The following is a 56,282-nucleotide window of genomic DNA, read 5'->3' on the forward strand; positions in this document are numbered from 1 at the left end:
GGCGCGTGCATCGGATAGTGCGGCGCGTTGAACGGCACGTAGCAGAAGAACGGCTCGTCACCCGAGGACGCGATGAAGTCGACCGCCTTCTCGGCGATGACCTCGGTGAGGTAGCGGCCGTTGTCGTAGACCTCGCGCTCGTCGTCCCAGAGGTCGTGCACCGGGTTCAGGCCCTGGCCCCAGTAGAAGATGTGCGAGTAGTAGTCCACGCAGCCGGCGAGGAAGCCGAAATGCCGCGAGAAGCCGCGGTCCATCGGGCGGTAGCCCTCGCCCACGCCGAGGTGCCACTTGCCGAAGATACCGGTGCGGTAGCCCTCGTCCTGCAGCCGCGACGCGAGCGTCGGCTGCTCCGGCAGGCCCGGTGTCCCGCGCTTGCCGCCGAGGATCTCCTGCACGCCGGCGTGCACCGGATGCCGCCCGGTCAGCAGCGCCGCGCGCGACGGCGAGCACACCGGCGAGTTCGAGTACCAGTCGGTCATTCGGATGCCGCGGGCGGCGAGCCGGTCCAGGTGCGGGGTGCGGATGTCGTCTGAGCCGAAGCATCCGATGTCGCCGTAGCCCAGGTCATCGGCGTAGATGACGACGACGTTCGGGCGCGACATCAGCCGACGACCGTGTTGTTCGACGAGTAGGTGCCCACGCCGGCCGACAGGTCGGGGCGGACGAGCTCGGTGATCGCGCGGGACGCCAGGATGCCGGCATCCGCCGCATCCTTCGACGTGATGAACGCGGGGTCGAGGCCGTCGCTGCACGCGTCGACCCAGGCCTGGAAGATGGCGCCGCCGGGGCTCATCGCCGCACGGCTGACCGGGGTCTCGTCGTCGTCCACGTCGATCACGATGCCGAGTGAGCGCACGGGGGCGGCCTGCCGCTCGCGCAGTTCGGGGATGATCGAGGCGAAGCGCTCGCCGATCGGCTTGACCGCACCGTCGTTGGAGATCAGACCGAGGGAGTACTCCAGCTCGGGGTAGTCGGCGAGGCTGCGGCTGACGTCGTGCGAGCACCACCAGGTGACGCCCCACAGGTTCTCGGTGCGGGCGGCGGAGCGCACGGTCGCCTCGAGGAAGCCGGGCGTCTCGTCGGGCGTCAGGCAGTTCGACGGCGCCCCGACCTCCTGCAGCCAGATGGGCCGGCTCGGATCGGTCGCGAAGGCGCGCGACAGCTCGATCATGTACTCCGCGTGCCGGTCGGATGCCACGGAGCGGCCGCCGTACCGCTGCGCGGTGCCGTTGAAGATCCAGGAGTGCACGGTGGTCATGGCGCCCAGGCGCGAGGCATGCGCCGGGGTGAAGCCGTGTCCGTCCATGTACCAGGCGGCGTCGTACTCGCTGTGCACGTGCTGTTGCCCCGGGGCCGAGCGGTCGGCGGCGTCGAGCAGCTGCGTGAGCCAGTTCGCGGCCTCGTCGGGGGTGACCGGCCACTGGTGCGGGTGGGTCTCGGCCGAGAACTGGTTGACCTCGTTGCCGAGCGTGAAGCCGAGGAAGTTGCCCGCGTCGCCCAGGGCGGCGCCGAGACGCTCGACCAGCGCGACCTGACCGCTGAGCGCCTCGGGGTGCGTGAACATGTTCTTGTCGTGCCAGGTGAACAGCCACGACGGCACGAAGTCGAAGCTCGACAGGTGCCCCTGGATCACGTCGACGCTGGCGTCCATGCCGAACTCGGCCGCCACGTCGACGACGGCGCGCACGTCGGCGACGGCCTGCTCGCGGATCAGGGTGCGGTTCGGCTGCAGCACCGTCCACAGCGGGAAGATGCGCACGTGGTCGAGGCCGAGCGACGCCAGGCCGGCGAAGTCACGGCGCACGTCGTCGAGGTCCAGCGACATCCAGGAGTGCATCCACTCGGTGGCCGGCGTGTAGTTGGCGCCGAAGCGAAGAGGGGCGGTCATCGGGTGCGTCCTTCCGGGACAGGCTGGCGGGGGTGCGGGGTGTCGCCGAGCTCGAGCTGCAGATCCCACAGCTTCAGAGTCAGTTCACGGCGGATGTCCGCGTAGGCGGGGTCGAGGTGGACGCTGTTCAGCTCGTGTGGATCGTTCTCGAGGTCGAACAGCTCCCACTCGGGCGGGAAGGTGAGGTTGCCGGTGTTCGGCAGGTCCATCCCGTCGGCGTAGAAGTAGATGAGCTTGTAGCGATCGGTGCGGATTCCGTAGTGCGCCCAGACGTGATGCATGTGGTCGTCGTGCTCGTAGAACCGATAGTAGTGAGCGTCGCGCACCGGCTCGGGATCGTCCCCGGTGAGCATCGGCGCGAGGCTCGCGCCCTGCATCCCGCTGGGAGCGTCGACACCGGCGAAGTCGAGGATCGTCTGCGCGATGTCGACGTTCGACACGAGGTTCTCGGATGCCCGGCCGGCGGCCACGCGGGCCGGATAGCTCAGCACCAGCGGCATCCGCAGCGACTCCTCGTACATGAAGCGCTTGTCGAACCAGCCGTGCTCGCCGAGGTAGAAGCCCTGGTCGGAGGCGTAGATCGTGACCGTGTCGTCGGCGTGGCCGCTCTCAGTGACGAACGAGGTCAGGGCCTGCACGCTCTCGTCGACAGCCGCGACGCAGCGCAGGTAGTCCTGCATGTAGCGCTGGTACTTCCACGCCGCGCGCTCCTCGTAGGCGAGCTCGGTGGGCGGATCCTGCTTGAGGTCGATGTCGTAGAGGTGGTCGGCGATGCGCATGGTGGCGCTGTGCGCCGGGGTGCCGCGGCCTGCGTAGTCGTCGTGGAACGTCTGCGGCAGCGGGATCGGATCGGTGAAGAGATCCGCATGCCGGGGGTGGTACTGCCACGACCGGTGCGGCGCCTTGTGCCAGACCAGCACGCAGTAGGGCTCGTCGCCCTGCTCGGCCATCCACGCCAGAGCGTGCTCGGTGAGGATGTCGGTGACGTAGCCCTCGTGCCGTGTGCGGCCCTCGGCGGTGATCAGCTCGGGATCGAAGTACTCACCCTGGTCGGGCAGCACCTCCCAGTGGTCGAAGCCGGCCGGGTCGTATCCCTCGCCGTGGCCGAGGTGCCACTTGCCGAACATCGCGGTGCGGTAGCCGGCGGCCTGCAGCGCGGTGGCGAAGGTCTCGTGATCGTTCGTCAGGTGCGTCGCGAGCGTGGTCACGTCGCTGGTGTGGCTGTAGGTGCCGGTGAGGATGGCGGCACGACTCGGAGTGCAGAGCGAGTTCTCGACGAGCGCCCGGTCGAACCTCATGCCGGCCTCGGCGATCGCGTCGATGCCGGGGGTCGTGTTCACCACTGACCCGTAGGCGCCGATCGCGTTCGACGCGTGGTCGTCGGTGAGCACGAACACGAAGTTCGGGCGGCGGTGCGCGGTCATCGTTGTCCCCTCGGTAGACGGTATGCGATACTTACCGTACTATAGCGGTTTAGTAAGGGATGCCGGAGCTCAGGGCTGCGGGTCCTCGGCCACTTCGAAGGAGAATGCCCATGAAGATCCGATCGATTCTCGCCGCGGGCGTCGCGGCGTCGGTCGCTGTCGTCCTCGCCGGTTGCACCGGTGGCGGCGCCCCGCAGAGCGGCGGCTCGTCGGACGGCGAGATCACGGGGAACATCACGTTCCAGACGTGGTCGCTGAAGAACGACAAGTTCACCCCGTACTTCAACGACGTCATCGCGGCGTTCGAGAAGGAGCACAAGGGCGTGAAGGTCAACTGGATCGACCAGCCCGCCGACGGCTACGAGGACAAGATCCTGCAGCAGGCCGAGTCCGGCGAGCTGCCCGACGTCGTCAACCTGCCGCCGGAGTACGCGGCGGAGCTCGCCAAGGCCGGCCAGCTGGTCGACCTGAAGAAGGAGTCCAAGGTCATCGGCGACTACGTCGACGGCGGTCTCGCGGGTTACACCTACGACGGTCTCGACGGCACCTTCGGCTTCCCGTGGTACCTCGGCACCAACCTGAACTACTGGAACACGGAGCTGCTCGGCAAGGCCGGCATCACCGCGCCTCCCGCAGACTTCGAGACGACCCTCGACGACGCCGACAAGCTCGCCGCCAAGGGCGTGCAGATGATGTCCGACATCCCCGATGTCAAGGCGCTGCAGTGGATGGTCTCCGACATGGGCGGCGAGTACCCCTTCCAGAAGGACGGCAAGTTCGTCTTCGACACCCCCGAGGCCGAGAAGATCATCGACCGCTACGCCAAGCTCTACAAGGCGGGCGGCGTGAGCCCTGAAGCGCTTCAGGGTGCCGGCACGGCCAACGCGAACATCAACAACTTCAACAAGGGCACGGTGGCGTGGACCACCGCCGGCCCGAACTACATCGACAAGGACGTGGCGGTCAACGCCCCGACCCTGCTGCCCAAGGTCAAGGTGAGCGGCGGCTTCGGCGACGCTCCGCTGTTCCTGCAGGGCATCAGCGTGGCATCCGGCTCGAAGAACTCCGCGACCGCGCTGGCGTTCGCCGAGTACGTGACCAACACGCCGAACCAGATCGAGTTCGTGAAGCTGGCCGCTGGCTTCTTCCCCGGCACCAAGGAGGCGAACGCCGACCCGTCGAAGTTCGCCGAGACCGCGCAGAACCCCGAGCAGGAGCAGGCGACGAAGTTCGCTGCCGAGCAGATGGACAGCGCGCGCACCCCGGGTGCTCCCGGCTTCACGGAGGACATGAACACGTACGCGAAGCAGCAGATCGCCCTGGCGGTCCGCGGTGACATCTCGGCGAAGGAGGCCCTGACCAAGGGCCAGGACTACGCCAACCAGAACGTCACCAAGTAACACGGTGTGACGCGGAGAGGGTGAGCGGAATGAGAAGACAGCGCTGGTACACGCCGTACCTGCTGGTACTGCCCGGCGTGATCTGGGTCCTGGTGTTCGCACTGTGGCCGTTCCTGAACACGGTGTTCCTCGCGTTCACCGATGCTCGCCCTCTCCGCCCCGTCAAGTTCGTCGGACTGGAGAACTTCGCCAAGATCGGCACCGACGAGCGCTTCGGCTACGCGCTGACGACCTCCCTCGTCTACGTGCTCGTCTGCGTGCCGCTGCTGACCTTCATCCCACTTCTGCTGGCGCTGCTGGTGCACCGGAAGATCCCGGCGATCGGCTTCTTCCGCACCACGTTCTACTTCCCCGTCATCGCCTCGGCCGTGGTCGTCGCGATCGTGTGGGAGTTCCTGTTCTCCAGCACCGGCACCATCAACTCGGCGCTGAAGTTCTTCGGCCTGGCGGATCGGCCGATCGAGTTCCTCTCCGACCGCTGGCTGCTGATCTTCTGCGCCATCGGACTCACGGTCTGGAAGGGCCTCGGCTACTACATGGTCGTGTACCTCGCGGCACTCGGGAACGTGGGGCGCGAGCTGCACGAGGCCGCCGCGATGGACGGCGCCGGCGCCTGGCGCCGGTTCTGGTCGGTCACCGTGCCCGGCGTCCGCGGCCCGATGATGCTGGTCTCGGTGCTGATCTGCGTCGCCGCCGTGCGCGTGTTCACCGAGCTCTACGTGCTCTCGCACGGCTCCGGCGGCCCCGGAGGCCAGTCCATGAGCATGGTCATGCTCATCCAGTCCATGGGCAAGGGGCTGAACGGGCAGATCGGCTACGCGTCGGCGATCTCCATCGTGCTGTTCCTGCTCACCCTGGTGCCGCTGCTCGTGGTCGGCATCGCCAACAACGGTGACGTGCTGAAGGAGATGGCGGTGAACCGGCGCATGCGCCGCGCCGCCCGTGCCGCGAAGCGCGCCGAGGAGGTTTCGGCATGAGCCTGATGGGATCCCGCGAGACCGCGGCGCTGGTGGAGCAGACCGAGGCGACGATCGAGAAGCGCCGCACGCCGCGCGAGCCGCGTGTCAAGGAGAAGGCCTACCGCACCAAGGGGTCGGCCGACATCCTCAAGCCGTCGCTCGGCGGTCTGATCGGCAAGTACGTGCTGCTGCTCGTCATCCTCGTCATCATGGTGTACCCGTTCGTGTGGCAGCTCTCCACATCGTTCAAGGGCAACGGTGAGGACATCTACGCGTTCCCGCCCTCGCTCATCCCGGATGCCGCCACGTGGGATCACTACGCGGCCGTGTTCCGCACGATCCCGGTGCTCGACTACGCGCGCAACTCGCTGGTGGTCGGCGTCGGCACGGTGATCACGAACGTCGTCTTCGCGACCCTTGGCGGCTACGCCCTCGGCTGCCTGAAGTTCCGCGGCAAGGGCATCGTGATGGCGATCTTCTTCTCCACCCTGCTTCTGCCCGGCGAGGTCACACTGACCAGCCAGTACCTGACCGTGAAGTCCCTCGGCCTGGCGAACACCCTGTGGGGCGTGTTCCTGCCCGGCGCGATCGCGGCGATCAACGTGCTGCTGATGGCCGCCGCCTGCCGCATGATCCCGGCCGACACGCTCGACGCCGCCACGATCGACGGTGCGAACACGATCCAGCGGCTGCGGCACATCGTGTGGCCGAACATCCGTGGCATGGTCTCGGTGGTGGCCCTGTTCGCCTTCATCGGCTCGTGGGACGAGTTCCTCTGGCCCCTCGTGGTGCTGTCCGACCCCGCGAACTACACGCTGACCGTCGGTATGGACTACCTGAACTCGAACTTCGGCGCCAACCCGCGCGTCATCGCCGCCGGCACGATGATCGCCCTGGTGCCGATCATCATCCTGTTCGCGGTGCTGCAGAAGCAGTTCTTCAAGGGCGTCGAAGAGGGCAGCGTCAAGGGATGATCTGGTCCGCCCTGCCGCAGCCCGCGCGGATCGACCTGGCGGGCGGCGCCTGGCGCCCCGCTTCGGCGCAGGTCGTCGCTCAGGCCCCCGAGTTCGCCCGTGAGGCGGAGCGGCTCCGGGGCGAGCTCGCCGCCCTCGGCATTCCGGAGGGCGCGGATGCCCGCGTCCTGCTCGGCGCGGCCGAAGACTCCTCGCCGGGCGCGGCGGTCGCTCCGGGGGGAGCGCCCGCCCCCGGTGAGGCCTACGAGATCTCCGTCGGCGACGACATCGAGATCCGCACGGCGACGCAGGTGGGCGCGTTCCGCGCCACCCGCCAGGTGCTGCACAACCTGCGCGCGCAGGGCGTCGTCCCGCGCGGTCGGGTCGCCGGTGCGCCGGCGGTCGCCGAGCGCGGCATCCATCTCGACGCCGCTCGCAAGTTCTACCCGGCGCAGTGGATCATCCGGATGCTGCAGGATGCGGCCGATGTCGGCGTGAACGTCTTCCAGTGGCACTTCTCCGAGAACGAGGGGTTCCGGCTGGAATCGGCTGCGTTCCCCGAGGTCGTCTCCGCCGAGCACATCACCCGGGCCGAGGCGGCGCAGATCGTCGAGATCGCCCGGGACCTGCACATCGACGTCGTGCCGTCGCTGGACATGCCCGGTCACCTGAGGCAGGTCCTCGCGCAGCATCCGGATCTGCGGCTCCCGCCGGGGACCGACCCCGAAGACCCGGCCGAGGCCGGGATCATCGGCACCGATCACGCCCTCGACATCACGCGCCCCGAGGCGGTGGACTTCGCGTGTCGGCTGATCGACGACATGGTGCCGGTGTTCCCGCACTCCACGAAGTGGAACCTCGGCGGCGATGAGTTCGTCGCCTTCGAGCGCATCGAGGACTATCCCGCGCTGACGCATGCCGCGCACGCGCGCTTCGGCGCGGACGGCACGGGCTTCGACCTGCTCACCGACTTCGTGAACGAGATCGCTGCGCACCTGCGCGGGCACGACCTGCAGCCGCGGGTCTGGAACGACGGGATGCTGCGCAGCGCGCAGGTGCCCCTCGACCCCGACGTCGTACTGACGTGGTGGACCAACTGGCATGCCGGCATGCGCCCGGTGTCCGAGGCCGTCGCCGCCGGGCACCGCCTCGTCAACGTGAACGACAACCTCTTCTACTACGTGCTCGGAGAGAACGCCGGCTACCGGTATCCGACCGCCGAGAAGGTCTGGGCGGCGGACTGGCATCCGGGACTGTTCCCGAGCCTGTGGGGTCCTGAGGGGCAGGCCACGGTGCGTCAGGAGATGACCCGGCCGTATTCGGACCTGCTGCTCGGATGCTCGTTCGCCATCTGGTCCGACAAGGGCGGTCCGCAGACCGTGGAAGAGGTCGCCGCCGGCATCCGTGCGCCGCTGCGCGCCATGGCCGAACGTGCCTGGAACGGCGGCAGTGCGCTGTCGCTGTCGGAGTTCACGGCGCTGGACGCCGCAATAGACGAAGCGCGGGGCTCATAGGAGCGGGCGTGGGAACCCCTCCACTCGAAGGAGAGATGAAGGATGAGACGAACGACAGCGGCACTGAGCATCGGAGTGCTTCTCAGCGGACTCGCCGCCTTCGGCGGCAGCGCCGCCATGGCCGACGAGGCACCGGCTCAGATCGGGAACACCTCTCAGTGCACAGCCGACCCGCTGGTCATGGCGTACTACCGCACGTGGCGCGATGTCACGGTGCCGCACGACGCCAACTCGAACCTGCCGGACCCGAATGTCACGAAGATGACCGACCTCCCGGCCGAGGTCGACGTCGCAATGGTCTTCGACGCGGGCAAGACGGCCGACACCGACTACTGGAAGACGCTGCGCGACGAGTACGTGCCGACGCTGCACGCGCGGGGCACGCGCGTGGTCTACACGCTGTGGATCGACAAGCTCGCCAAGGCCGACATCCCGCTGACGGACGAGGCCTACCGCGAGTACGCGCAGCAGTTGGTCGACACGTACGTCACGCAGTACGGCCTCGACGGCATCGACATCGATGTGGAGTCGTACCCCACCGGTGACAACCTCACCAGGGCGATCGGCGTGTTCAAGGCGCTCGGCGAGATCATCGGACCGAAGTCGGGCAGCGACAAGCTGTTCATCTTCGACACCAACCAGACCGGCAGCACCCCGCTGTTCGAGGCGGTGTCCGACAACGTGTCGTACGTGCTGCTGCAGGCGTACGGCCGGGACGCGAGCAGGATGCAGAGCACCTGGGAGACGTTCGCCGACGACATCGCGCCGTGCCAGTTCCTGCCCGGATTCTCGTTCCCGGAGGAGCAGGATCGCACCCACTGGGGCGATGCCGAGGGCATCTACGACGCGGCGACGGCGCCGTCCTACCTCGCGCACAAGTACGCGACGTGGCAGCCGAAGGGCGGACAGAAGGGCGGCTTCTTCGCCTACGCCGTCGACCGCGACGGCAAGGTCTGGGGCGACGACACCATCACGCCGACGAAGTTCACCTGGATGAAGAACCTCGCCGCCGTGCAGGACGACGCCGCCGGTGTCGCTCCGAAGCCGACCACCGCATCGCTCGGTGGCGACCGCGTCACCGTGAGCGGCGTGGGCGCGCCGGGTGCTGAGGTCTCCGTGACCGTCGCCGGCCCCGGTCTGCGCCCGTCGGATGCCACGACCACCGCCGCCGTGGACGGCAGCTGGTCGATCACGCTGGACCGCAAGCTGACCGTGCCGCAGAGCGCCAAGGTGACGCAGAAGCTGGCGCACACCGACTCGTCTGAGCCGGTGACCGTCCGCTTCCGGCCGATGGAGCGCTGATCACGGGGCGCTGTTCTCCGGGCGGGTGAACCGCACGGAGAACAGCGCTCTGATCACCCGCCGGTAGAATCGGTCACTGCCGACCAAGGAGGCGCGATGGGGCAGGAAGCCGTGAAGAAGCATCAGGACTACAACCCGGGACCGCGGGTGGGGATCACGTTCTCGACGTTCGATCTGCTGCACGCCGGGCACATCATGATGCTCGCCGAGGCCAAGCGCCAGTGCGACTACCTGATCTGCGGCCTGCAGATGGACCCGACGCTGGACCGTCCAGAGAAGAACGCGCCCACCCAGACCGTCGTCGAGCGCTACATCCAGCTGCGCGGCTGCGAGTACGTCGACGAGATCGTGCCTTACTCCACAGAGCAGGACCTCGAGGACATCCTGCGCTCCTTCAAGCTCGACGTCCGCATCGTCGGCGATGAGTACGAGGACCGCGACTTCACCGGTCGCGCGTACTGCGAAGAGGCCGGCATCGAGCTGTACTTCAACAGCCGCAACCACCGCTTCTCCAGCTCGGGTCTGCGCAAGATCGTCGCCGCCAAGGAGGCGGAGCGACTCTCGCGGGCCTGAGCGCGGAGCCGCATGGCGCGAGCTCTAGGCTGACGTCATGACGACCCGCATCGCCGCGCTCGCCGCGACCCTCACTGCCACGGCTCTCTGCGCGACGGTGCTTGTGGGCTGCACCGCCGTGGAGCCCACCGCGGCGGAGCCTTCGTACATCGTCGAGGTCAGCGCTGCGCCGAAGCCGAGTGCCGCGCCGACGGCCGCCGAGACCGACCCGGATGCCTGTGCATCGAAGGCCATGGTTCAGCTCGGCGGTTCGCGTGCCAACATCAGCGGGAATCCCGTCGACCGCGGCCCGCGCGAGCTCGCCGCCGGTACCGTCGGCCGCGATGACGCCGGCACGATCGTCTCGTACACCGTCGCAGCGGGCGATGCTCCCGCCGCGATCGGCGAACGGCTCTGCATCTCCGGCGCCGACGCGCTGGCCACGATGAATCACACCCGCACGATCCACCCGGGCCAGGTGCTGCGTCTCAACCAGGAGTCCGCGCCGTGGGTGCCGTACTACAACCCGGCCGAAGCCGAAGCGGGGTTCCAGCAGATCCCGTACCAGGAGGCCATCGAGGCCATGGGCCGGGCTGCTGACGCGAGCAAGGTCGACACGATGCGCGCGATCTGGCGCGAAAAGCTGAAGGCGATGTTCACGGATCCCGCCGTCATCGACGAGATCCAGAAGGCGCTCGACTCCGGCGACCTTGTCGTGCTGGATCAGATGTTCTCCTGAGCAGGTCTGACCACCTATAGGCATCACTGATGTGCATATAGGTTTGCTATATGTCCATCCCAGAACTGCGCGCCTTCGATGCCGTGGCATCCGAGGGAGGATTCACTCCTGCGGCGCGGGCACTGGGGGTCCGTCAGCCGACTGTCTCAGGTCAGGTCGGCGCACTCGAACGACGTTTCGGAGTGCAGCTGATCGACAGGGCGACGGGGGAGCCGACGCAGCTGGGCAGGCGGCTGAAACAGCTCACGGCACCGATGCTCGGACTGCACCGTGCAGCCGAACGGCTTCTCGAGGGCGCGTCCGGTGCCGGGACGCGGCGCGTGCGCCTGGTCGTCGACACGCCCGTCAGCGTCATGCCGCTGCTGCAGGCCGTGCGCGAGGTGATTCCAGAGGCCGAGTTCGACGTGGGCGTGGCCAATGGCGGCGCGGCGATGGACCAATTGCGCGCCGGTCGGGCCGATGTCGTCGTGGTCGCGGATGCGCCCCAGGGCGAGGGCTTCGATCGCACGGAGCTGGCCAGGCAGGACCTGGCCGCTGTGGTGCGACACGACCATCGGCTCGCCGCCGGCAACGCCGTCCGCCTGGCCGATCTGCTGGCCGAGCCGCTGGTCCAGCGCGAGGCGGGGAGCGTGACACGGGCGACGCTGGAGCGCGCCGCGCGAGAGATCGGCGTGAAGCCGCGGCTGGCTCTGACCGTGGAGGGGCGGGAGGCGGCCGTCGCGGCTGTCGCTGCGGGGTTCGGATGCACGGTCATCGGCGAGCACGAGTTCATCGATGATCCGGGCGTCCTCATGCTGGATCTTCTGGAACCGAGCATCACTCTCATCGAGTATCTGGTGTGCCTGAGCGGGCAGTCCCGGACCGGCATCGTGGGAGCCATGTTCGCCGCCGCTGAGTCGCGTGATCATACCTTCTGAACCGGTTCTGAAACATCATCGCAGGGGGGTCCTCAGAGATCCGATGTCTCCTTGACGGGCCTCGTCCCGCTCGGCTGGAATCTCACTGCGAGGCGACCGATGTCATCCGAGAGCGGTGCCCGCCTCAGCTGACAACGACGTACAGAGATGGGTTCCGACATGGTTGATCACCGAATCTCCCCTGTGATGCTGGACCGGCGCGGCTTCTTCGGCCTCGCCGCAGCCGCCTCCTTGTTCGCTCTCGCGGGCTGTTCGAGCGGCGGCACGGGCTCGGCCAGCGGCGGTGGCGCGGCCGGTGGCACCGCCTTCCGTGCGCCGAAGTACGTGGCTCCTGAGGCATCGGATGCGCTGCTGGTCAGCAAGGTCGAGGGCGTGCCCCCAATCGTGATCAAGCCCGTCCAGACCTGGATCGACGCGATCAAGACGAAGCCCGCGAGCGGCGGCGACGTGACGGCCCTTGAGATCATCTGGTCCGGGCCCGGGTCGCCGCTGAAGAGCAATGACCGCTGGCAGGCGGTCAACAAGGAGCTCGGCGCGACGCTGAAGCCCACGCTGGTGCCGTCCGGGTCGTACGACCAGAAGACCGCGACGATCCTCGCGAGCGGTAAGGTCCCCGATCTCGCCTTCATCCTCGACGAGACCCCGACCGTCGCGCAGGCGATCGAGGACGGCGCCTTCGCCGATCTCTCCGACGTGCTCGCTGGAGACGGCATCCTGAAGTACCCGAACCTCGCCAAGATCGAGACGTCCGCCTGGAAGGCCGCGGCCAAGAACGGCCGCATCTACGGCGTCCCGAGCGCGAACGGCCTGGTGGGCCAGTTCCCGGTGATCCGCACCGATCTGATGGCACAGGTCGGCTTCACCGAGGTGCCGGGCGACACCGAGAACTTCGGCAAGATGCTCACCGAACTCGCCAAGCTCAAGCGGGACTCCGCCGGGCGCCGGTTCTATGTGCACAACACTCTGAACCAGGGCGGCATGCCGCTGTTCCGGGCATCCTTCGGGATCGGTGCGGACTACTCGCTCGATGGCAAGGGGGAGCTCACCGCGTTCATGCTGCGTGACGAGTACCCCGACTTCATCGCCTACGTCGCCGATCTGTGGAAGAAGGACGTGTTCCACCCGGACACCTTCGGCACCAACATCGACAACCGGCAGTTCGGCCTCGGGAAGGAGGCGATGTCGGTCGCAGGCTTCTCCGGCCACTACTGGCGCGCCGAGGGGCAGGTCAACAAGCTGCTCGGCGGGGTGCCCGGCGCCAAGGTCACCCACTTCGTCTTCCCGAGCGCCGCCGGCACGGCCCCGGTCTTCTCCCGCAGCAGCGGCTACTGGGGCATCGTCGCGCTCAGCGCCGCTGCGGCGAAGGACGAGAAGCGCCGGCACGAGCTGCTGAGCATCGCCGACTGGTTCTGCGCACCGTACAACAGCAAGGAGCAGCGACTGATCCGCTATGGAGTCGAGGGGCTCGACTTCACCATCGACGACGAGTTCAACGTCGTCTCGGCCGCCCGCGAGGGACATGAGGAGGATGGTTCCGCCACCAACCTCGGCATCTCGGGCTACCCCGTCAACTTCATGCCGTCGGACACCGTGCATCTGGCCGAGAACGTGCTCGCCTGCATGGAGGGCATGGTCACGAACACGGTGGACAACCCCGTGGCGGGCATCGTCAACCAGGCCAAGATCAAGAAGGACGCTGCGCTGACGCAGGTCATCACCGACTACCAGAACGGCATGGTCACAGGGCGCAAGCCGGTCACGCAGGTGAAGGAGTTCCGCAAGGCCTGGCTCTCGCAGGGTGGCCAGGCCGTGCTCGACGAGTACAAGAAGACGATCGACGAGGCGAAATGACGGTCGCGGGGGCGCTCAGACGCGACCGCACAGACACGAAGGATCTGCTTCCCCCGCTGGTGATCGAGCAGCGCAGGCGCTCTCTGTGGACGCGGATGCGCCGCGAGCGACAGACGTACCTGTTCATCATCCCCGGGATGCTGTTCTTCATCGTCTTCGCCTACGTGCCCATGCTGGGCAACGTCATCGCGTTCCAGGACTACACGCCGTTCCGCGGTATCCAGGGCTCGCCGTGGGTGGGACTGGACAACTTCGCTGCGATCTTCACCGACCCCGAGCTGCTCAACGCGATCGGCAACACCCTGGTGATCGCGTTCCTGCAGATCGTGTTCTCCTTCCCTGCGCCGATCCTGCTGGCGCTGCTGCTGAACTCGCTTCTGTCCGAACGGGTCAAGCGCAGCATCCAGTCGATCGTCTACCTGCCGCACTTCCTGTCCTGGGTGATCGTGATCTCGATGTGGCAGCAGATCTTCGGCGGCACCGGCGTGATCGCCCAGTTGTTCGAGGCCATCGGCGTGGACGGCGTCAACATCATGACCAACCCCGACACCTTCAAGGCGCTCGTCACCGCACAGGTGATCTGGAAGGACATCGGCTGGGGCACGATCATCTTCTTCGCGGCGATCGCCGCGATTCCGATGGAGCTCTATGAGGCGGCAGCGGCGGACGGAGCGAACTCGTGGCGGCGGATGTGGCACGTCACCCTCCCCGGCATGGTCCCGGTGATCTCGCTGCTGCTGGTGCTGACGCTGGGCAGTGTGCTCACCGTCGGCTTCGAACAGCTCTTGCTGCAGCAGCCCGCTGTCGGTTCGGATGCTGCAGAGGTGATCGACACCTTCGTCTACTTCCGCGGTATCGCCGGCGGGCAATGGGGCCTGGCTGCGGCAGCCGGCCTGTTGAAGGGTGTGGTCGGAACGATCCTGATCGTCGCGGCGAACAGGTTCGCCCGTCGCATCGGAACCGGAGGTGTGTGGTGAGCGCTCGTCAGCCCGCTGTCCGTCCGCTGTGGATGGAGAAGCCCTCGGGGTTCGTGCAGACGCTCAAGGTGCTCGTGATCGCGATGATCGTGCTGGTGATGCTGTACCCGGTCATCGCGGTGGTGCTGCAGAGCTTCGCCAGCGCGGATGCCGCGCTCTCCGGTGACCTCATCCCGAAGAGCTTCAGCACGTCCGCCTACCGGATCATCCTCAGCGGCGGCGTGGTCACACGTTCGCTGCTGATCACCGCCGGACTGACGATCGTCGGCACATTCCTGTCGATGCTGTTCACGACGACGATGGCCTACGGTCTGTGCCGGGTCAGGGACGTACCCTTCGCGAAAGCCGCTCTGATGCTCGTCATCGGAACGATGTTCTTCGGTGCGGGCATCATCCCGATGTACCTCATGGTGCAGTGGCTCGGTCTGCTGAACACGTACTGGGCGCTGATCCTGCCCGGGCTGATCGGGGCGTTCAACCTCATCGTCGTCCGGAACTTCTTCATGAACCTGCCTCAGGACGTGTTCGAAGCCGCCCGTATCGACGGCGCCGGCGAGATCCGCATCTTCTTCTCGCTCGTGCTTCCGCTGTCCAAGGCCGTGCTGGCCGTGATCGCGCTGTTCTACGCCGTGGGGTACTGGAACACGTTCTTCTCGGGAATGCTCTACCTGGACGACAGCGCGATGTGGCCGATCCAGGTGGTGCTGAACCAGTACGTGGTGCAGGGCGCGCCGCTGGGCACCCTGCAGAACCCCAACATGCCGCCCGCGCCTTCGGAGGCGGTCCGCGCGGCCGTCGTGGTGCTCGCGACCCTGCCGATCCTGATCGTGTACCCGTTCCTGCAGCGGTTCTTCACCAAGGGGGTGCTCACCGGCGCCATCAAGGGCTGACCCCGACCGCACGCATCCCTCCGAACGATTGGAACCTCATGGCCGCCGTGCCGCACCTGATCCCTGCCCCCGCCCACCTCGAGCTGACCGGCGCCGCGCCGTTCCGTCTCTCGTCGGATGCCCGCATCGTCGCGAGCGACCAGGACATCCGGGAGCTCGCCTTCGCGGCCGTCCGAGTCGCCACGGGGCGCGAGCTCCCCGTGGTCGGCTCCGAGCCCGGCCCCTGCGACATCGCCTTCGTGCCCGGTGAGGCTGGTGGCGAATCACCGGAGGGCCACCGTATCGAGGTCGGAGACGGCGGCATCCGTGTGATGGCGGGCGATCGGGCCGGGCACCTCGCCGCCGTGCAGACGCTCCGACAGCTGCTGCTCACGCCGGAGGGCGAGGAGGTCGAGGTGCCTGCGCTGCGCATCGAGGATGCCCCGCGATACGCCTACCGCGGCGCGATGCTCGACGTCGCGCGACACTTCTTCCCGGTCGACGTGGTCCTGCGGCTGATCGAGCACATCTCCGCCTTCAAGCTCAACCACCTGCATCTGCACCTGACCGACGACCAGGGCTGGCGCCTCGAGATCCCGGAGTATCCGGAGCTCACCGAAGCCGGGGCCGCGACTCAGGTCGGCGGGGGCGAGGGCGGCCACTACACGGTCGACGACTATCGCCGGATCGTCGCGCACGGCGAGAGACACGGTGTGACCGTCGTCCCGGAGTTCGACATGCCCGGTCACACCAATGCCGCACTCGTCGCCTATCCGGCCCTCTCGCCGGCCGGCTACGACCCGCGTCCGTACACCGAGACGGAGGTCGGGTTCTCGACGCTCGACATCGGCCCGGAGAGCACCTATGAGTTCATCGATACGGTGATCGGTCGGATCGCCGCCGAGACGCCGGGCCCGTTCGTTCACATCGGCGGCGACGAGGCGCGCAGCGCGGCGGATGCCGACTTCACGGCCTTCATGGCCCGGGCCACTCGCATCGTGCGTGAGCACGGCAAGACCCCCGTTGCCTGGCACGAGACGGGAAAGTGCCGGGATCTCGCCGAAGGCACGATCGGGCAGTACTGGGGCTACTCCTGGGAGCCTGAAGAGGACGCCGCTCCTGGACGCTCCTTCGTCGAACAGGGCGGCCGGCTGATCATGTCGCCCTCCGACCTGGTCTATCTCGACATCAAGCCGACGCGCGACTACCCGATCGGGCTCACCTGGTCGGCCCCGCGGATCTCGCTCGAGCAGGCCTACCGATGGGATCCGGCGACCGTGCTCAGCGGTGTCCCGGCAGGGGCGATCCTCGGGGTCGAGGCGCCGTTGTGGACCGAGACCGTGCAGACTGAAGGCGAGATCGACGCCATGTTCTTCCCGCGGCTGCTGGCCGTGGCGGAGCGCGGCTGGGCGGTCGAGCCGGCCGAGTGGCCGCAGTTCGAAGCCGCCGCGCAGGCGCAGGGCGACCTGTTCACCCGGCTCGGAGTGAGCCCGGGACCGGCGGGCAAGGGCCTCGCTCGCAAGAAGTGGAGGAGCTGACGATGGCGGACAAGGCGATGCCGATCACCCGCCGGACAGCGGCACTGCATCCCTCTCCCGCGCAGCTGCGCTGGCAGCAGGCGGGCGTCGGCGTGTTCTTCCATTTCGGGTTGAACACCTTCGCCGGCGTGGAATGGAGCGATGGCACGCTGCAGGCGACGTCCTTCGACCCGACCGGACTCGACGCCCGCCAGTGGGTCGCCGCGGCGCGGATCGCCGGTGCGAAGCATGTCGTGCTGACCGCGAAACACCACGACGGATTCTGCCTCTGGCCGACTGCGACCACGGACTACTCCGTGGCATCCAGCCCGTGGCGCGACGGGAAGGGCGACGTCGTGCGTGAGCTCGCCGACGCCTGCGCGGAGGCGGGGATGGGCTTCGGCCTCTACCTGTCGCCCTGGGACCGCAACGCGGAGTGCTATCCGGACGCCGCCGCCTACGACGACTTCTACGCCGCGCAGCTGACCGAGCTGTGCACGGGGTACGGGGACCTGGTCGAGGTGTGGTTCGACGGAGCGGGTTCGGCCGGGCGTGAGTACGACTGGAAGCGCATCACCGGCATCGTCCGCGAGCACCAGCCCGGTGCGGTGATCTTCAACATGGGCGACCCCGACATCCGCTGGGTGGGCAACGAGGACGGCCTGGCCGAAGATCCCGTGCTGTACGTCTCGGACTGGACCCCGAACGACGTCTTCACTGAGACCGTGCTGGACTTCGAACCCCGCTACCTCCCGCCGGAGTGCGACGTGTCGCTGCGGCATGGCTGGTTCTGGCATCCGTTCGACGAGCCGAAGACGCTCGAGCATCTGCTCGGCATCCACTACCGATCTGTCGGGCTGGGCGCGAACCTGCTGCTGAACGTGCCGCCGAACCGCGACGGCCTGATCGACGACGCTGATCTGGCCGTGGTCGAGGAGTACGCCGCGGAGCTGGCGCGGCGGTTCGGCGCGCCGGTCATGGCCGCGCTCTCGCAAGCGGAGCCTGGCGTGTGGGAGGCCCAGTTCGCCGACGCGGTCGAGATCGACCATCTCGAGCTGACCGAGGAACTGGATGCGGGGCAGCGCGTGTCCGCGCATCGTGTGCTGGCGGACGACGGGCCGGTGTGCGCCGGGGAGACGATCGGAGTGCGCCGCCTGCATCCGTTCGGAGCGCGCACAGTGCGGCGGCTGCGGATCGAGGTCGACGGTGTCGAGCCGGTGCTGACCTCGGTGACCGGTTATCGCACCGGCGCCGAGAGCGCGCCGGTGATGCCGACGGTCGAGGAGTACCGCGCGCCCGAGGCTGACATCGTCGTGATGTGACGGAGGGGCTGCGCCCGGGCGGTCAGGCCGACATCACACGGCCGAGTGACCGGGTGTAGTCCTCCTTGATGACGTCGAGGTGGGTCCAGCTCTCCAGCCCGCCGACCTGGGGGAGCGCACGGATCTCCTCCAGGACGGTGAGCACGCCCGCGGTCGACGAGCCGCCGATCGTGGCGATGAAGTCGTAGCTGCCGTGCGATCCCGCAGCGAAGTCGATGACCGGCGAATCGAGGATGTACTGCCGCACCGGGGCGGCGTCATCGCTCACGGTGATGCCGACGCCCACGGCGACGCGGTTGCGGGAGAGGCCGCCCGAGGGGATCGCAGAGATGCGGATGACACCCGCGTCGATGAGCCTCCGCACCCGGGAGCGTGCGGAGGACGGCGAGAGGTGCACGGCGTCGGCGAGCGCGCGGTAGCTCTCCCTTCCGTCGTGCTGCAGTGCGGCGATCAGGCGATGATCGAGCTCGTCGAGATCGATGTCGGTGCGGGAATCGGCGACGAAGAAGCCTCTGAGCACTTCCGCGTACGTGGTGACCCTGACCTGCCGCACGGCGGGGATGCGCCGCACCCGATCGAGCATCTCGTGCAGCCGGGCGTCATCACCATGCCGTGACTCGAAGACCAGGGGATGCGCGCCACTCACCATCGACACGAAGACGGCGTCGTCGATGCGGGCGATCTCCTCGGCCACGGGGCGGGCGGGACCTGTCACGCTCACCATCCCGTGGACCAGCACGTGGTGACCGGCGAAGCCGGGATCGAGTGCCGCCACCACGCGCAGCCCGTCGCGCTCGGTCAGCCGGCGCAGACGCTGGGACACGTAGTCGCGGGAGGTGCCGAGCAGGTCGGCGAGTTCCTGGATGCTGGCGCGTCCGTCCTTCTGCAGGGCGTGGATGAGCCGTCCGTCCAGGTCGTCCGGGTCGCGATCGGCTCGGCGCGGTGAGGTCGTTTCCTCGGTCATGAGCCCCCCTGATGTCTGTGTCCGCCGCGATGGGCGAAATAGCCGGATCTGCGAAGCGGCGGCCGCAGATCGCCGGTGATGAACGCAATGCTATCGGCGCATGGCACTCAATCACGAGAAGTCGCCTTTAAATCGATGGTGAAGAGCGTCATTAGGGCGAGCATCTGCGACAGAACCGGCCTATAGTCGGCACAGCCCGAAGGACTTTTACCCTCACCCCCACAGAGCAAGGGAGCCCTGTATGTCCGCCTCCACCGCCTCCCCGCAGGCGCCGTCGCATCGCCGAGCCCTCCGCGCCGGCTTCGCCGCCATGGCCGGCACCTCGATCGAGTGGTACGACTTCTACGTCTACGCGACCGCTGCCGCCCTCGTCTTCCCGCAGGTGTTCTTCCCCGAGGTCGACCGGGTGCTGGGCACCCTGGCCTCGTTCGGCACCTACGCGGTCGCCTTCTTCATGCGCCCGCTCGGCGGCATCATCTTCGGCCACATCGGCGACAAGTTCGGCCGCAAGCCGGCGCTCACCGTCACCCTGCTGATGATGGGAATCGCGACCGTGCTGGTCGGATGCCTGCCCGGGTACGCCGCCATCGGCATCGCCGCGCCGATCCTGCTCGTGCTGCTGCGCATGGTGCAGGGCCTCGCGGTCGGCGGTGAGTGGGGCGGCGCCAGTCTGATGGCCGTCGAGAGCGCACCGCCGAAGTACAAGGTGTTCTACGGCGGCTTCACCCAGGTCGGCAACCCGTTCGGCGCCATGCTGGCGACCGGCGCATTCTGGTGGCTCTCCACGCTGGGCGACGAGGCGCTCACATCGTGGGGCTGGCGCGTGCCGTTCCTCGCCAGCATCATCCTGATCGGCGTCGGTTTCTGGGTGCGCTACCGCGTCGAGGAGACCCCCGTGTTCGAGGCGAAGATCGAGGGGCACCAGCAGTCCACGCCCGTGCTGTTCGCGTTCCGCAACAACTGGTGGCCGATGCTGCTCGGCTTCTGCATCATCGCCATGTCGTCGGGCGGCTACGTGATCGCCACCACGTTCGTGGAGAACTTCTCGATCTCGCCCGACGTGGGCCTGGACAGCCGGACGATCCTCGCGGCGATGACCGTCGCCTCGTTGGTCGAACTGCTGATCACGCTGCCGCTCGCCTGGCTCGGTGACAAGTGGGGCAGCAAGACCCTCATCTACCTGGGTGCCATCGGCTCGATCGCGGTGTTCGTGCCGCTCGTGCTCGTGATCCAGGGGCACCAGATCGCGTGGCTGTTCGTGCTGGCCTCCGCCCTGCGCATCACGCTCAGCGGCGCCTGGGCTCCGCTGTCCACCCTGATGGCGCAGATGTTCCGGCCGCAGGCCAGGTACACGTCCATGTCGCTGTCGTACGGCATCGGCGCAGCGGTGTGGGGCGGACTCTCACCTGCCATCGCGACCGCGCTGATCGCCGGCACCGGCACCTTCTGGTCGGCAGTGGTCTTCTTCGGCGTGCTGTGCGCGCTCGCCGTGTTCGGCGCGTACTTCGCACCGCAGCACTCCGACAACGCCCCGGTCACCGAATCCCTGACCGCACGCGGCACCACCGCGATCCCCACCACCCCGAAGGGCTGAGCAATGCGCCGACTGGCCACCTACGACTCCCGCGACTCGGCGGCGACGATCATCACCGCGAAGACCATCCGCACCGTCGACGAACAGCGTCCGCAGGCCGAGGCGATGCTCGTCGCGGGCGGCAGGATCCTCGCGGTGGGCACGATCGCCGAGGTCGAGTCCGCGGCCGCGGAGGCCGGTCTGCTGCCCGTGCGCGTCGACCGGCCTGATGCGACGATCGTGCCCGGCTTCATCGACGCGCACGCACACCCGTTGATGTACGGGCAGATGCTCACCTGGGTCGACATCGGCCCCGACAAGGCAGGTTCGATTCCGGAGATCGTCGCGCTCATGACCGCACGGGCCGCGACGCTGCCGGCGGGGGCGCCGCTGCGCGGCTACGGCTACGAGCAGCGCAATCTCGCCGAGCAGCGACACCCCACCCGGCAGGAGCTCGACCAGATCGCCACCGACCGCGAGGTCTACATCATGAACGCCTCCGGCCACGGTGGTGTGGTGAACAGCTTCACGCTGGAGAAGTACGGCATCACCAGGGACACCCCGAATCCCGAGGGCGGCGAGTTCTTCCGCGACGCGGACGGCGACCTGACCGGCGAGCTGTCGGATGCCGCGTGCAACGTGCTCACCGGACTGCACGGCGTGAAGGTCGGCCACCACGGCCCGAACTTCCACCTGGGCGACGAGCCGGCCGAGCACCAGCACCAGCTCGACGCCGTGCAGCGCGAGTTCCTCGCCGGCGGTGTGACCACGATCGGCGATGCGCAGGTGTCGCAGCGCGAGTTCGCGGCCTACCTGGCGCTCGCCGACCGCGGCGCCCTCGACCTTCGGGTCTCGATGTACTTCCTCTCGCATCTGCTCGACCAGGTGATCGACCTCGGGCTGACCGGGCCGTTCGGCAACGCGTTCCTCTCCGCGGCGGGGATCAAGCTCTACGCCGACGGCACGCTCGGCGGGTGGACGGCGTACTTCCCGGAGGGGTATGTCGGCGATCCGTGCCGCACCGGACAGCTCTACCACCAGCCCGAGGAGTACGCCGGGCTCGTGAAGAAGGCGCACCTGGCGGGCCTGCAGACCGCCACGCACGCGCAGTCGCCCACAGCCATCAAGATGGTCGTCGACGCCGTGGAGGAAGCGCTCGCCGCCCGTCCCGACACCGATGCCAGGCATCGCATCGAGCACTGCGGCCTGCCGGACCCCGCGGAGATCGCGCGGATGGCCGCGCTCGGCATCCGTCCGGTGAACCAGACCCAGCACTACTACAACTGGGGCGAGGGCGTGGAGCAGGCCATCGGAACTCCCGGTGAGCGGTTCAACCCGCTGGGCGAGTTCCTCGAGGCGGGCGTGCCCGTCACGATCTCATCGGATGCGCCGGTCGCCGAGCCCCGTCCGCTCGAGGCGATCCAGGCGGCCGTGACCCGTGTGACGCGCCGTGGCCACAAGCTGGGGCCCGACACCCTGCGCATCAGCGCCGAGGCCGCCCTGCGCGGGCACACCCTCGAGGGGGCGGCTTCGCTCGGCCGCGACCACGAGCTGGGCTCGCTGACCCCGGGCAAGCGCGCCGACTTCGTCGTGCTCGGTGCCGACCCGCTGGAGACCGAGGGGGCCGAGATCTCCGGCATCCCGGTGCGGGAGACCTGGGTCGACGGCGTCGTGAAGCACCAGGTCCAGGAAGGATGAGCGGCATGGAGACCGTCGCGAAGCGCACCACCGGCTGGGTGGTCATGGAGGCCCTCCGGGGCTACGGCATCGACACCGTGTTCGGCATCCCCGGCACGCACAACCTCGAGTTCTACCGGCCACTGCCGTCCCTCGGCATCCGCCCGGTGACGACGCGCCACGAGCAGGGCGCCGGCTACGGCGCCGACGGCTGGTCGCTGCAGACCGGGATGCCGGGGGTCGTCGTGACCACGAGCGGTCCCGGCCTGCTGAACGCGCTGTCGGCGGCGGGCACGGCCTACTGCGAGTCGCGGCCGATGATCATCCTCTCGCCCGGTCCCGCCCGCGGCAGCGAGTTCGCCGACGTCGGCACTCTGCACGAGACCAAGGACCAGCTCGCCGCGGCATCCGCCGTCGTGGAATGGGGGCGGCGCGTGTCCAGCGCCGCCGAGGCCGTCGCTGCCGTTCACGACGCCTTCGAGCTGTTCGCCACGGGGCGCCCGCGCCCGGTGTACATCGAGGTGCCGCTCGACCTGCTCGAGGAGGAGGCCGAGGGGATCACCGATGACGACCTCGCGTCTCGGGTCTTCCCACCCGCTCCGGCGCCCTCCGATGACCTCGTCACCGAGGCAGCGCGCCTTCTGAACGCGGCATCCGACCCCGTCATCCTCGCCGGCGGCGGATCCCGTCGTGCCGGTGCCGCGCTGCGGGCCGTCGCCGAACGCCTCGGCGCGCCGGTCGTCACCACCGCGAACGCGAAGGGCGTGCTCGACGAGCACCACCCGCTCTCGCTCGGCGCCAACCTGCGTCTCGCCGCGGCACGCAACCGCGCCCGTGACGCCGACGTGCTGCTCGTCGTCGGCTCCAAGCTCGGCGAGGCCGAGCTCTGGGTGGACCGGCTCGAGGCGCGCGGCACCGTCATCCGCATCGACCTGCTCGCTTCGCAGATCGACAAGAACCAGAAGGCCGACGTGGGCATCGTCGGCGATGCCGCGGCATCCCTCTCCGCCCTGCTGACCGAGCTGGGCGACGGCGCCCCACGCATCGGCGGACGCGTCGCCGAGACCCTCGAGGCCGTGCGCGCCGAGGTGCACGAGCTGTCGCCGGTGAACGCGGCACTCGGCGAGGCCATCGCCGCCGCGCTGCCGGCCGACGCGATCGTCGCCACGGACTCGTCGCAGATCGCGTACTGGGGTCTGATGAACGTGCTGCGCGTGCCGAAGCCGAACTCGATGCCGTACATGGCGACGTACGCCACCCTCGGCTACTCGCTGCCCGCTGCGCTCGGCTCCCGGCTCGGCGACCCGGGCCGCCCGGCGTTCGCCGTGACCGGTGACGGCGCCCTGATGTTCTCGCTGCAGGAGATGATCACCGTCGTCGAGCAGCGCCTCGACGTCACCGTGATCGTTGTAGACAACGGCGGCTACGCCGAGATCCGCCAGAACGAGGCGGATGCCGGGATCGCGCCGATCGGCGTCGATCTGGTGCAGCCGGACTGGGTCGCGCTCGGCACGGCTTTCGGCGGCACGGGGCGGCGCGTCGCGTCGGCGGCCGAGCTCATCGACGCCGTGCAGCGAGCCCAGGCCGACGGTGGCCTGCAGATCATCCACATCGACCAGACGACGTTCGCCCTCTGAGACTGGAGCCCTTCATGAGCAGCACACCGATCGGCCCCGCGGACGCGTCGAAGACACCGCGCTACGCGGGTCTGTCCACCTTCGCCCGGCTGCCCCGCATCGAGGACGTGGGCGAGACCGACATCGCCGTCGTCGGCATCCCGTTCGACAGCGGCGTCAGCTTCCGCCCCGGCGCGCGGTTCGGCCCGGAGCACGTGCGGGCGTCCAGCCGCCTGCTGCGGCCGTACAACCCGGCGCAGGACTTCTCAGGCTGGGAGGCCGTGCAGATGGCGGATGCCGGCGACATCGCCGCGAACCCGTTCAACATCCACACCGCCGTCGAGCAGATCGCCGAGGCCGCGTCGGAGCTCGGTGATCGCGTCGACCGGATCCTCACCATCGGCGGCGATCACACGATCGCCTACCCACTGCTCAAGGCCATCAGCGCCAAGCACGGCCCGGTCGCCGTGGTGCACTTCGATGCGCACCTCGACACCTGGGACACCTACTTCGACGAGCCGATCACCCACGGGACGCCGTTCCGTCGGGCCTCGGAGGACGGTTTCATCGACCGCACCGCGTCGATGCACGTCGGCACCCGCGGGCCGTTGTACGGCAAGGGCGACCTCGAGGACGACGCGCGCCTCGGCTTCTCGATCATCACGAGCGAGTTCGTCGAGGAGCACGGCGTGCCCGCGGCGATGGAGCGCCTGCGGCAGCGCATCGGAGACAAGCCGCTGTATCTGTCCGTCGACATCGACGTGCTCGACCCCGCGCACGCGCCGGGCACCGGCACGCCCGAGGCGGGCGGACTCACCAGCAGGGAACTGCTGCGCATCATCCGAGGCCTGGCCGATCTGAACATCGTCGGCGCCGACGTCGTCGAGGTCGCTCCCGCTTACGACCACGCGCAGATCACCGGCATCGCCGCCAGCCATGTGTCCTACGAGATCCTCACCGCCATGGCGCGCGCCATCGTGCGCGGACGCGGCGAGTGACGGAGACGAGGAACGAGATGACCACCGCACGACCGCTCGCCGTCTACACCGACGTCGAGGACACCGATCCGGCCCCGGGGATCGCCCTGCTCGAGGCGCACGGCTTCGAGGTGCGCGTACTCGGCACGCGTGATCCTCAGGACATCGTCGAGGGCGCCCGCGACGCCGTGGCGCTGCTGCCCGGCTACGCCTCCGTCACGCGCGAGATGATCGAGCAGCTGCCGAACCTCGAGATCATCGCCCTCATGTCGATGGGCTTCGACTACGTCGACCTCGACGCCGCCACCGCGCACGGGGTGTGGGTGACGAATGTGCCGGGCGCCGCGACCGAGGAGGTCGCCACGCACGCTCTGGCGATCATGCTGCACAGCCTGCGCCAGCTGCGGTTCTACCTGGCCAGCGCGAACCCCGCGGACTGGAACGAGAGGGCGCCGAAGGCGCCGCCGCGGCTCAGCGAGCGGACGCTCGGCGTCATCGGGCTCGGAAAGATCGGCCGCGAACTCGTCCGTCAGGCGGGACCGCTGTTCGGCCGGGTGCTGGGCTATGACCCGCTGATGCCGGACACCGCGGAGGTGCGCGCCGACCTCGACGCCCTCGGGGTGCAGCGCACGAGTCTCGACGAGGTGCGCGGTGCTTCCGACGTGCTGTCCCTGCACCTTCCGCTCACGCCCGAGACCGAGCACATGGTCGACGCGGAGTTCCTCGCCGCGATGCCGGAGGGGGCGCTCCTGGTGAACGTGTCCCGCGGCGCGCTCATCGACGACGAGGCGCTCGCCGCATCGCTCGACGCCGGGCATCTCGGCGGCGCCGCGCTGGACGTGCTCGCCACCGAGCCGCCACAGCCGGGGCATCCGCTCGTCGGTCGGGACGACGTCGTGCTCACACCGCACATCGCCTACTTCTCGGAGCGAACCGAGATCGAGTACGTGCGCATCCAGGCGCAGAACGCCGTGACTCTGCGCAAGACCGGGGCGCCCGATTCGCCTGTCAACCGCCCGGAGGGCAGCCGCGTCAGCCGGTGACGGTGAGGACGGCGTACTCGCTGCCGCCGTTCTCAGCCCAGCGCAGTGACGCGGTGAGGATTCGCCGCAGCACGTCGAGATCGATCTCCTCGAGGTCCTTGATGTACAGGCATCCGACGCCGGTGGTGTGCGGTCCGAGTGACGCCAGGTCGTCGGCGTGCGCCGCCGTGGACTCCAGATAGATCGTGGATGCCGCCTTGCGCGGTGCGAACGCCAGCAGCGGCATGTCGCCTTCGGTGCCGGTGGGGTAGCGGTAGTGACAGCTGCCGAAGCCGACGATCGTGCCCCAGAGCTCCGGCTCGCGGCCGGAGATCTCCTGCAGCAGAGCTGTCAGCGTCTCGGCATCCCGTCGCCGTCTCGCCGGCGTGACGCCCGCGACGAACGCCGCGACGCTGCCGCCGGTCGGCCTCACTTGCCGGCCTTCGCAGCCGCCTTCATCGCGCGCTTGTGCTCGCGCACCTTCGTGAGCGACTCGGGCGAGACGATGTCGGCGACGCTGCGGAACGACCCGTCCTCGCCGTAGGGAGCGGATGCCTCACGCCAGCCCGTGCCGGTGAACCCGTACTGCTTGCCCAGCAGCGCCAGGAAGATCTTCGCCTTCTGCTCGCCGAATCCGGGCAGGGCCTTCAGGCGCTTCAGCACCGTGGGGCCGTCCGGCCCTTCGTCTCGCTCCGCTTGCTCAGGGGCCGGGCGCGTCCACAGCGCGGCGGCGTCTCCGCCCCAGTCGTCGACGAGGGTCTGGCACAGGGACTGCACGCGCGTCGCCATCGAACCGGGGAAGCGGTGCACCGAGGGGGACTGCTTGAACGCGGCGAGGAACTCCTCGGGATCCATGGACGCGATCGTCGCGGCATCCGCGGCGCCCGTGCGCTGCTCGATCTTGAGGGGACCGGCGAACGCGGTCTCCATGGCGACCTGCTGATCCAGCAGCATCCCGACCAGCAGTGCCAGCGGGTTGTCGGTCAGCAGCTCGTCTGCGGCGGTGTCTCCGGTGATGTGAAGGGCCATGAGAACCAGTCTGGCACCGGGAGGGGTTACGCGGGGAGGGCGTGCGCGAGAGGATCGTCGGAACGAGAGGAGCACGACCATGGGCAGGCTCATCTACTCGATGATCACCTCACTGGACGGGTACACCGAGGCGAAGGAAGGCGGACTCGGCAGGGCTGCGGACGACCCCGAGGTGCGCACCTTCGTGAACGACCTGTTCCGCCCAGTGGGCACGTATCTGTACGGGCGGCGGATGTACGAGACGATGGTGTTCTGGGAGACGCTCGGACCGGGACCGGACGTGCCGCCGCACATCCTGCAGTACGCGGAGGACTGGCGTGCGGTGCAGAAAGTCGTCTACTCCTCGACCCTGACCGCGCCGTCGAGCGAGCGCACCCGCATCGAGCGGTCCTTTGACCCCGATGCGGTGCGACGCCTCAAGGAGGAGTCGGATCGCGACCTCACTGTGGACGGCCCGAACCTGGCCGCGCAGGCGATCCGTGCCGGCCTGGTCGATGACTATCACCTGTTCATCACATCCAGCGTCGTCGGCGGCGGAACGAGGTTCTTCCCCGACGGAGTGCGGCTCGACCTGGACCTCGTCGAGGAGCGCTCGTTCTCGGACAGCGGCGTGCTCTACGCGAGGTACCGGGCACGGTAGGCCGGCCGCCCAGGGCATCCGGAGCGCAGCTGTGCGCCTCGCGCGGACGTGATCCGAGGATCCGTCCGAGCGAAGCGCACAATCACGCGCGAAGAGCGCGGGTCAGACCGCGGCGGGCTCGAGGTCGGACGCCGGATGCTGCTCGGGCGCGGAATCCTGTCGCTTCACGAAGAAGCTGCCCACGACGGCGATCAGCGAGATGGCCGCGCCGACGAGGAACGCGAACGCGACGCCCTCGGCGCCGGCCGCGGCATCCGTCGCACCCGTGCCGGCGGACTGAGCGGTGCCGATGGCGAGCATGCTGACGAACAGCGCCGTTCCGATGGCGCCGGCGACCTGCTGCACGGTGCCGACGATCGCCGAGCCGTGCGAGTACAGCCGGGGACCGAGCGATCCGAGTGCCGAGGTCATCAGCGGGGTCATCATGAACGAGACGCCGAGGGAGATGCCGACCAGCGCCAGCGCGGCGACGACAGGCGGCGTGTTCTCGGTGACTAGGGTCATCGACCACAGCACGCCCGACGCGACGATCGCGCCGGGGATCACCAGCGGCCGCGGTCCGTACCTGTCGAACAGGCGGCCGACCAGCGGGGCGACCAGCCCCATCACCAGGCCGCCGGGGAGCAGGAGCAGACCGGTGGTCGCGGAGTCCACGCCGAGCACGTTCTGCAGGTAGATCGGCAGCAGGATGATCGCTCCGAACATCGCCGCCATCATCACGACGATGAGGCCCGTCGCCAGCGCGAAGGAGCGCGATGCGAAGGTGCGCAGATCCAGCAGGGCCCGGTCGGAGCGCTGAAGCCGCAGCTGCCGCAGCACGAACAGCGCCAGGCCGATCACGCCGACCGCCAGGGCGACGACGCCCGCCGTGACGGGAGCGTCCGGGCCGCCGCCGACGGTGCTGATGCCGTACACGAGGCCGCCGAAGCCGACCGCGACCAGAGGCAGTGAGGGCACGTCGAGTGGGGCGCTGCTGCGCTCGCCGACGTTCTTCAGCAGCATCGCGCCGACCACCGTCATGATGGCGGCGATGGGCAAGATGGTCCAGAACAGGAAGTGCCAGGACAGCGCGTTCAGGATGAAGCCGGAGAGGGCGGGGCCCAGGGCCGGGGCGACCGCCATGACGATCGTGATCCGCCCCATGAACCGTCCGCGCTCGTCCGCGGGAACGACGTTCATGATCGTGGTCATCAACAGCGGCATCATCATCGCCGTGCCGACGGCCTGCACCACACGGGCCAGCAGCAGCACAGTGAAGTTCGGCGCGACCGCCCCGATCACGGTGCCGACGAGGAACGCCGCCATCGCGAACAGGAACACCTGCCGCGTGCTGAACCTCTGGAGCACCCAGCCCGTGGTGGGGATCACGACCGCCATGGTCAGCATGAACGCGGTCGTGGTCCACTGCGCGGTGGCGAGGGTGATGCCCAGGTCGGAGACCAGGTGCGGCAGGGCGACGCTCATCACCGTCTCATTGAGCATGGTGACGAACGCGGCTCCGAGCAGCAGCCAGATCACTCCGGTTCCGGCGGTCCTGCCTGCGGCGTGCCGAGCCGCTTCGACGGTGGTCATGCCCCGACCAGGCGCAGTACGACGATGGCCACGGCGATCAGCATCATCACGATGTTCGGGACGAACGGCTCGTCGTGCCTGCGGTGCGCGAAGATCGCGAGGAACTGGATGATCGCGATGCCGAGCGCCGCGAGCGGGGTGAGCCAGGGCAGGATGCCGGTGAGGGCGGGCACGATCAGTCCGATCGCGCCGAGCACCTCGGCGATGCCGATCAGCCGCACCTGCGCGTCGGAGAAGTTGGCCAGGGTCGGCATGGGCTTGTCGCCGCCGTGCGGCTTCACGACCTTCATCCCGCCGGCCATGAGGTTGACGAGCGCGAGCAGGCCGGAGAGGACCCAGGTGATGATGGTGAGGACGATCATGGGTTACTGAACCTTTCGAAGTTACCGACAGTAACTGATGTACTATGGGTAAGTATTCCCGAAGGGGTGCCGGTGAAAGCAACGTCACCAGGTCACACGGATGTGACCATCGGGCAGGAGAGGAGCAGGCGATGACGGTCGAGGACAGGATGGCGTCGATCCATGAGCCGCGCATGCACCAGGTCTGCGGGCACGACCCCGCCGAGGCCGAGGTGTTCCGCTCGATCCTGTCGCGCATCGGCGACAAGTGGAGCGTGATGCTCGTCGGCATGCTGCACGAGGGGCCGCTCCGGTTCACCGAGCTCAAGCAGATGACGCCCGGCATCTCGGGACGGATGCTGACGCACACGCTGCGCCAGCTCGAACGCGACGGACTGGTGGAGCGCGAGATCTTCGCCGAGATCCCGCCGCGCGTCGAGTACCGCTCGACCCCGTTGGGCAAGAGCCTCGCAGGACCCGTGCTCGCGATCGCGGAGTGGGCGTCCGCCCATCAGAACGAGATCACCGCGAACCGCGACCGGTACGACGAGGCCGCCGACTAGTTGATGATCTCGCCGCCGCCCTCGGCGCGCATGCGGGCGAGGTTGTCGCGCCAGGTCTGCAGCGCCTCCGGCGTCAGGCGGGTCCAGTCGTCGACGACGGCCAGCACGCGCAGCGGTTCGGTGCTGCGGTAGGAGCGGGTCGGGTTGCCGGGGAACTTCTTGTCGGTGACGTTCGGGTCGTTCTCGAAGTCGCCGGTGGGCTCGACGCGGTAGACACGCGGCTCGCCGTCGCCTGCAGCCAGCTCGGCTGCGAGGCCTGCTCCGTCGCGCAGCGCGGTGAAGTAGATGTGGTTCATCACGACCTCGGGCCGGTAGTTCGACCGGAATCCCGCGCTGAGCAGTTCGCCGGGCTGCAGATCGGCCTTGGTGCCGTGGAAGAAGGGCCCGTCGTCCAGCGTCTCGGTCATGTGACCCAGGCTATCCATCAGTCCGGTCGATACGGGTGGTCGAACACGACATCGCGAGTCGGGGAGTCCGGATCGCTGAACGCCAGCAGCGCCCGCCCCTCTGCGGCGATCGCGTCGGCATCGGCGGAAGCGAACGGACGGTCGTGAGGCCGCACGGTCAGCGTCGCCGACTCCGCATCGCGCGTGATCGTCCAGTCGCCGGCGGTGAATCCGTCGACCAGCAGGATCTGCGGCGTCGGACGCTGCGCGCGATAGCTCTGCCGCCCGCACGTCTCGGTGATGACTCTGCTCCGGTCGGCGTGCGAGAGCAGCAGATTGTCGAAGTCGTAGAGGAATCGCGGCGGTGCAGGGACGTCGGGGTCGGGCAGTGCGACGTCCGGGAGATCGAGCAGTTCTCGACCGTCCTCGTCCTGGAAGACCTGCAGGTGCGGCATCCCATCGACGACCTCGCGCAGTCTGGTGAGCCCGGACCACACCTGCACGTCCTTCACGCTCGCCGGTCCGAATGCGGCGAGGTAGCGCTCGATCATGCGCGCGAGTGTGATCGGCGATGTGCGATCCGGCCCGATCCAGGCGTCCGCCGTCGTATGCGCGATCGGACCGCTGCGCCCCCAGATCCCGCGCGGCGGCACCTGCACCAGCGGCACCTGGTTGCGGATCGCGTAGACCAGCGAGGCAGGCGCCCGGTCGGGCCAGCGCTCCGCGAGGAGCTCGCCGAGCTGCTTGTTGGTCAGCGCTGCGGGGGCGAGCAGCTCCGCACCGTCCGCGACGAGCGCCGCCATGTCTATGCCCGCAACCGGCTTGCCGTGCGTGTGATTGCGGTACAGGTCGCGATCGAGCACCGGCTGGATGAGCGGGCGCAGTGCGCGGGCGTCGTCCGCTGACACCAGGTGGATCGTCGACCTCATCAGCGCCATGCGCACCAGCTGCCGATCGGCGAGCGGGTCGGCGGCCTGAGCCGGCGTGAAGCCCGCGAGTCTCGACCACAGCCCGACGTACCAGGAGTGCGGCGTCTGCGCCTGCACCCCGACCAGATGCTCGACCGCCTGCAGCACCGACAGGTCGGAGCGGCGCAGCAGCAACTGCCGCTCGAGGGTGGCGCGGTTGAGCACCCGGCGGCCGAGGGTTCGCATGGCTCTCACGCTAGCGCCGGCGTCCGACACCCTGAGGGAGCGGCTCAGGCGGTGGCGGTACCGGATGCCTCGGATGCCGGAGCATCCGGAGCGAGGCCGTAGAGGGTCTCGAGCGCGGAGAGGAACTCGTGCCCGCGGCCGGAGTCGGCCAGATCATGCGCGCGGGTGGTGGGAGTGTGCAGCAGCACGCCGGCGAGGTGTCGCATGGCCTGTTCCACGCGGCCGTCCTCGTCGCCGCGGCGACGGGCGCGCTCGATCTCGTCCTCGAGCAGACCGAAGATGTGCGACCTCAGCGCGACGACGGCGGGCGTGACGCTCTGCCGGGCGCCGACCACGTGGAAGTCCGCCGCGGCGGCGCGCACGATGGAGCGCGCGGCATCCGTCGCCTGCAGCTCCTCCAGCGGGGCGTGCAGTCGGATCGTCTCGAGGTCGAGCAGGGCGACGCCCTCGAGCTGTGCGACGGCGGCGTCGACGTTGCGCGGCATCCCGAGGTCGATCACGAGCTGCCCCGCGGCCTGGTGCGCGACGGGGCAGCCGACGGCCGCGGCGGATGCCGAGCGCTGCAGCTGCGCAGGACCGAGCACGGGCTCGGCGGCGGCCGTACAGGTGATCAGCAGCGTCGACCGGCGCGCGACGTCGGCATACTCGTCGGCCGTGATCGCCCGGATGTCGTGTTTCTTCGCGAAGGCCGCGGCACGACCCGAGGGGGAGTGCACGGCGATGTCGGTGGCGCCGCGCTCGCGCAGCGTCGCGAGGGTCACGGCGGCGTAGGCGCCGGTGCCGACCAGCAGCACGCGCTCCGCGCCCCAGTCCGCGATGCGGCTGTCGGCGAGGTCGAGCGCGAGGCGCACCAGCGAACGGCCGGCGCGCGAGAGCGCGGTGTCGTTCTTGACCTTGCGCTGCGCCTGGCTGGCACGCTGGAAGAGGCGCTCCAGCTCGGGGGAGGTGGTGCCGCCCTTGCGAGCGGTGGTCAGCGCGCGGCGAACCTGTCCGGCGATCTCACCCTCGCCCGACACGACCGACTCCAGACCGGATGCCACGGCGAACAGGTGCTCGGGCACCCGACGGTCGCTGAGCACCTGATACGAGCCGTCCAGATCCTCCGCCGGAATGCCGGTGGCCGCCGCGACCGCGTCGCGCACCGCGTCCGCCGCAGCTGCGGGCTCGGCGTCGATCTCCACGTACGCCTCGAAGCGGTTGCACGTCGCCAGGACGACCGCACCCTGCGCGCCGCTGGCCATCAGAACGGGGGCCACGGTGTCAGGAGTGCGGCTGAGGCGTTCGAGCAACTCGAAGGAGGCGGTTCGATGACTCGCCGAGACGCAGACCAGCACGGAAGGGGATTCTACGCCGCCCTCCTATGTGACCCCTGACGCCCGTCACGAACCGACGCATCCGATCACCCGAACGACTCCGCGACCAGCTCGGCGATCAGCTCGTCGGCGTCGGCGGCCACGCCCCTGCGGGCGAACCATTCGCACACGTTCACGCAGTCGCGGTGCAGCAGATCCCACGCCTGCGGGTTGGCGGCCAGGTCGACGATCTGCGGCAGGTCGATCACGACCACGCGCCCGTCGTGCACGAGCAGGTTGTACGCCGAGAGGTCGCCGTGCACGAGCCCCGCGCGCGCGAAGATCCGCAGGATCTCGGCGACCTGCGCGAAGCAGTCGTCGAGCCCGTCACGCACCTGGGCGAGCCGAGGGGCCGCGGTTCCGTCGTGGCCGATGAACTCCATCAGCACCTCGGTGCCGTCCACCTGCACGGGGTAGGGGACAGGGGCGCCGAGCTCATGCATGCGGCAGAGCGCCTCGAACTCGGCGAACGACCACTGAGCGGCGGCGACGGCGCGGCCATGCGTCGACTTCTTGGCGAGTGCCCGGGTGTCGCGGGTGTTCCGGGTGCTGCGGCCCTCGGTGTACACGGCGGAGCGGTGGAAACTGCGGTGCTCGGTCGACCGGTACCGCTTCGCGGCGAGCAGTGAGCGCTGCGACGGGTCGAAGGGCACGGCGCGCTCGATGAGGAACACGTCGGCCTCCTTGCCCGTCTTGAGGATGCCGAGCTCGGTGTCGACCGCGTCGGCCGAGGTGACGACCCAGTCGGGGCGCGGCTCGGGGCCGCGCTCGGAGGGGGTGACCGCCTGCCACGTGCTCCAGCGCTGGTTCTCGACCAGGCTCGTGTCGGCGAAGGAGAGGGTGGTGTCGAAAGGGGATGCGTCGAAGGACGGCTTGTTCACGGTGGTGTGCTCCAGGGGAGGAGGCCACCGCGGGATGTCAGTGGCGGGCGGCCTCAGATGAGTGGATGTCGAGGGAAGGCACGACGACAGAGACGTTCATCAGGCTCTCCTTCCCTCAGGCATCCGGGCTGCTCCCGGTGCGCATCCGAGCATAGGGGGACGGATGCCGCAGTGTCCAGCATCCGTCCCGGCGATCAGCCCTCCCGCACCGGGGCGCTGCTCCAGGTCGACGCCGATCCGCTCAGCTCGGCGTCCAGCGATTCCTGCGCGTACCGCATGTTCTCGGCATAGGCGGGCTGCTGCAGGCGCTGCCACATGACCTCCTCGGGTACCGTCTCGACCTGCTGGGTGACCCACCAGATGTTGCCGAGCGGGTCCTTCACGCGGCCGCCGCGCTGCCCGAAGGCGTTGTCGCCGAGTGCGGTCACCACGCTCGCGCCGCGCTCGATCGCGCGGGCGAACGCCGCGTCGGCGTCGGCGACCCAGATGCGCAGCAGGCTCGGCATCGCCGGCCAGTCCGCGCGTCGGTCGAAGGCGAGCACGACGGTGTCGCCGACGCGGATCTCACCGTGCCCGATCGATCCGTCCGCGGTGACGACGCGGGCCAGCTCCTCGCCGTCGAACGCGTAGCCGATGAAGTCGAGCAGTGCGCCGGTGTCATCGGTGACCACCCAGGGTGCGACGGTGCTGTAGCCAGAGGGCGTGGCGGAGTCGGTGCGGGTCATGGCGTGTCCTTTCGTCGTTGTGGGATCTACGCTAAGACGCATCTAGGACTGTTTCAGTCCTAGATCCGGAGGATGATTGACGACATGACCCAGACCACCCGCCTCCTCGATCTGCTCGGGCTGCTGCAGACCGGTCGGCCCTGGCCGGGATCGCAGCTCGCGACCCGGCTCGAGGTGACGCCGCGCACGGTGCGCAGGGACGTCGACCGGCTGCGCGACATGGGCTATCCGATCGAGGGCACGATGGGCGCGCAGGGCGGCTATCGCCTCGTCGCGGGGACAGCGATGCCCCCGCTGCTGCTCGACGACGACGAGGCGGTCGCCGTCGCCATCGCGCTGCGCACCGTGGCATCCGCCGGTGTCCCCGGCGTCGAGGATGCCGGGCTGAGCGCCCTGGCCAAACTCCGGCAGTCGCTGCCCTCACGGCTGGCGAGCCGGGTCGCCGCGCTGTCGTCGGTGTCGATCGGGTGGGACCCGGATCGTCCAGCGGTGGATGCCGAGGTCCTGGGAGTGCTCGCGAGTGCGGCCACCCGTCGCGAGCGGCTCCGGATGGACTACGAGCGCCGCGACGGCGAGACGTCCCGCAGGCACGTCGAGCCGCTTCGCCTCGTGCTGCAGCACCGGCGCTGGTACCTGCTCGCCGTCGATCTCGACCGCGGCGCCGGGCGCGTGTTCCGCGTCGACCGGATCGGGGCCCCGCGTCCGACCGGAGTACCGGCCGAACACGCGCTGCCGGAGGAAGAGGTCGCCGCTCTCATGCGCCGCCGCGCGCTCGCCGCGGAGCCGGTGCTGCGCGCAGACGTCACCCTGCGCCTGCCGCTCCGGGTCGCGGCCGAGAAGCTGCGCGACGAGCTCGGACGGGGCAGCCTGGACGAGGAGGGCGAAGGCACCCGCTGGCGCAGCGACGAGGACACCGTGCACTGGCTCGCGATGCGTCTGCTGCGTCTGGACTGCGACTTCGTGGTGCACGGCCCGTCGGCCCTGATCGAGCGGCTGCAGGCGATCCACCGGCGCACCGCGCAGTGACGAGTGCCGGCAGGCGCCCGGGCAGGGCGCACGCATAGGCACCGGTGACAGGATGGACGCATGAGTGACCTGCTGCGCGCGCTGACCGGAGAGACCGTAGATCGCACCCCCGTCTGGTTCATGCGGCAGGCGGGACGCTCGCTGCCCGAGTACCGCGAGCTGCGCGTCGGCACGCGGATGCTGGACGCCTGCCTGACCCCGGATCTCGCGGCCGAGATCACGCTGCAGCCGGTGCGCCGGCACGGCGTCGACGCGGCCGTCTTCTTCAGCGACATCGTCATCCCGCTGCGCCTGGCCGGAGTCGAGGTCGAGATCGTGCCCGGCCGCGGCCCGGTGTTCGCGAACCCGGTGCGGACGGCGGACGACGTCGAGCGGCTCATCGCGATCGACCCCGCCTCGCTCGACGGCGACGCGATCGCCGCGGCGGTGCGCATCGTCACCGCCGAGCTGGGCGAGACGCCGCTGATCGGATTCGCCGGTGCCCCGTTCACCCTGGCCGCCTACCTCGTCGAGGGTGGACCCTCGAAGGAGCACCTGCGCGCCCGCGCCATGATGCACGCCGACCCGGTGTCGTGGCACCGGCTGGCAGGCTGGCTCGCCGCCGTGTCGCGGCGCTTCCTCGAGACGCAGCGCGATGCCGGAGCAGCCGTCGTGCAGCTCTTCGATTCGTGGGCGGGCTCGCTGTCCACCGAGGACTACTGCACCTACGTCGCCCCGCACTCGCGCGAGGTCATCGACGGCATCGGCGTGCCCGCCATCCACTTCGGCGTCGGCACCGGACCGTTCCTCACCGACATGCGCCTCGACGGCGCGGCGGACGCCGTCGGCGTCGACTGGCGGATGCCGCTGGACGAGGCCATCGGCATCCTCGGCCCCGACGTGACCGTGCAGGGCAACATCGACCCGGCGCTGCTGCAGGCCCCGTGGACGGTGCTCGAGGCGCACGTGCGCGACGTGATCGAGCGCGGTCGCGGAGCGAAGGGCCACATCCTCAACCTCGGTCACGGCGTGCCGCCCGAGACCGACCCCGACCAGCTGACCCGCATCGTCGCGCTCGCGCACGGCGAGGGCTGAGCCCGACGCCCATGGGGAGTTCTCCCCATGGGGTGCTGCGCTGACGCTCCGCTAGGGTCGCATCAGGAAACCGGGGGGTGCTGATGGGCGGCAAGGACGTCACGATCGATTACGACCTGCTCGAGGGGGTGCGCTCCTCGCTGAAGGAGCTGATCGCCGAGCTCGAGGACGCTCCCGAGCGCAACACCGACATCGCCGGCGCGATCGACAGCCCTTTCGAGAAGGGCGAGCTGCAGGGCGCAGCATCCGACTTCCGCGGAGCGTGGGAGCCGAAGCGCTCCGAACTCATCGACGAGCTGCAGGACATCTCGACGTACATCAGCGACGTCATCGACTCGTACTACGGCCTGGACAGGTGGTTCTGAGATGACGGAACGAGTCGACGGGGGAACCGCAGGCGAGGCGTGGACCGTCGGCGAGCAGATCCGCACGATGGTCGGCGAACCCGACGTCGTGCACCGCAACGGGCAGTCCATGGCCGACTACGGACATCGGATGAGCGAGATCGGCGCGCAGCTGACGCTGATCCGCGACTCCGACATCTCGCAGTGGAAGATCACCGGCAAGGCGACCGACAGACTGCGGGCCTCGATCGGCGACGCCGCTGACCGGATCGCGGTGGCCGCGGCGCTCTACCTGCCGATCGGGCAGGCGTTCGGCAGCTACGGTTCCAAGACCTCGTACCACCAGGAGGAGCTCAACGGGCTCGCGGTCACGTGCAAGGACCTGTGGGAGAAGTACCGGAGCGCCGTCGACGCCTACAACAGCGCCGCCGTCCCCGTCGAGGGCGCGGACGATTACGACGAGCAGAAGAAGGACCACCAGAAGCTCGAGGACGCCGCCTGGGACGCCCGGGACGAGTGGGACGCCGCCTCGTCGAAGTGGGGCGGCTCGTTCTCGGTGTGGCAGGGGGTGTACCAGCGCACGCTGGAGACGATCTCGGATCCCGACCTCGACAAGATCCGCAAGGGCGAGAAGCTGCCGGGCGAACCGGCGCTCGACCTCTACCCGCACGGCGAGCCCGACATCAGGGACATCGAGCAGCGAGGCGCCGGCGACTGCTACCTGCTCTCCGCGCTCGCCGGGATCGCGAACGGGGATCCGCAGAAGATCAAGGACATGATCACGGAGAACCCCGACGGCACCTACACGGTGCACTTCGCCGACGGCGACATCACGGTGGGCGGCGACCAGATCCCCGACGACGACCGTGCCGCCTGGGTGCGCGTCATCGAGGGGGCCTACGAGATCCACGAGGGCGGCTTCGAGGAGTTCACCAACGGCGGCTGGGCCCGTGACGTCATGGAGGACGTCTACGGCGACGAGGCCGACGTCAAGGATCACGATCCCGGCCGCTGGGACTGGCTCACCGGCGGGAACGACGTCTCCGACAGCTTCGACGACATGCACGATGCTCTCGCCGACGGCCGTCCCGTCGTCGCCAGCGCCCAGAACGGGCAGCTCGGATTCGAGGGCGGCGGGCATGCGATGACGGTTCTCCGCGCCTACGAGGAGAATGGCCAGCAGATGGTCGTGATCCGGAATCCGTGGGGCCGCAACACCAACCACGAAGATGCGATCCGTGCCGCGGGTGGCGAGCTGACCACGCCGCCGGACGGGACGTTCGTCATGAGCATGGACGAGTTCACGAAGTCGTTCAACGTCGTCGAGGTCGCGAACTGATGACCATGCGGAGGGCGAACGTGGTCATCGCCGCCTTCCTGGCGCTGACCTTGACCGCATGCAGTGCCGGCTCAGAGGAGGAACCGATGCCCACTCCCCGTTCATCGACCGCAGCTGCACAGGACCCGAATCCGTCCGAGCCGCTCAGCGAGCTCGTGCCGGCCGCGGACCTGATCGTCTACGGCACGGTCGACTCCGTCGACCCCGTGATCACCGAGATCGATCAGGACGACTTCCCGGTGCAGACGGCGACCGTCAGCGTCAGCGAGGTCATGAAGGGCGATGCGCCCGAGACGATCACCGTCACCAAGCCGGCCGACACCTACTACGCGCTCGTCAGCGAGCCGAACGACTCCTACGACGCCAAGCACGAGGGGATCTTCGTGCTCAAGAAGGACGGCGACGCCTACGAGCTCTTCGGCCATGTCGGACTGCACGACGACTCCGGTGCGCAGCGCGCCTTCGCACGCGTGCTGGCCGGGCAGCCGGAGCAGATCCCCGCAGCGACGCCCGGACAGCTCGCCGAGTGGGTGGACGAGGCCGAGATCATCGTCTTCGGCCGAGCGAAGGGCGACCCCGCCGACGTGATCTGGCGCACTCCGCGAGTGGACTTCTCCTCGTCGGCGACCATCACCCCGATCGAGGTGTACAAGGGCGACGTGCCCGAGCCGCTCGATGTCGTGCTGGGGCCGCAGCCGGATGTGCCCGGCGGCACCTGGGCGTTCCCGGTCGCCACTGAGGGGAACATCGCCACGTACTTCATCGACACGTCGAGCGGCACTCCGACGGTCATCAACACCGTTCAGCCGAGCATGCTCGACCGCCGTCAGATCCCGCTCGGCGACTGACCAGGCGGCATCCGCCCTTTCTCCCGGCTTCCGCATCGGATGCTGGTGTCAGGATGGATGCATGACCGACCAGACTCCCGAACTCGCGGCCCGCGCGGCCGAGCAGCACGTCGTCGTAATCGGCGGCGGCATCGGCGGCCTGGTGGCCGCTCGCGAGTGCGCGAAGGTCGGGATGCCGGTGACGCTGCTCGAGGCGTCCGACGAGCTCGGCGGCGCGATCCGTCGCGCCGCGGTCGACGGGATCGTCGTCGACGCCGGCGCCGAGAGCTACGCCACCCGCGGCGGGCATGTCCGCGCGCTGGTCACCGCGCTCGGCCTCGAAGACCGGGTCGTCACGCCCGAGGGCGGTGGCGCCTGGCTGGACGGCATCCCGGATGTGGGAGCCGCACCGATCCCGAAGGGCGGCCTGCTCGGCATCCCGGAGAACCCGTTCCAGGACGACGTGCGGCGAGTGCTGGGCCAACGCGGTGTGTGGCGGGCGTATCTCGACCGGCTCCGGCCGCCCCTCACGATCGGCCACGAGAAGAGCCTCGGCAGGCTCGTCGCCACGCGGATGGGGGAGAAGGTGCGCGACCGGCTGGTCGCCCCGGTGACCGCCGGCGTGTACTCCGCGCACCCCGACGACGTCGACGTCGAGGCGGTCGCGCCCGGGCTGAGCGCCGCGCTCACCCGCGTCGGCTCGCTCTCCGGTGCGGTCGCCGTGCTGCGCGGCGAGCGTGAGCAGAAGGGCGCAGCGCCCGGCTCCGCTGTCGAAGGCCTCATCGGCGGCATGAGCACGCTGGTCGACGCACTGCGCGCCGACCTCGAGGAGCTCGGCGTCGACATCCGCACCAGCACCCGCGTCGAGACGCTCGCGCGCGACGGAGCGATCTGGGAGGTGCGGGTGACTCGCCCCGAGTCGGAGTCCCCGTTCGGGTCGCAATTCGCCCCGGATACCGGCGCCGAGAGCGGGAAGAACGGCGACCTGAGCGACGGGGACGCCGGCCCAGAGGAGTTCCGCGCGACCGGCGTGGTCGTCGCGACCTCGGAGCCCGCTGCGCGGGCGCTGCTCAGCGGGCACGCGGACCTCGGCGAGCCGGCCGTCGCACCCGAGATCGAGATCGTCACCCTGGTGCTCGACGCTCCGGAGCTCGACGCGGCGCCGCGTGGCACCGGCGTGCTCACGGTGCCGGGCAGCCGAATCGCGAAGGCACTCACGCACTCGACCGTGAAGTGGGGGTGGCTTCGGGAGGCCGCCGCCGGACGCCATGTCGTGCGGGTCTCGTTCGGCAGCCAGGGCGAAGTCCCCGCGACCGCCGCGCTCGATGATGCGGATGCCGCGCAGCTGGCCCTCGCCCAGGCATCCGCGATGCTCGGCGTGACGCTGCGTCCCGAGCAGCTCGTCGGCGCGCATCGCGCGCGCCACGTGCAGGCGCAGCCGGCATCCGTCATCGGCTCCGCGGAGCGGCGCACGGCCGCACGAGCGGCGGTGCGCGCCGTTCCCGGGGCGGCCGCAGTCGGCGCATGGCTGGCGGGAACGGGGCTCGCGCAGGTCGTGCCGGATGCCGTGTCCGAGACCGACCGGCTGCGCCGAGCCCTCCTCTTCGGCTGATGCGTCGCCCCGGCCGCTCCGGTCTCAACGGATGCGGGTCTGCCTGCGGAACACCCGCATCCATCGCGACCGGAGCAGGAGAAGACGCCTGATGACCGGTCGTCGGCACCGGTAGATGCCGAAAACGGAATACAGGGTTACGCTGGGAGTCCTGGTCGGCCGCCGCCGCCAGTCGCAACAACAGTCAGGAGGCCCCCGATGAAGGGGAAGATCGGACTCGTCGTCGGACTCGGCGTGGGTTACGTGCTCGGCACTCGTGCCGGCCGCGAGCGTTATGAGCAGATCAAGACGCAGTGGCTGAAGGTCTGGCACCTCGACCCCGTGCAGCAGCAGGTCACCCGCGTGCAGGACTTCGCCAAGGCCAAGGCCGCTGCGGTGCCGCAGGCTCTCTGGGACGGTGCGGTGCGCGTGGTGCGCTCGGCATCGACCGCCGGAACGCCGGGCCAGAAGCTCGACACCGTGATCGACACCGCCAAGGACGCCGCCGACGACGTCGCGGATGCTGCGGAGGACGCTGTCAAGGCAGCGAAGACCAAGAAGAGCAAGGACGACTGACATGCCCCGGGGGTATCGGGATCGCGCCGACGACAGTCTGCTGACTCTGCTCGGCGACATGCCGGATCTGGTCTCGAACCTGGTCAAGGCCGAGATCGACCACGCCAAGGCGTGGGTGCAGAAGACCTCCAAGGATGCCGGGATGGGGAGCCTCTGGTTCGTCGTCGCGCTGTTCTTCCTGTTCTGGGCGATTCCGGTCATCCTGACCTTCGCGGTCGCCGGCTTCGCATCCTGGATGCCCGTGTGGGCCTCCGCGCTCGTCGTCTTCGGCATCCTGATCCTGGCCGTCCTCGTGTTCGGACTGCTCGGTCTGCTGCGGTTCCGCAAGGTGATGAAGCGCGAGAACCCCGCGCAGGCCGTTTCCACCGACATCCGCCTCGTCCGCGAGGCCGGCGATGAGCGCCCCCGGGAGGTCGCTGATGACGAATTCTGAGCAGACTCCGCTGCCGCGCACTGCTGTTGCGTACGGCATCACCGACCCGGTGGCGTCGGCGCGCGCCGAACTGAAGGCGGCACTCGCCGCGATCGAGGTCAAGGCCAACGTGCCCCGCCGGGTCGAGCAGGCCTCGCAGCGCGGCATCGCGAAGGCCCGGGTGTTCGCGAAGAAGAACCCGGTCGGCGCCGTCGCGGCCGTCATCGGCGTCGCGGTCACCGTCGGCGGCATCGTCTGGGTGATCGCCCGCGCGGCATCGCGCTGACGCCCGGTTCCTGAGCGAGGAGCGCAGCGAGCGCCGTGCTGAGCGCCCTTCGTCACTTCGTCTCGCTTCGCTCGCTCAGTACGGCGCTCGTCGCTCCGCTCCTCGCTCAGGATCCGCGAGCGAGATGAAGTGACGAACGGCGGGTTCGCCGTCTCCGCCCCGAAGGGGCAGACTGGGGACATGTCCGATGAGACCGAATCCTCCCCGTCCGGCTTCACCCTCTGGGCGGTGTGGGGCCGCAATCCCGATGCACCGCACGCAGACCCCGACTCCACGGAGCTCGAGACGATCGTCGGTCATATCGAGGACTCCGGCGTCACCGTCCGCGGCTTCTACGACGTCAGCGGCCTGAAGGCCGAGGCCGACCTCATGGTGTGGCTGCACGGCCCCACCGCCGAAGACCTGCAGCGGGCGCTGCGCCGGCTGCGCCGCACCGAGCTGCTCAGCCCGCTGCTGCCGGTGTGGAACGTCATGGGCGTGCACCGCGACGCCGAGTTCAACCGCCAGCACGTGCCCGGCTTCCTGCGCGGCATCGAGCCCAAGCAGTGGCTCTGCCTGTACCCGTTCGTGCGCACGCCCGAGTGGTACCTCATCGACGAGGCCGAGCGCCGCAAGATGCTCGCCGACCACGGTCGCAAGGGCGCCGCATTCACCGGTGTCATCGCGAACACCGTCGCCGCCTTCGCCCTCGGCGACTACGAATGGCTGCTGCCGCTCGAGGCGGACGACCCCACCGAGCTGGTCGACCTGATGCGCGACCTTCGCTACACCGACGCCCGTCGGTATGTGAAGGAGGAGGTGCCGTTCTACACCGGACGCCGCCTGCGGCTCGACGAGATCGCCGACGTCCTGCAGTGAACCGATGAGCACCATCATCCGTCTCGGAACCCGCCGCAGCGCACTCGCTCAGGCGCAGTCCGGCCACGTCGCCGTCGCGCTGCAGGAGATCTCGGGGCGTCCGGTCGAGCTGGTCCCCATCACCTCCGAGGGCGACACGAACCGGGCATCCCTCTCCGAGATCGGCGGCCAGGGCGTCTTCGCCACCCGGCTGCGCGAGGCCCTGCTGCGCGGGGAGTGCGATCTGCTGGTGCACTCGCTGAAGGACCTGCCCACTGCGCAGCCTGCCGGACTCGTCATCGCGGCCACGCCTTCGCGAGTCGACGCGCGTGACATCGTGATCACGCGCGACGGCACCCTGCTGGCCGAACTGCCGGCCGGCAGGCGGGTCGGCACAGGTGCTCCGCGTCGCATCGCGCAGGTGCGCCGCCGCAACCCTGGTGTGGAGGTCGTCGACATCCGTGGCAACGTCGACTCGAGGCTCGAGCGCGTGGCATCCGGAGAACTGGATGCCGTGATCCTCGCCGCCGCCGGTCTCTCCCGCCTCGGCGCCGACAGCCCGCTGCGTCGCGAGGAGCTCGCTCTGGCCGACTGGCCGACGGCACCGGGGCAGGGCTCGCTCGCGGTCGAGACCACCGAGGACGCACCGGCCGAGCTGCTCGGCTGGCTGGCCGAGCTCGACGACCCGGCCACCCGGATCGCGGTCACGGCGGAGCGAGCGGTTCTTGCCGGACTCGACGCCGGATGCCAGGCGCCGATGGCCGCGCACGCGGTGCAGACGGATGCCGGCCTGCACCTGCGAGCGGCCGTGTTCGCCCCCGACGGCGGTCGCCGGATCGACTTCGAGGTCACAGAGATCCTGGACGAGGGGTATATTCGTCGGAACGGCAGCGGCAACGGCGCGGATGCTGCCGATGGTGCAGACCCGATGCACGCAGCGCGTGCATTCGGCATGTCTGCGGCCCATCGGCTGCTCGAACAGGGGGCGGCCGACCTCCTCCCGCGAGAGTGATGCTGAATGACTTCTACCGATTCGATTCCGGCCCCGCCGGACAAGCCCCTGAGCGGCTGGCGCGTCCTCGTGCCCCGCGGCGGTCCATGGGGTGACGGGGTCGCGGCGAGCCTGCGTGCGCAGGGCGCCGTTCCGGTGGTCGCGCCGCTGATCAACTTCGCCCCGACCACAGACCAGCAGGCGCTCGACGACGCGCTGGCCCGTCTGGCCGCCGGTGAATACGACTGGCTGACCATCACCAGCGCCACCACGGTCGACGTCCTCTTCGCGCACCGTGTCGAGATCCCCCGCAGTACGAAGGTGGCCGCGGTCGGCGAGACCACGGCGGCCGCACTGCAGGCGGTCGGCTACGACGTCGAGATGGTCCCCGAGACCGACAACTCCGCCGCCGGAATGGCGGAGCAGATCAATTCGCTCGAGACCGAGCCCCGCCGCATCCTGACTCTGCGCAGCGAGATCGCGAAGCCGGTGCTCACCGACATGCTGTCGGGTGCCGGGCATCTGGTCGACAGCATCGTCGCCTACCGCACCGTCGGCGTTCCGGTCACAGACCGCATCCACCGTGACGTGCTCAACGGGCGCATCAACGCGATCCTGATCACCAGCGGTTCGGTGGCGCGGCAGGTGCGTGAGCAGTTCCCCGAGATCCCCGACACGACGCTGCTCGCGGCGATCGGACCGCGCACCGCGACCGATGCCCGCAAGGTCGGTCTGCCGATCTGGGCGATCGCCGACAAGCAGACCGTCGACGCCCTGATCGAGGTCGTCTCGCACTTCACCCTCCCGCACGCGGCCGACGAGTTCGCGCCGTGAGCCGACTCGCGCCGCCGCAGATGGATTCCGCCGCTCTGGGAAGCCCTTCCCGTGCGTTCTCCATCCGTGCAGAGCAGCGACGGATGGAGAACGCCGCTGCCGACGCCGGTTCCGATGCCAACTCCTTCCGCACCCAGATCGGAGTGATCGCGTGAGCTTCCCCGAGACCCGGCTGAGGCGGCTGCGGCAGTCCGCACCCGTGCGAGCGCTGGTGCGCGAGACCTCCCTCGAGGCTCGGCAACTCGTGCTGCCCATGTTCGTCCGCGAAGGGCTGACAGAGGCTGCGCCGATCGGCTCGATGCCCGGAGTCGTGCAGCACTCGCTCGACTCCCTGCGCGCAGCGGCGGCGGAGGCGGCGGATGCCGGTGTCGGCGGCGTCATGCTGTTCGGTGTGCCCACCGTGCGTGACGCCACCGGATCAGGGGCCGATGACCCCCGCGGCATCCTGAACGTCGCGACCGAGGCGGTCGCCGCCGAGGCGGGCGATGCGCTGGTCGTGCAGACCGACCTCTGCCTGGACGAGTTCACCGACCACGGGCACTGCGGCGTACTGGCCGCGGACGGATCGGTCGACAACGACGCGACGCTGGACCGCTACGCCTCGATGGCGCTGGCTCAGGCCCGCGCCGGCTCGCAGCTGCTGGGGCTCAGCGGCATGATGGACGGCCAGGTCGCGCACCTTCGTGCCGCGCTCGACGCCGAGGGCTTCACCGACACGATCCTGCTGGCCTACGCGGCCAAGTACGCGAGCGCCTTCTACGGACCGTTCCGCGAGGCCGTCGACTCGCAGCTGCAGGGCGATCGCCGCACCTACCAGCTCGACCCGGGCAACCGGCGCGAGGGCGTGCGCGAGGCGGTCGTCGACCAGCAGGAGGGCGCCGACATCGTCATGGTCAAGCCGGCGATGGCCTTCCTCGACGTGCTGCGCGAGGTGCGGGACGCCGTCGATATTCCGGTGTGGGCATACCAGGTCTCCGGCGAGTACGCCATGATCGAGGCGGCCGCGGCGAACGGCTGGATCGACCGGCGGGCGGCCGTGCTGGAGTCGCTGCTGTCGATCCGGCGCGCCGGGGCGGATGCTGTGCTGACGTACTGGGCGGTCGAGGCGGCCCGCTGGCTTTCTTCCGGTCGTTGAGCGCCCGCGCTGCGCGCGAGCACAACCGGCGGTCGAGTGAATTCGACGGAGCGATCGACAGCCGGAGGTAGGCAGTTGAAGCAGGCTGGCTTGCTTCAATAGCCGTACGCTGTCGCCCAGGATTCCCGTTCTGCACATGAATTGCGCCGATCGGCGTACACATCGGCGAGATCGGCCGTCGCGTCCTCTGCGACGAGCAACGATTCGGTATCGCCGCTCGCGGGATCCCACCCGCACCCGGAAACTCGGAACATGGCTCGCTTGGGCACGGTTCGCGCGGGGCTCGCCGCTTGCGTCATGATCCTGGCAGCGGGCCTCGTGTCCTGCAGCCCGGCAGTCATCGGCCGCATTGCTTTGTCCCGCAACGACCAGGGTGCGTTGATTGCCGTCGCGGCCTTGTGCGAGGGCACATTGACGGACATCGAGGTGATCGCCACCGATACGAACGACGACCGCGAATCCGAGCCGATCGAGTGGACGGGTGACGTCTCGGATACTGGCATCACAGAGATTCGGATGACCACGCCGGACTGGACTGGTTCGGTGCTCAGCACGTATAGCGTCTATGGTCACGGTAAGGAACCGTGGGGTCTGCTCGGACGGCCGTCTGCCAACTTGCTGGAGCCAATCTCGGTCGATGGAACAACGCTTGCCCTCCTGAGGCCTGGAACTGTCTTGGGTATGGGCGCGGACTACGCGGACCCGACCGTGCAGACCTACGGTGAGTTCTGGGAGCGAAGCTGTCCCCGCGATGAGTGACTGACGACTCACTGCCGCACTCGCCGCGCGGATGCACGGGATCCGTGGTCAGGCTGCAAGGCCGGTGTCCGTGCGGCCGCTCAGTTCCTCTCATAGGTCGGCGGCGTAGCCTTGTCGCGTATGTCTGCTGAACGAGGAGCCTTCGTGACCGACCGCAACGACACCCTGTTCGACGCCGCACGCGCGGTCATCCCCGGCGGGGTGAACTCGCCGGTGCGGGCGTACGGATCGGTCGGAGGCACGCCGCGCTTCCTGGCATCCGCTCGGGGAGCTCGCGTGACGGATGCCGCCGGCACCGAGTACGTCGACCTCGTCGCGTCGTGGGGGCCGGCGCTGTTGGGCCACACGCATCCGATCGTCGTGGAGGCCGTGCAGGAGGCCGCGACCCGCGGCCTGTCGTTCGGCGCTCCGACCGAGGGCGAGGTCGAGCTGGCAGAGCTGATCGCCGACCGCGTGCGATTCGGCGAGACGCGCCCGGTCGAGCGCGTGCGCCTGGTCTCCACCGGCACAGAGGCGACCATGACCGCCATCCGTCTGGCGCGCGGTGCCACGGGCCGCGACCTGCTCGTGAAGTTCGCCGGGCACTATCACGGCCACTCCGACGGTCTGCTCGCCGCGGCCGGCTCCGGGGTCGCGACGCTCGCGCTGCCCGGCTCGGCAGGGGTGCCCGCGCCGATCGCCGCGCAGACCCTGGTGATCGACTACAACGACCCCGAGGCCCTCGCCGCGGTGTTCGCCGAGCACGGCCCTCGCATCGCCGCGGTGATCGTCGAGGCGGCGTCCGCCAACATGGGTGTCGTCCCGCCGCTGCCCGGCTTCAACAAGCTGATCGCCGAGACAGCGCACGCGCACGGCGCGCTGATGATCCTCGATGAGGTGCTCACCGGCTTCCGCGTGCACCCCGCCGGATTCTGGGGTCTGCAGCAGGCCGCCGGCGAGGAATACCAGCCCGACATCTTCACCTTCGGCAAGGTCGTCGGCGGAGGGATGCCGCTGGCCGCCCTCGGCGGGCGCGCCGAGGTCATGGATCTGCTGGCGCCGCTCGGCCCGGTCTACCAGGCCGGCACGCTTTCCGGGAACCCGCTCTCCGTCGCCGCCGGCCTCGCGACCCTGAAGCTCGCGACGCCGGAGGCGTACGCCCTGGTCGACTCCGCGGCCGACCGCATCGCCACGGCGCTCGATGGCGCGCTGACGGACGCCGGTGTCGTGCACACGGTGCCTCGCGCCGGCAGCCTGTTCGGCGTCGCATTCGCGCCCGAGGTGCCGCGCGACTACGCGCAGGCGCAGGCGCAGGAGTCGTTCCGGTACGCGCCGTTCTTCCACGCGATGCGCGAGCAGGGCGTGGCGCTGCCGCCGAGCGTGTTCGAGGCGTGGTTCCTCACGGCCGCGCACACCGACGACGACCTCGCAGTGATCGAGCGGGCCCTGCCCGCGGCGGCCGCAGCCGCGGCATCCGCCACCGCCTGAACGCGCCGTCGAGCGGCGTGTCGCCGAGAACAGGGAATTCGCCGGGAACAGGACGATTTCCGTGCATCCGTCCTGTTCTCAGCGGGTGTCCTGTACTCGGCGACGATGGCACCATCTGAACAATCACCGGGAACGCGGCGACACGCCGCCTGCTATCAGCGAAGCGCTGGCAGACTGTAGCTCATGGTGACGTTGCTCCTCGATCAGTCTCAGCTCGAGATCGTGCTGTCACCGATCGAGCGCGCTGTGACGTTCCACCGTGCGAACCTGCGCGTCGAGCGGTCGACGATCACCCGCGTGCAGCTGACTGAGGATGCCTGGACCTGGCTGAGGGGTGTGCCCGGGCCGGGCACGCACATCCCCGGGGTCCTCGCCGCCGGCACCTGGAAGGGCGCCGCGACCACGGACTTCGTGATGATCCGGCGGCATCGTCCGGGCGTCGTCATCGACCTCGAGGGCGACGAGCAGTTCCAGCGCCTGATCCTGACGACCAAGCACGGTCCCGCGCTCACACAGGCGCTGCGTCTGGAGGTCAGCGAGGAGCAGGCCGACGTCGTCGAGATCGCCTCGACAGCGCCGGTGGCCGTGCCCGCGAAGGGCAGCAAGCGCCCCGTCATCCGCCCGCGCCCCGCCTGACGCGCCGCCTCGCTTCACCCCGCCGCGCTCCCCGCGATACGCACGAGGGGTCGGAACGGGGCTGCGGGGTCGGATGCCGCAGACAATGACCCCTCCTGCCGTGCTGGAGGAGAGGGGCCGGAGATCGCGGGGTCTGCAGAGTCGGATGCCGCAGAAGATGACCCCTCAGCTGAGCTGAGGGGTCATGGACGTCAGTCCTTCTGGCCGGAATCCTCGGCGGACTCGTCCGCGGCCCCTGAGTCGGATGCCTCCGAGTCGTCCTCAGAGGGCTTGCCGTAGGGCCACGCCGGAGCCGGGTCCTCGAAGTACGCCTTGCGCGCCGCGGCCAGGGAGTTCCGCATCGAGGCGAGACGCGGGTCGTCGTCCTCCTCTGAGTTCGGCGTCGCAGCTTCGACCGGTTCGTCGGCAGCGTCGTCGATGTCGCGGCTCAACAGCGGAGCGAACACCTCGTGCGCTTCGACCGGCACGTCGTCGACGGCGTCATCGACGGCGTCATCGATCTCCTCCGCAGCGGCGAGGTCGATCGCGCCGGTCGCGGGCAGGCCGGTGATCAGCTCGGTGAACGTCGGCTCGACGGTCTCGCCGGGAAGCGAGATCGCGGAGGTCGCGAAGGGGAGCGGCACGTGCGAGATCGGCGAACGCTCGGATGCCGCGGGCTCGACGTCCACAACCATGTCTGCGTCGTCCTCCTGTACGGCGGATGCCGCGGTGTCGGCAGGCGTGGTCGCGCCATCCTGCTCCGGGGCTTCGGACGCGACATCCGTGACTTCCGTCGACGGATCGCCGTTCTCGCCGGCAGAAGTGGCGTCGGCGTCGTGCGCCGGGTCCGCAGCATCGTCGGTGGGGGCGCCATCGTCGGCCAGGGTGTCGCCGGTCGCGGAGACAGCATCGAACGCGTCGGCCTGCGAGCCGGTCGCGTCGGATGCGCTGTGCACGGAAGCGCCGCTGTCGTCGGGTTCGGAAGCCGTCTCGGCGGAGAGCTCGGTGGTGCCCGCGTCCTCGGCGCCCGTCGTCTCCGCAGCGTCGTCGGACGCCGGGGCCGACTCGTCATCGACGTCGCCTGCGGTGTCGGCGTCCGCGGTCGTCATACCGCCTGCCTCTGTCCCGGCGAGGCCTGCGTCTGAGGCGTCGTCCGTCTCCGGAGCCGCGTCGGTGCCGAAGGCTGCGGCTGCGCCCGCTTCGTCGTAGTCGGCATTCTGAGCAGCCTCGGTGCCTGCGCCCGCCTCGTCTGCCGTGGCGTCGTCCACTGCGGCATCGTCGGACGCCGGGGCCGACTCGTCATCGACGTCGCCTGCGGTGTCGTCGTCCGCTGCGGCGTCGTCGGACGCCGGACCGGACTCGTCGACGTTCCCTGCCGCGGCCGCGGCACTACCTGCGGCTGCCTCCGCGACGCCCGCGGCCTCTGCGTCTGCGGCGTCGTCCGTCTCCGGAGCCGCGTCGGTGCCGAACGCTGCGGCTGCGCTGGCTCCGTCGTGGTCGGCATTCTGAGCGGCCTCGGTGCCCGCCTCGTCTACCCCGGCGAGGCCCGCGGCCTCTGCGTCTGCGGCGTCGTCCGTCTCCGGAGCCGCGTCGGTGTCGAATGATCCGGCGGTCGCGGCGTCGTCGGATTCGGCACCGAAGGTGCCCGCGGTGTCGTCGCCCGCGACTGCGTCAGCCGAGGTCCCATCGCCGGCGTTCGGAGCAGCCTCGGCGATGAGACCTCCGGCGGTCGCCGCCTCGTCTGCCGCGACGGAATCCGCGGCCGTGTCCGCGTCCACGTCCGCACTGTGCTCGGCCTGCGGAACGGCTCCGGTGCCGATGAGACCTGCGGCGGCATCCGCGGCAGTGTCCGCGTCCACCTGCGCGCTGTGCTCGGCCTGCGGAACAGCTCCGGTGCCGAAGAGCCCTGCTGCGACGGCGCCGGTGGCCAGATCCGCACCTGCGGAGCCGTCGTCGCCTGAGTCAGCGGCGTCCTCGGCCTCCGCAGTGGTTCCGGCGCCGAACGCGCCGGCAGCTGCAGCACCGGCTGCGACGGCGGCAGCGGCCGCACCTGCTCCGGCGAGGCCCGCGTCACCGGCGTCCGCGCCTGCGGCTCCCGGTGCGACCTCGGTGCCGAGCGCACCGAGGTCGGCCGTCTCGGCTGCGGCTGCTCCCGCGGCAGCACCTTCATCATCGGCGCCCGCATCGCCGCCGTCATCCGCCTCGTTGTCGATCGGGCCGGCTTCGCCGCCCTCGACAGCAGCACCCGAGTCCGCGAGCAGCACCGGTTCGGTGCGACGTCCGTAGACCAGGTCGAGGAAGACCTCCTCCAGGCTCGGGCCACGCTGCTGCAGCACGGTCAGCGCGACGCCGGCTGAGGCGGCGAGGGCGCCGATCGCGGCGGCATCCGATCCGCGCACCGTGACGCCCGAGCGCAGCACGTCGAACTCGAGATCGGCGGCGGCCAGCGCGGAGGTGAGCTGCGCGCGGTCCTCGGCGTCCACGATCACCGCACCCGTCGTCGGGTCGGAGAGCACGTCGATGCCGCCGGTGTACACGGCCTCGCCCTTCGAGAGCACCACCACGTTGTCGGCGACCTGCTCGACCTCGCTGAGCACGTGCGACGACACCAGCACGGTGCGCCCCTCGTCGGCCAGCCGGCGCATGAGCAGGCGCATCCAGCGGATGCCCTCGGGGTCGAGACCGTTCGCCGGCTCGTCCAGCACGAGCACACCGGGGTCGCCGAGCAGTGCTGTGGCGAGGCTCAGGCGCTGACGCATGCCGAGCGAGAACGTGCCGATGCGGGTGTTCGCGTCGCCATGCAGCCCGACCAGATCGAGCACCTCGGTGACCCGCGTGAGGGGGATGCCGTTCGCCTTGGCCGCGATCTGCAGCTGACGGGCGGCCGTGCGACGAGGCCGGTACACGGTCTCCTCGAGCACGCTGCCGACCGTGCGCAGCGGCTGACGCATGTCGAAGTAGGGGACGCCGCCGATCGTGGCGGTTCCCGACGTGGCGCGCACCTGGCCGAGCAGGATGCGCAGCGACGTGGTCTTGCCGGCTCCGTTCGGGCCGAGCAGACCCGTGACCGCTCCCGGCTCGATGCGGGCCGAGAAGTCGGAGAGCGCCGTGACGTCACCGAATCGTTTCGTCACGTGCGTGAATTCGAGCACTTGTCCTTCGGGCATAGCAAGGCCCCTCTCCTGCGGCTACCCCTCCATTCTGTCTGAAAAGCCGGTTCCGCCCCACATTTCGCGCCTCTCGGCGGGGATCGGAGGCAGCCGGTGGCGGAGTACGCTGACTGTCGTGTCAGCGTCGCCCGAAGCCTCCCGTGTCCTCGTCCGCACCGAATACTCCCTCGGGCGGATCACCCTGAACCGGCCGGAGGCGATCAACGCCCTCGATCTCGGCATGGTCAGGGATGTGTTCGCGGCACTTAACGCCTGGCGCGACGACAGCGACATCCAGACCGTGCTGATCGACGGCGCAGGCGAACGCGGACTGTGTGCGGGTGGCGACGTGCGTTCTCTTTACGACGCGATCGTCGCCGGCGACACCGAGCATGCCGGCGAGTTCTTCCGCGCCGAGTACGAGATGAACGCCGCGATCGCGGAGTACCCGAAGCCGATCGTCGCCTTCGCCGACGGCATCACGATGGGCGGCGGCATCGGGATTGCAGGACACGCTGCGATCCGTGTCGTCACCGAGCGCTCGAGGCTCGCGATGCCCGAGACCCGCATCGGCTTCACCCCGGATGTCGGCGGCACGCTGCTCCTGGGCCGCGCGCCAGGCCGGTTGGGGGAGTACTTCGGCCTGACCGGCACCCAGATGGACGCGTCAGACGCGATCCACAACGGCTTCGCCGACTACTACGTGCCCTCCGACCGGCTCGACGCGCTGCGCGACGCGCTGGCGTACCGCGCCGACCCGGGCAGCCCGAGCGAGCTCGTGATGCTGTTCGACGAGACACCGGAGCCGTCTGCTCTGCCCGGCATCCGTTCCTGGGTGGACGAGGCGTTCTCCGCGCCGACCGTCGGCGAGATCGTGCAGCGACTGCAGGATGCCGGTGATCCGGATGCCGCGGCCGCGGCATCCCTGCTCGCCGAACTGGCACCGACCGGCCTGGCCGTCACGCTCGACGCCGTGCGCGAGGCGCGCGAGATGGACACGGTGCGCGAGGCGCTCGAGGGCGAGTACCGCCGGGTGCTGTGGTTCGTGCACCACCACCCCGATCTGGTCGCGGGCATCCGCGCGCAGCTGGTCGACAAGGATCGCAACCCGAAGTGGCGCCCCGCCACGATCGCGGAGCTGCCGTCGGATACCGGGCGCCCGGCCCGCGAGTACGTGCCGGACGTGCCGCTGTTCGCGTAGTGCCCGGGCCTGCGCCGGCGCCTGACCGCGTAGGGATGGGTTTCGGTGGTCCGGGGCGCTTGGAGCGCGGAAAGGCATCCTTGCGCGGTGGGTGCCGGCCGCGGGCGGGCTCGTTCGCCGGCCGGGGCAGCGACATGCGCAGGGATGGGTCTCGGTGGTCCGGGCGCGTTCAGGCGTGGAAAAGCATCCTTGAGCGGCGGTGTCGGGTGGCGGTGCCGTAGCGCCTGACCGCGTAGGGGTGGGTTTCGGTGGTGCGGACGCGTCGGGACCACGGAAGGCATCCTTGAGCGGCGCGGTCGGGTGGCGGGCGGCGCGGAGCGGCCGTGCGTGCGGGGGCCGCGAGTAGCCTGAGCGCATGACCGGGATGCCGGGGTCTCCCGCGTCGGCGGAGGATCCGTCGACGCCCGACGACGACCTCGCGCGGCTGATGGCCGAGGCACAGCGCCAGGATGCCGGGATCGGGCCGCGCGACTGGGCGAGCTGGCCTCCCGACGCTGAGCGCGGAACGCTCGACGCGCCGAGCGGACCCCTTGCGCACGTCGCGATGGGGCCGCCGGAGGGCGAACGGGTCATCCTCGTGCCCGGGATGACCGGGTCGAAGGAGGACTTCGTGCTGATGATGCCGCTGCTCGCGGCATCCGGGTGCCGAGTCGAGTCCTACGACCTGGCCGGACAGTACGAGTCATTCCGCGCCGGCCCGGAGCGGCTCGACCCACCGCAGCCGCACTACACGCTCGAGCTGTTCGTCGCCGACCTGATCGCGGTGCTGGAGAGCGGCCGCACACCCGCGCACGTGCTCGGATACTCGTTCGCCGGCACCATCGCGTCGGCTGCCCTCGTCGCCAGGCCCGAGCTGTTCGCCAGCCTCACGCTGCTGTCCGCACCGCCGTTCGCCGGGCAGGCGCTGCGCGGGTTCAAGACGCTGGGGCCGCTCAGCTGGGCCGTTCCGGGGCGTTCTCTCGGTCCGGTCTTCATCGCCGCGCTGCGGCACAACGTGCATCGTGCGCCGGCCGATCGAGCGGCCTTCGTCACCGCGCGCTTCGCCCTGACGAGGCGCGGCAGCGTCGGCGACATCCTCGCGCTGATGAAGCGGATACCTGACCTGGAGGAGCGGATGCGCGCAGCCGGCATCCCGATGCTGGTCGCCGCCGGCGCGCGGGACGTCTGGCCGGATGCCGCGCATCGAGCGTTCGCGCAACGGATCGGTGCGAAGGTGCTGATCCTGCCCACCGGGCACAGCCCGTGTGAGACGGCGCCGCATCAGCTCACCGTGGCGATGCAGGAGCTGTTCGCCGGCGCCGGGCGCTGAGCCGGCGCCGTCGCGAAGCGTCCTTCGTCTCATCGCTTCGCTCCTCGCTCAGGAGCCCGGGTGGGAGTGCATCTCCGGGTCCTGAGCGAGCGAAGCGAGACGAAGGCCGCGCCGCGTCAGCGAGGCGTCCTTCGTCTCGTCGCTTCGCTCCTCGCTCTGGAGCCGAGGGCTCGTCGCCGCATCCGCCGTCCGCGGGAGCAGGCGACGATCCGTCGTCCCCAGCTCACCTCGCGCAGGTTGACCGCGAGGATGTGGAACGCCCACGACGCCCGGCGGCGGAAGCCGGCGAAGTCGTCGAACGGCCGGGCCGAGACCTGCACGCGCAGCGCGCGGTCGAAGTCGACGCCGGTCGCGGGCGAGAGCACGGCGGTGATGTCGAGGTCGTCGTGGACGCGCGGATCGTTCAAATGCAGGCGAGGTCGCAGCTCGTGCCACACCTCGCGGCGCAGCGCGAAGCTCGAGCCGAACAGCGGCAGTCGGCCGAGCACGAGCCGCATGGTCAGGAAGTAGCCGCCCAGGTAGACGTACCGGCCGATGAAGCGCCAGACCGGTCCTCGGCCGTAGAACTCGCCGGTGCCGGTCAGCCCGCCGAGGGTCGGGTCGGCTTCGAAGCGCGCCACGACGCGCGCGGCCCAGTCGGAGCCCGGCCGGGAGTCCGCATCCAGCCGGCCGAGGACGGTGCCGGATGCCGCATCGAACCCGGCGGCGGTCGCGTGCAGCACTCCGCGCTGCGGCTCGGTGACGACGGTCGCCCCGAACTCCCGCGCGACGGCGGCCGTGTCGTCGTGCGAGCCGTTGTCGACCACGATGACCTCGTCGGGCATCCGGGTCTGCACGGCGAGAGCCTGCAGGCATCCCCGCAGCAGGACTGCGTCGTCGTAGGAGGGGACGACGACGCTCAGCACGATCGGCGGGGGTGCGCTCATGGCGCGCCCAGCCTATGACCCGGGCATCGGCGCGCCCGGAAGGGCGCGCAGCAGCGGCACACCGGGTCGCGCTTCGTTCCGGTGTGCCCCGGTGCCCGGCATCCGGGTCCCCGTTCGTCACGTTCTCGCCGCGCCGGAGCGGGGGGCGAATCGCGCCCTGAACGGGAGAGACACGCGGATGCCCGACGAATCGCGACCTGAGCGCCGCGACGCCGCGTCAGCGTGCCGAGGCGATGATCTCCTGCAGCTTCGCGACGTGCGCGGCGGGCTGGCGGTCGCGCGCGTAGGCGAGCGCCGCCTGGCGGTGCGGGGCGAGGATGCCGCGGTCCGCGGCGAGCTGGCTCACCAGCGCCGCCAGTCCGGCGGCATCCGGCGTCGGGGTGAGCAGCGCGGCGTCGCCGAACTCGCCGGCCAGCACCGGGTCGCTGACGATCACCGGACGGCCGTGCGAGAACGCCTCGAGCGCGACCATCGGCTGGTTGTCGAAGCCGAGCGAGGTGATCAGCACCGCGTCGGCGGAGTCCATCAGCTCGCCGACGCGCTCTCCGGGGACAGAACCGTGGAAGGTCACGCCCGGCACCGGCCGCGCGGTGCCCCCGGCGATGTCGAGGTGCACGCCGTCGCCGAGGGGCGCCGCGACCTGACGCATCGCGTCGAGGGCCACGTCCACGCGCTTCTCGGGCGCGAAGCGCGCCACCCAGAGCAGTCGCAGCGGCCCCTCCGTCACCGCGGGGGCCTCGGCCAGCGGCTGAGCGACGTTCGAGAACGCCTCGACCCGGCCTGCACCGGCGGCGCGCAGCGCCTCGGCCTGATGCCGCGAGGGCGAGAGCACCACGTCGGCGCGCTCGGCGATCCGCAGGGTCATGGTGCGGAGCGCGTTGTTCAGCGCGTGGCTGCCCGTCGCCCGGCCGCCTTCACGGATACCGGT

At 69.6% G+C, this 56,282-nt stretch carries 55 protein-coding genes (2 of these 55 cut by a window edge); 39 read left to right on the forward strand and 16 right to left on the reverse strand.

Annotated elements, in window-relative coordinates; genetic code table 11:
• The 3 genes in view from ACFVDO_RS09090 to ACFVDO_RS09100 are tightly spaced (each overlapping or abutting the next) and all read right to left on the reverse strand, a layout consistent with a single transcriptional unit that may run on beyond the window.
• Positions 1–602, reverse strand: partial view of a sulfatase-like hydrolase/transferase gene (locus ACFVDO_RS09090; RefSeq protein ID WP_378858195.1) — the beginning only. Its footprint begins 703 nt before the window's first position; only the first 602 of its 1,305 coding nucleotides appear in the window; it begins with the start codon at positions 600–602; its stop codon lies beyond the left edge, outside the window.
• Positions 602–1,888: a glycosyl hydrolase gene (locus tag ACFVDO_RS09095; RefSeq protein WP_378858196.1), complete on the reverse strand. Its 1,287-nt coding sequence runs from the start codon at positions 1,886–1,888 to the stop codon at positions 602–604. Before ACFVDO_RS09095 ends, ACFVDO_RS09090 begins: the two co-directional genes overlap by 1 nt.
• Complete coding sequence (locus ACFVDO_RS09100; protein ID WP_378858197.1) at positions 1,885–3,312, reverse strand: sulfatase; 1,428 nt, start codon at positions 3,310–3,312, stop codon at positions 1,885–1,887. Before ACFVDO_RS09100 ends, ACFVDO_RS09095 begins: the two co-directional genes overlap by 4 nt.
• Before the next feature lie 110 nt (positions 3,313–3,422).
• Between ACFVDO_RS09100 and ACFVDO_RS09105 the strand changes: the two genes are divergently transcribed.
• The 13 genes from ACFVDO_RS09105 to ACFVDO_RS09165 all read left to right on the forward strand — a co-directional run bounded on the left by ACFVDO_RS09105 (position 3,423) and on the right by ACFVDO_RS09165 (position 18,184).
• On the forward strand, positions 3,423–4,712 hold the full coding sequence (locus tag ACFVDO_RS09105) for an ABC transporter substrate-binding protein (RefSeq protein ID WP_378858198.1): 1,290 nt from the start codon (positions 3,423–3,425) through the stop codon (positions 4,710–4,712).
• Between the two features lie 29 nt (positions 4,713–4,741).
• Entirely contained in the window at positions 4,742–5,689 is a 948-nt protein-coding gene (locus tag ACFVDO_RS09110) for a carbohydrate ABC transporter permease (protein WP_378858199.1), read from the forward strand.
• Entirely contained in the window at positions 5,686–6,645 is a 960-nt protein-coding gene (locus ACFVDO_RS09115) for a carbohydrate ABC transporter permease (RefSeq protein ID WP_378858200.1), read from the forward strand. The genes ACFVDO_RS09110 and ACFVDO_RS09115 overlap by 4 nt, the downstream gene beginning before the upstream one ends.
• Entirely contained in the window at positions 6,642–8,138 is a 1,497-nt protein-coding gene (locus ACFVDO_RS09120) for a family 20 glycosylhydrolase (protein ID WP_378858201.1), read from the forward strand. Before ACFVDO_RS09115 ends, ACFVDO_RS09120 begins: the two co-directional genes overlap by 4 nt.
• Before the next feature lie 42 nt (positions 8,139–8,180).
• Entirely contained in the window at positions 8,181–9,440 is a 1,260-nt protein-coding gene (locus ACFVDO_RS09125) for a hypothetical protein (protein WP_378858202.1), read from the forward strand.
• Between the two features lie 96 nt (positions 9,441–9,536).
• The gene (locus tag ACFVDO_RS09130; protein WP_378858203.1) at positions 9,537–10,013 is read left to right on the forward strand and encodes an adenylyltransferase/cytidyltransferase family protein; all 477 of its coding nucleotides are present in this window, start codon (positions 9,537–9,539) and stop codon (positions 10,011–10,013) included.
• A 37-nt stretch (positions 10,014–10,050) separates the two neighbouring features.
• Positions 10,051–10,731, forward strand: coding sequence for a hypothetical protein (locus ACFVDO_RS09135; RefSeq protein ID WP_378858204.1), 681 nt, complete (start codon positions 10,051–10,053; stop codon positions 10,729–10,731).
• A 50-nt stretch (positions 10,732–10,781) separates the two neighbouring features.
• Positions 10,782–11,648: a LysR substrate-binding domain-containing protein gene (locus ACFVDO_RS09140; protein WP_378858205.1), complete on the forward strand. Its 867-nt coding sequence runs from the start codon at positions 10,782–10,784 to the stop codon at positions 11,646–11,648.
• A 159-nt stretch (positions 11,649–11,807) separates the two neighbouring features.
• A complete protein-coding gene (locus ACFVDO_RS09145; protein WP_378858206.1) occupies positions 11,808–13,499 on the forward strand; it encodes an extracellular solute-binding protein in 1,692 nt (563 codons plus the stop codon).
• The gene (locus tag ACFVDO_RS09150) at positions 13,496–14,476 is read left to right on the forward strand and encodes an ABC transporter permease (protein WP_378858207.1); all 981 of its coding nucleotides are present in this window, start codon (positions 13,496–13,498) and stop codon (positions 14,474–14,476) included. Before ACFVDO_RS09145 ends, ACFVDO_RS09150 begins: the two co-directional genes overlap by 4 nt.
• Positions 14,473–15,366, forward strand: coding sequence for a carbohydrate ABC transporter permease (locus tag ACFVDO_RS09155; RefSeq protein ID WP_378858208.1), 894 nt, complete (start codon positions 14,473–14,475; stop codon positions 15,364–15,366). The genes ACFVDO_RS09150 and ACFVDO_RS09155 overlap by 4 nt, the downstream gene beginning before the upstream one ends.
• Positions 15,367–15,404: 38 nt before the next feature.
• Entirely contained in the window at positions 15,405–16,883 is a 1,479-nt protein-coding gene (locus ACFVDO_RS09160) for a family 20 glycosylhydrolase (RefSeq protein ID WP_378858209.1), read from the forward strand.
• Positions 16,884–16,885: 2 nt separating this feature from the next.
• Positions 16,886–18,184 (forward strand): alpha-L-fucosidase, encoded by a 1,299-nt coding sequence (locus tag ACFVDO_RS09165; RefSeq protein ID WP_378858210.1) that lies wholly within the window; start codon positions 16,886–16,888, stop codon positions 18,182–18,184.
• A gap of 22 nt (positions 18,185–18,206) precedes the next feature.
• Here ACFVDO_RS09165 and ACFVDO_RS09170 read toward each other — a convergent pair whose 3' ends face one another.
• Positions 18,207–19,148 (reverse strand): Lrp/AsnC family transcriptional regulator, encoded by a 942-nt coding sequence (locus tag ACFVDO_RS09170; RefSeq protein ID WP_378858211.1) that lies wholly within the window; start codon positions 19,146–19,148, stop codon positions 18,207–18,209.
• Positions 19,149–19,389: 241 nt separating this feature from the next.
• Here ACFVDO_RS09170 and ACFVDO_RS09175 point away from each other — a divergent pair, with 241 nt between their 5' ends.
• The 5 genes from ACFVDO_RS09175 to ACFVDO_RS09195 are packed head-to-tail and all read left to right on the forward strand — an operon-like array spanning position 19,390 to position 26,034.
• Positions 19,390–20,742 carry an MFS transporter gene (locus tag ACFVDO_RS09175; RefSeq protein ID WP_378858212.1) on the forward strand — a complete coding sequence of 451 codons (1,353 nt, stop codon included), beginning with the start codon at positions 19,390–19,392 and terminating at the stop codon, positions 20,740–20,742.
• A 3-nt stretch (positions 20,743–20,745) separates the two neighbouring features.
• The gene (locus ACFVDO_RS09180) at positions 20,746–22,419 is read left to right on the forward strand and encodes an amidohydrolase (RefSeq protein ID WP_378858213.1); all 1,674 of its coding nucleotides are present in this window, start codon (positions 20,746–20,748) and stop codon (positions 22,417–22,419) included.
• A complete protein-coding gene (locus ACFVDO_RS09185) occupies positions 22,416–24,035 on the forward strand; it encodes a thiamine pyrophosphate-binding protein (RefSeq protein WP_378858214.1) in 1,620 nt (539 codons plus the stop codon). The genes ACFVDO_RS09180 and ACFVDO_RS09185 overlap by 4 nt, the downstream gene beginning before the upstream one ends.
• A gap of 14 nt (positions 24,036–24,049) precedes the next feature.
• The gene (speB, locus tag ACFVDO_RS09190; RefSeq protein WP_378858215.1) at positions 24,050–25,012 is read left to right on the forward strand and encodes an agmatinase; all 963 of its coding nucleotides are present in this window, start codon (positions 24,050–24,052) and stop codon (positions 25,010–25,012) included.
• Between the two features lie 17 nt (positions 25,013–25,029).
• Complete coding sequence (locus ACFVDO_RS09195; RefSeq protein WP_378858216.1) at positions 25,030–26,034, forward strand: C-terminal binding protein; 1,005 nt, start codon at positions 25,030–25,032, stop codon at positions 26,032–26,034.
• Here ACFVDO_RS09195 and ACFVDO_RS09200 read toward each other — a convergent pair.
• Together ACFVDO_RS09200 and ACFVDO_RS09205 are read right to left on the reverse strand one after the other, a co-directional pair.
• Positions 26,024–26,446 (reverse strand): DUF1801 domain-containing protein, encoded by a 423-nt coding sequence (locus ACFVDO_RS09200; protein ID WP_378858217.1) that lies wholly within the window; start codon positions 26,444–26,446, stop codon positions 26,024–26,026. The two genes, ACFVDO_RS09195 and ACFVDO_RS09200, sit on opposite strands and share 11 nt — an antisense overlap.
• Positions 26,443–27,042 (reverse strand): HhH-GPD-type base excision DNA repair protein, encoded by a 600-nt coding sequence (locus tag ACFVDO_RS09205; protein WP_378858218.1) that lies wholly within the window; start codon positions 27,040–27,042, stop codon positions 26,443–26,445. The genes ACFVDO_RS09200 and ACFVDO_RS09205 overlap by 4 nt, the downstream gene beginning before the upstream one ends.
• Before the next feature lie 79 nt (positions 27,043–27,121).
• On the opposite strand from ACFVDO_RS09205, the gene ACFVDO_RS09210 reads away from it, so the two are divergent.
• Positions 27,122–27,682, forward strand: a complete 561-nt coding sequence (locus tag ACFVDO_RS09210; RefSeq protein WP_378858219.1) for a dihydrofolate reductase family protein — start codon at positions 27,122–27,124, stop codon at positions 27,680–27,682.
• Between the two features lie 102 nt (positions 27,683–27,784).
• Here the strand turns inward: ACFVDO_RS09210 and ACFVDO_RS09215 are convergent, their stop codons facing one another.
• The gene (locus ACFVDO_RS09215) at positions 27,785–29,254 is read right to left on the reverse strand and encodes an MDR family MFS transporter (RefSeq protein ID WP_378858220.1); all 1,470 of its coding nucleotides are present in this window, start codon (positions 29,252–29,254) and stop codon (positions 27,785–27,787) included.
• A complete protein-coding gene (locus tag ACFVDO_RS09220; RefSeq protein ID WP_378858221.1) occupies positions 29,251–29,616 on the reverse strand; it encodes a DoxX family protein in 366 nt (121 codons plus the stop codon). Before ACFVDO_RS09220 ends, ACFVDO_RS09215 begins: the two co-directional genes overlap by 4 nt.
• Positions 29,617–29,747: 131 nt before the next feature.
• Here ACFVDO_RS09220 and ACFVDO_RS09225 point away from each other — a divergent pair, with 131 nt between their 5' ends.
• Positions 29,748–30,158: a winged helix-turn-helix transcriptional regulator gene (locus ACFVDO_RS09225; protein WP_378858222.1), complete on the forward strand. Its 411-nt coding sequence runs from the start codon at positions 29,748–29,750 to the stop codon at positions 30,156–30,158.
• On the opposite strand, the gene arr is transcribed toward ACFVDO_RS09225, so the two are convergent.
• The 5 genes from arr to ACFVDO_RS09250 all read right to left on the reverse strand — a co-directional run bounded on the left by arr (position 30,155) and on the right by ACFVDO_RS09250 (position 34,656).
• Positions 30,155–30,565 (reverse strand): NAD(+)--rifampin ADP-ribosyltransferase, encoded by a 411-nt coding sequence (arr, locus tag ACFVDO_RS09230; protein WP_378858223.1) that lies wholly within the window; start codon positions 30,563–30,565, stop codon positions 30,155–30,157. The genes ACFVDO_RS09225 and arr overlap by 4 nt on opposite strands.
• A gap of 17 nt (positions 30,566–30,582) precedes the next feature.
• Positions 30,583–31,698: a winged helix DNA-binding domain-containing protein gene (locus ACFVDO_RS09235; protein ID WP_378858224.1), complete on the reverse strand. Its 1,116-nt coding sequence runs from the start codon at positions 31,696–31,698 to the stop codon at positions 30,583–30,585.
• A gap of 44 nt (positions 31,699–31,742) precedes the next feature.
• Positions 31,743–33,032, reverse strand: a complete 1,290-nt coding sequence (locus ACFVDO_RS09240; protein WP_378858225.1) for a glutamyl-tRNA reductase — start codon at positions 33,030–33,032, stop codon at positions 31,743–31,745.
• 65 nt (positions 33,033–33,097) lie between these two features.
• The gene (locus ACFVDO_RS09245) at positions 33,098–33,931 is read right to left on the reverse strand and encodes a serine protein kinase RIO (RefSeq protein WP_378858226.1); all 834 of its coding nucleotides are present in this window, start codon (positions 33,929–33,931) and stop codon (positions 33,098–33,100) included.
• A gap of 194 nt (positions 33,932–34,125) precedes the next feature.
• Positions 34,126–34,656 carry a VOC family protein gene (locus ACFVDO_RS09250; RefSeq protein WP_378858227.1) on the reverse strand — a complete coding sequence of 177 codons (531 nt, stop codon included), beginning with the start codon at positions 34,654–34,656 and terminating at the stop codon, positions 34,126–34,128.
• Between the two features lie 84 nt (positions 34,657–34,740).
• Between ACFVDO_RS09250 and ACFVDO_RS09255 the strand changes: the two genes are divergently transcribed.
• The 17 genes from ACFVDO_RS09255 to ACFVDO_RS09335 all read left to right on the forward strand — a co-directional run bounded on the left by ACFVDO_RS09255 (position 34,741) and on the right by ACFVDO_RS09335 (position 48,790).
• Complete coding sequence (locus tag ACFVDO_RS09255) at positions 34,741–35,682, forward strand: helix-turn-helix transcriptional regulator (protein WP_378858228.1); 942 nt, start codon at positions 34,741–34,743, stop codon at positions 35,680–35,682.
• 60 nt (positions 35,683–35,742) lie between these two features.
• The gene (hemE, locus tag ACFVDO_RS09260) at positions 35,743–36,756 is read left to right on the forward strand and encodes a uroporphyrinogen decarboxylase (protein WP_378858229.1); all 1,014 of its coding nucleotides are present in this window, start codon (positions 35,743–35,745) and stop codon (positions 36,754–36,756) included.
• Between the two features lie 83 nt (positions 36,757–36,839).
• Positions 36,840–37,121, forward strand: coding sequence for a hypothetical protein (locus ACFVDO_RS09265; protein WP_378858230.1), 282 nt, complete (start codon positions 36,840–36,842; stop codon positions 37,119–37,121).
• 1 nt (position 37,122) lies between these two features.
• Positions 37,123–38,439 carry a C2 family cysteine protease gene (locus ACFVDO_RS09270; protein WP_378858231.1) on the forward strand — a complete coding sequence of 439 codons (1,317 nt, stop codon included), beginning with the start codon at positions 37,123–37,125 and terminating at the stop codon, positions 38,437–38,439.
• A gap of 86 nt (positions 38,440–38,525) precedes the next feature.
• Positions 38,526–39,287: a hypothetical protein gene (locus tag ACFVDO_RS09275; protein ID WP_378858232.1), complete on the forward strand. Its 762-nt coding sequence runs from the start codon at positions 38,526–38,528 to the stop codon at positions 39,285–39,287.
• A 61-nt stretch (positions 39,288–39,348) separates the two neighbouring features.
• Complete coding sequence (locus tag ACFVDO_RS09280; protein WP_378858233.1) at positions 39,349–40,878, forward strand: protoporphyrinogen/coproporphyrinogen oxidase; 1,530 nt, start codon at positions 39,349–39,351, stop codon at positions 40,876–40,878.
• Positions 40,879–41,076: 198 nt separating this feature from the next.
• Positions 41,077–41,433, forward strand: a complete 357-nt coding sequence (locus ACFVDO_RS09285; protein ID WP_378858234.1) for a hypothetical protein — start codon at positions 41,077–41,079, stop codon at positions 41,431–41,433.
• A 1-nt stretch (position 41,434) separates the two neighbouring features.
• Positions 41,435–41,866, forward strand: coding sequence for a phage holin family protein (locus tag ACFVDO_RS09290; RefSeq protein ID WP_378858235.1), 432 nt, complete (start codon positions 41,435–41,437; stop codon positions 41,864–41,866).
• Complete coding sequence (locus ACFVDO_RS09295; protein ID WP_378858236.1) at positions 41,853–42,131, forward strand: hypothetical protein; 279 nt, start codon at positions 41,853–41,855, stop codon at positions 42,129–42,131. Before ACFVDO_RS09290 ends, ACFVDO_RS09295 begins: the two co-directional genes overlap by 14 nt.
• 180 nt (positions 42,132–42,311) lie before the next feature.
• A complete protein-coding gene (gene hemQ / locus ACFVDO_RS09300) occupies positions 42,312–42,989 on the forward strand; it encodes a hydrogen peroxide-dependent heme synthase (RefSeq protein WP_378858237.1) in 678 nt (225 codons plus the stop codon).
• 4 nt (positions 42,990–42,993) lie between these two features.
• Positions 42,994–43,980 carry a hydroxymethylbilane synthase gene (gene hemC, locus ACFVDO_RS09305; protein WP_378858238.1) on the forward strand — a complete coding sequence of 329 codons (987 nt, stop codon included), beginning with the start codon at positions 42,994–42,996 and terminating at the stop codon, positions 43,978–43,980.
• Between the two features lie 6 nt (positions 43,981–43,986).
• Positions 43,987–44,793 carry a uroporphyrinogen-III synthase gene (locus ACFVDO_RS09310; RefSeq protein ID WP_378858239.1) on the forward strand — a complete coding sequence of 269 codons (807 nt, stop codon included), beginning with the start codon at positions 43,987–43,989 and terminating at the stop codon, positions 44,791–44,793.
• A complete protein-coding gene (locus tag ACFVDO_RS09315; protein ID WP_378858240.1) occupies positions 44,790–44,948 on the forward strand; it encodes a hypothetical protein in 159 nt (52 codons plus the stop codon). Before ACFVDO_RS09310 ends, ACFVDO_RS09315 begins: the two co-directional genes overlap by 4 nt.
• Positions 44,945–45,928 (forward strand): porphobilinogen synthase, encoded by a 984-nt coding sequence (hemB, locus tag ACFVDO_RS09320; RefSeq protein ID WP_378858241.1) that lies wholly within the window; start codon positions 44,945–44,947, stop codon positions 45,926–45,928. The genes ACFVDO_RS09315 and hemB overlap by 4 nt, the downstream gene beginning before the upstream one ends.
• Positions 45,929–46,225: 297 nt before the next feature.
• Positions 46,226–46,687, forward strand: coding sequence for a hypothetical protein (locus tag ACFVDO_RS09325; RefSeq protein ID WP_378858242.1), 462 nt, complete (start codon positions 46,226–46,228; stop codon positions 46,685–46,687).
• Positions 46,688–46,807: 120 nt separating this feature from the next.
• A complete protein-coding gene (locus tag ACFVDO_RS09330; protein WP_378858243.1) occupies positions 46,808–48,154 on the forward strand; it encodes a glutamate-1-semialdehyde 2,1-aminomutase in 1,347 nt (448 codons plus the stop codon).
• A gap of 183 nt (positions 48,155–48,337) precedes the next feature.
• Positions 48,338–48,790, forward strand: a complete 453-nt coding sequence (locus ACFVDO_RS09335; protein ID WP_378858244.1) for a hypothetical protein — start codon at positions 48,338–48,340, stop codon at positions 48,788–48,790.
• A 191-nt stretch (positions 48,791–48,981) separates the two neighbouring features.
• Here ACFVDO_RS09335 and ACFVDO_RS09340 read toward each other — a convergent pair whose 3' ends face one another.
• Positions 48,982–51,936 (reverse strand): ATP-binding cassette domain-containing protein, encoded by a 2,955-nt coding sequence (locus ACFVDO_RS09340; protein ID WP_378858245.1) that lies wholly within the window; start codon positions 51,934–51,936, stop codon positions 48,982–48,984.
• Positions 51,937–52,054: 118 nt separating this feature from the next.
• Here ACFVDO_RS09340 and ACFVDO_RS09345 point away from each other — a divergent pair, with 118 nt between their 5' ends.
• Both ACFVDO_RS09345 and ACFVDO_RS09350 read left to right on the forward strand, forming a co-directional pair.
• A complete protein-coding gene (locus tag ACFVDO_RS09345; RefSeq protein WP_378858246.1) occupies positions 52,055–53,119 on the forward strand; it encodes a 3-hydroxyisobutyryl-CoA hydrolase in 1,065 nt (354 codons plus the stop codon).
• 355 nt (positions 53,120–53,474) lie between these two features.
• On the forward strand, positions 53,475–54,428 hold the full coding sequence (locus tag ACFVDO_RS09350) for an alpha/beta fold hydrolase (protein WP_378858247.1): 954 nt from the start codon (positions 53,475–53,477) through the stop codon (positions 54,426–54,428).
• Between the two features lie 116 nt (positions 54,429–54,544).
• Here ACFVDO_RS09350 and ACFVDO_RS09355 read toward each other — a convergent pair whose 3' ends face one another.
• Entirely contained in the window at positions 54,545–55,354 is an 810-nt protein-coding gene (locus ACFVDO_RS09355) for a glycosyltransferase family 2 protein (protein ID WP_378858248.1), read from the reverse strand.
• Between the two features lie 217 nt (positions 55,355–55,571).
• A protein-coding gene (locus ACFVDO_RS09360) for a glycosyltransferase family 4 protein (RefSeq protein WP_378858249.1) crosses the window boundary here: on the reverse strand, positions 55,572–56,282 show its 3' portion. It continues 441 nt past the right edge of the window; only the last 711 of its 1,152 coding nucleotides appear in the window; its start codon lies off the right edge, out of view; it ends in the stop codon at positions 55,572–55,574.

Origin of the sequence: Microbacterium sp. NPDC057741 (assembly GCF_042798735.1) — a bacterium.
Lineage (GTDB): Bacteria > Actinomycetota > Actinomycetes > Actinomycetales > Microbacteriaceae > Microbacterium.

Coding starts and splice junctions, on each gene's coding strand:
- hemE (WP_378858229.1), top strand. CDS start 35,743: ATGAGTGACCTGCTGCGCGCGCTGACCGGAGAGACCGTAGATCGCACC.
- ACFVDO_RS09135 (WP_378858204.1), top strand. CDS start 10,051: ATGACGACCCGCATCGCCGCGCTCGCCGCGACCCTCACTGCCACGGCT.
- ACFVDO_RS09280 (WP_378858233.1), top strand. CDS start 39,349: ATGACCGACCAGACTCCCGAACTCGCGGCCCGCGCGGCCGAGCAGCAC.
- ACFVDO_RS09330 (WP_378858243.1), top strand. CDS start 46,808: ATGTCTGCTGAACGAGGAGCCTTCGTGACCGACCGCAACGACACCCTG.
- ACFVDO_RS09180 (WP_378858213.1), top strand. CDS start 20,746: ATGCGCCGACTGGCCACCTACGACTCCCGCGACTCGGCGGCGACGATC.
- ACFVDO_RS09145 (WP_378858206.1), top strand. CDS start 11,808: ATGGTTGATCACCGAATCTCCCCTGTGATGCTGGACCGGCGCGGCTTC.
- ACFVDO_RS09255 (WP_378858228.1), top strand. CDS start 34,741: ATGACCCAGACCACCCGCCTCCTCGATCTGCTCGGGCTGCTGCAGACC.
- ACFVDO_RS09355 (WP_378858248.1), bottom strand. CDS start 55,354: ATGAGCGCACCCCCGCCGATCGTGCTGAGCGTCGTCGTCCCCTCCTAC.
- ACFVDO_RS09170 (WP_378858211.1), bottom strand. CDS start 19,148: ATGACCGAGGAAACGACCTCACCGCGCCGAGCCGATCGCGACCCGGAC.
- ACFVDO_RS09140 (WP_378858205.1), top strand. CDS start 10,782: ATGTCCATCCCAGAACTGCGCGCCTTCGATGCCGTGGCATCCGAGGGA.
- ACFVDO_RS09350 (WP_378858247.1), top strand. CDS start 53,475: ATGACCGGGATGCCGGGGTCTCCCGCGTCGGCGGAGGATCCGTCGACG.
- arr (WP_378858223.1), bottom strand. CDS start 30,565: ATGACCGAGACGCTGGACGACGGGCCCTTCTTCCACGGCACCAAGGCC.
- ACFVDO_RS09295 (WP_378858236.1), top strand. CDS start 41,853: ATGACGAATTCTGAGCAGACTCCGCTGCCGCGCACTGCTGTTGCGTAC.
- ACFVDO_RS09095 (WP_378858196.1), bottom strand. CDS start 1,888: ATGACCGCCCCTCTTCGCTTCGGCGCCAACTACACGCCGGCCACCGAG.
- ACFVDO_RS09175 (WP_378858212.1), top strand. CDS start 19,390: ATGTCCGCCTCCACCGCCTCCCCGCAGGCGCCGTCGCATCGCCGAGCC.
- ACFVDO_RS09220 (WP_378858221.1), bottom strand. CDS start 29,616: ATGATCGTCCTCACCATCATCACCTGGGTCCTCTCCGGCCTGCTCGCG.
- ACFVDO_RS09105 (WP_378858198.1), top strand. CDS start 3,423: ATGAAGATCCGATCGATTCTCGCCGCGGGCGTCGCGGCGTCGGTCGCT.
- ACFVDO_RS09120 (WP_378858201.1), top strand. CDS start 6,642: ATGATCTGGTCCGCCCTGCCGCAGCCCGCGCGGATCGACCTGGCGGGC.
- speB (WP_378858215.1), top strand. CDS start 24,050: ATGAGCAGCACACCGATCGGCCCCGCGGACGCGTCGAAGACACCGCGC.
- ACFVDO_RS09130 (WP_378858203.1), top strand. CDS start 9,537: ATGGGGCAGGAAGCCGTGAAGAAGCATCAGGACTACAACCCGGGACCG.
- ACFVDO_RS09325 (WP_378858242.1), top strand. CDS start 46,226: ATGATCCTGGCAGCGGGCCTCGTGTCCTGCAGCCCGGCAGTCATCGGC.
- ACFVDO_RS09340 (WP_378858245.1), bottom strand. CDS start 51,936: ATGCCCGAAGGACAAGTGCTCGAATTCACGCACGTGACGAAACGATTC.
- ACFVDO_RS09160 (WP_378858209.1), top strand. CDS start 15,405: ATGGCCGCCGTGCCGCACCTGATCCCTGCCCCCGCCCACCTCGAGCTG.
- ACFVDO_RS09285 (WP_378858234.1), top strand. CDS start 41,077: ATGAAGGGGAAGATCGGACTCGTCGTCGGACTCGGCGTGGGTTACGTG.
- hemQ (WP_378858237.1), top strand. CDS start 42,312: ATGTCCGATGAGACCGAATCCTCCCCGTCCGGCTTCACCCTCTGGGCG.
- ACFVDO_RS09100 (WP_378858197.1), bottom strand. CDS start 3,312: ATGACCGCGCACCGCCGCCCGAACTTCGTGTTCGTGCTCACCGACGAC.
- ACFVDO_RS09165 (WP_378858210.1), top strand. CDS start 16,886: ATGGCGGACAAGGCGATGCCGATCACCCGCCGGACAGCGGCACTGCAT.
- ACFVDO_RS09225 (WP_378858222.1), top strand. CDS start 29,748: ATGACGGTCGAGGACAGGATGGCGTCGATCCATGAGCCGCGCATGCAC.
- ACFVDO_RS09205 (WP_378858218.1), bottom strand. CDS start 27,042: ATGGCCCTTCACATCACCGGAGACACCGCCGCAGACGAGCTGCTGACC.
- ACFVDO_RS09275 (WP_378858232.1), top strand. CDS start 38,526: ATGCCCACTCCCCGTTCATCGACCGCAGCTGCACAGGACCCGAATCCG.
- ACFVDO_RS09250 (WP_378858227.1), bottom strand. CDS start 34,656: ATGACCCGCACCGACTCCGCCACGCCCTCTGGCTACAGCACCGTCGCA.
- ACFVDO_RS09115 (WP_378858200.1), top strand. CDS start 5,686: ATGAGCCTGATGGGATCCCGCGAGACCGCGGCGCTGGTGGAGCAGACC.
- ACFVDO_RS09235 (WP_378858224.1), bottom strand. CDS start 31,698: ATGCGAACCCTCGGCCGCCGGGTGCTCAACCGCGCCACCCTCGAGCGG.
- ACFVDO_RS09210 (WP_378858219.1), top strand. CDS start 27,122: ATGGGCAGGCTCATCTACTCGATGATCACCTCACTGGACGGGTACACC.
- ACFVDO_RS09110 (WP_378858199.1), top strand. CDS start 4,742: ATGAGAAGACAGCGCTGGTACACGCCGTACCTGCTGGTACTGCCCGGC.
- ACFVDO_RS09290 (WP_378858235.1), top strand. CDS start 41,435: ATGCCCCGGGGGTATCGGGATCGCGCCGACGACAGTCTGCTGACTCTG.
- ACFVDO_RS09265 (WP_378858230.1), top strand. CDS start 36,840: ATGGGCGGCAAGGACGTCACGATCGATTACGACCTGCTCGAGGGGGTG.
- hemC (WP_378858238.1), top strand. CDS start 42,994: ATGAGCACCATCATCCGTCTCGGAACCCGCCGCAGCGCACTCGCTCAG.
- ACFVDO_RS09270 (WP_378858231.1), top strand. CDS start 37,123: ATGACGGAACGAGTCGACGGGGGAACCGCAGGCGAGGCGTGGACCGTC.
- ACFVDO_RS09185 (WP_378858214.1), top strand. CDS start 22,416: ATGAGCGGCATGGAGACCGTCGCGAAGCGCACCACCGGCTGGGTGGTC.
- ACFVDO_RS09125 (WP_378858202.1), top strand. CDS start 8,181: ATGAGACGAACGACAGCGGCACTGAGCATCGGAGTGCTTCTCAGCGGA.
- ACFVDO_RS09150 (WP_378858207.1), top strand. CDS start 13,496: ATGACGGTCGCGGGGGCGCTCAGACGCGACCGCACAGACACGAAGGAT.
- ACFVDO_RS09195 (WP_378858216.1), top strand. CDS start 25,030: ATGACCACCGCACGACCGCTCGCCGTCTACACCGACGTCGAGGACACC.
- ACFVDO_RS09310 (WP_378858239.1), top strand. CDS start 43,987: ATGACTTCTACCGATTCGATTCCGGCCCCGCCGGACAAGCCCCTGAGC.
- ACFVDO_RS09215 (WP_378858220.1), bottom strand. CDS start 29,254: ATGACCACCGTCGAAGCGGCTCGGCACGCCGCAGGCAGGACCGCCGGA.
- ACFVDO_RS09335 (WP_378858244.1), top strand. CDS start 48,338: ATGGTGACGTTGCTCCTCGATCAGTCTCAGCTCGAGATCGTGCTGTCA.